Raw genomic sequence first — 55,212 nt, 5'->3', positions numbered from 1 at the left:
ATCTTGCGCTATAGGATGCGCCAGAAAAGACGATACAATCGCCGTGCGCATATCCCCACTCCACAAAGCCATCTGGGCAGGGGAAAAAGCAGCGGAAGAGCAAGCTGGTAATGTGCCTGCAAAAGCATCATCAAGCAGAGAGCCACGATCTTCAGCCTTTAAGGCTGTATAAGAGGAGCCAAAAAGATGCTGAGCGTAATCATTAAGAGAAGCTAGGCCCATCTCCCAAGCTTTTAAGTCAGTTGGGAGGTCGGCAAAACGCCATCCATCACCCGGCCCGGCGAGGGTTTTATCAATCATAACAGCAAGGTTAAGGTGAACATCACCAAGCAGAGAGCTTTGTGGCAAAATATCATCGCAAACTTGCTCTAAACAATGAAAAGACGATGCAGAGAGATGCTCTCTCTTGCCTTGTTCATCCTCCATACGTTGTAACAGCGCAGAGCGCGTGCGGGCTGATATATGGTCTGATTGAAGGAAATCAGGGGGTGTGCGTGGCATGGTCTTTTCCTATAAGAAAGATGAAAAAAGTAAGAGAAGGCTTTACCCTATTGTCTCATCAGGAGATATAAGGGAATGAAATGCGAGGCCTTTTCTGGCAAGTGGGGGGTAAAACCCGTTTTTCAAGTTCTAAAAAAGCAGGAGACATAAGGTGACGGTTGAAATTAAGGTCCCTGTGCTTGGGGAGAGCCTAAATCAGGCAACCGTGGCACGTTGGCTCAAGCAGTCTGGTACGTATGTACAGGCTGGAGAAACGATTTTAGAGCTAGAGACGGATAAAGTGACCCTAGATGTCCCCGCACCAGCGGCAGGGCAATTAACATATGACCTTGCCGAGGGCATTGATGTTGATGTCGGGCAGGTTGTCGCTCTTATTGATGAGACAGCACCACCACCGCGCGTTGCTCCAAAAGAGACGGTGGATGAACACGCCCCAGAGCCTACGCCTGCGGTGGTTGATGATGCCCCACCGGCCTCTCCCGCCCCTCAAGAGGCTGTATCTGTGAAGGATGATAGGCAAGAGAAAGAACCTTTCATAGAGCATGTGGCTGGGGGGAATGAAGGGGAACGGCGCGTACCGATGAGCCGCCTTCGCCAAACCATCGCCCGTAATTTAAAGGCGGCGCAAAATAACGCGGCTATTCTTACAACCTTTAATGAGGTTGATATGAGCGCGGTGAAGGAATTGCGCGCTCAATATCGGGATTTGTTTGAGAAGAAGCATGAAGGTGCCCGATTGGGCTTTATGTCCTTTTTTGCTCGCGCTGTTATAGGGGCTTTAAAGGACTATCCTATCCTAAATGCACAGATTGACGGCCAAGAGATTGTTTATCGGGATCATGTTAATCTTGGCATTGCTGTGGGAACAGAGCGCGGCTTGGTGGTGCCTGTTCTGCGTCATGCAGAGACGTTGAGTTTTGCGGAGCTAGAGAAACGCATTGCCGATTATGGGAAACGGGCCCGTAAAGGTGGTCTTGCTCTTAAAGAGTTAGAAGGGGGGAGCTTTACCATCACGAATGGTGGAATCTTTGGTTCGTTGCTCTCCACGCCCATTCTTAATGCCCCGCAATCTGGGGTGTTGGGTATGCATGCAATTCAGGAGCGGCCTGTTGCCCGCAATGGGCAGGTGGTCATCCGGCCTATGATGTATGTGGCCCTCTCTTACGATCATCGGCTTGTTGATGGACGTGAGGCGGTAAGCTTCCTCGTGCGGTTAAAAGAGTTGATTGAAGACCCACGCCGTTTGCTTTTGGATATTTGACCCTAAGCTAATTGGTACAGAAAACCCCCTCTATTCTGATTGGATAGAGGGGGTTTTGTTAGAGAGGTAAGGTTATAAGGGGGTGTTGGCTATCAATGGCCCCAACCAGCGGGGATTTTGCCACCATTGTTAGCAAGTTCTGTGTAAACTTGCTTAATGAGCCATACATTCATCGTGGCGGTATCGTTTTTATCGCCTGTATAATGCAGCTCATCAGCTAGGGATTGACGAGCCTGTAAGGAGCTGTCGAGCCCTAGGAGCTTGAGAAGATCAACAATCGATTCTTTATAATTTAAAGGCTGTCCTGCCTTAGCAGCCAGCTCTTTTAGAACAGCATCTACATCGACTTGCGCAACAGAAGGCGTGGCAGATGGTGCAGCATTGTCAGCGGCTTCCGCAGGGGACGTGCCAAGCAGGCTTTTGGCAAAGTGCGAGACTTTGGAGACGATGTCGTTAAAAAGACCCATGATGTAGTCCTTCCTTAAAATAGGCGTGAAAAGATTTTATCACGCCCCCTGCTTTCATATGAGATGAAGGCAGAGAGAGCATGATAAATGGCAGTGATTAATACCGGTACAGGTCGTGCTTAAACGGCCCTGTTGGGGAAACACCGATATAATCAGCTTGCGCTTGCGTCATCTTAGAGAGAGTGGCTCCGACCTTTGCGAGATGCAAGGCAGCGACTTTTTCATCAAGAATCTTTGGCAATGTGTACACTTTCCCCGCCTTATATTGGCCGGGTTTAGCGTTCCAAAGTTCAATCTGTGCAAGGGTTTGATTGGTAAAGGAGGCAGACATCACAAAAGAGGGATGACCTGTTGCATTACCAAGATTCACCAAACGCCCTTCAGAGAGGAGGATTAAGCGGCGGTTAGGGGCAAGCTCAATCTCATCAACCTGTGGTTTAATATTGGTCCATTTATGGTTGCGCAGGGCAGAGACCTGAATCTCACTATCAAAATGTCCGATATTGCAGACAATGGCCCGGTCTTTCATCTCACGCATATGCTCAATGGTGATGATGTCCTCATTACCGGTGCAAGTGACGAAAATATCCCCACGCGGAGCGGCATTTTCCATCGTGACGACTTCATACCCTTCCATAGCAGCTTGAAGGGCGCAGATTGGATCCACCTCTGTGACAAGCACACGGCAGCCAGCACTTCGCAGAGAGGCGGCAGAGCCTTTACCCACATCACCATAACCAGCCACGACAGCGACTTTGCCAGCCATCATAACATCAGTCCCGCGGCGGATGGCATCAACCAAGCTCTCGCGGCACCCATAAAGGTTATCGAACTTCGATTTCGTCACGCTGTCATTGACATTAATAGCAGGGACTTTCAGCAGCCCTTTGCGTTCCATCTCCCAAAGGCGATGCACGCCTGTTGTGGTTTCTTCAGAGATACCGCGAACCTCTTTGAGAAGGTCGGGGTATTTTTCGTGCATGAGGGTTGTAAGGTCTCCCCCATCATCAAGGATCATATTAGGTGTCCAGCCATCAGGGCCTTTGATGGTCTGCTCAATACACCAAATGAACTCCTCCTCATTCATCCCCTTCCACGCGAAAACGGGGATATTTGCTGCAGCAATGGCTGCGGCGGCTTGGTCTTGTGTGGAGAAGACATTGCAAGAGGACCAACGGACCGTTGCCCCAAGGGCGATGAGTGTCTCAATAAGGACAGCGGTTTGAATGGTCATATGCAGGCAGCCAGCAATCCGCGCGCCTTTAAGCGGCTGGCTTTTGCCATATTCGGCACGCAGAGCCATCAGGCCCGGCATTTCCCCTTCTGCGATAGAGATTTCCTTACGGCCCCAATCGGCAAGGGACATATCGCGGACTTTGTAATCCTGTTTACTCATTTATTGTTCCTCAGCTTTTTGCTGTTTTTGGACCTCATAACTTATAGAGTGTTGCACAAGCGGTGGGAAGGAGAGGTTACTAAGAGTTTCTGTTAGAAAATAAGCCTCCCTATATTGCGTCCTATTTAGCAACGTGTCAGAGAACAGGGCACGCTTTTCTTTGGCGTGGTTTTATTCCTCCTCTAGGAGGGGAGGTCCGTTGGCTTTGGTCCAGGTTAAAAACTGTAATGGGGGTGGTTATGCCCGACAATACTGTTCCAAATTTTTCCTTTACAGTGCTGGACCCTGCTTTAAAGGAGGCTCATTCCGTCCCACGCATTAAGGGGCTTGTTTGGGCGATTGAGGCTGTGCCGGGGAAGGGCATCACCCCGTTGGAGGCTGATGAGGTCCAACGTATTTTGCAATCTCCCGGTGTGGGAGACCCAGAAAATGATGTGTTGTTAGAGGCTAACTCATGGTGTTGGCTGCATTTTGATACGGTTCATCGCTCTGCACGCAGCCATGTGGGGCGTTTGCCTGGTATGCCAGAAGATGTCGGCATGATGTTAGCAGAGACGGATTACGGCATTGCGTTGGAAGCCGCGGATGATACGGTTTGGGGGGCCTTACCGGCTTTTGATGATGCGTTGGCGGAGGAAGATCGCGAGATTTGTGCATGGCGGTTTGCGATGCGGCAAAATTTGCTCATCACCACACGCCGTACGCCTATCCCTGTTTTAGGTTCGGCTTATCGGTCCTTACAAACACAAGGTGTCCCGCGTAATCCCGCTGGGGTTATAGACCGTGTTTTGAGGGATTTTACTGGGACGGTACGCCGCCAACTGGGCCAGCTTGATGATGAATTAGACCGTGCGGAAGATGTCCTCTTAGCTATTGAGCATGGCTCCGACCTTGGGCATCTCGGTGGGATTGTAGGTAAAGTGCGCCGCCGTGCGACAGAGCTGCGGCGCGTTGTCATGCCGATTGACCGTGTATTGCGTGATGAAGATCTCGACCTCCCCGATTGGGCAGAGGATGATTTGCGCGACCGTGCCGAGCGGCAGATTCATGCTGCGTTGGATGACCTCATCGCTTTGCAAGACCGCGCGCGCTCGCTGCAAGATGAGCTTGCCTCTAGTCAAGCTGAAGAAACAAACCGCCGCCTGTGCATCGTCTCTATTGTGACGACCCTTATGCTCCCTGCCACGTTAGTAACGGGCTTCTTTGGGATGAATACTGGCGGTATGTTTTTAGCTTCTGGTGGGTTAGGTACCATCTTTGCTGGTGGGCTATGTGTGGCTGCTATGGCCGTGACCTTTATTTTTATGAAAATTGCTCGGTTATTTTAAAAAACATAGAAACAGCCTATGTTTTGGGAATAGTTTGATATATTTTTATTATAATTGAAATAACGATAGGATGTTATTGAAAATCATTCTCATAAGAAAAGATGATTATCTTACATAAGAGATAGTTATGAAACGATATTGTGTCTTTTTTTAAAGAAAAAGGGGATAGACAGTATCCTCAAACTTGCTTAGCCTCTTTAACCAAGGGTTGGTACCGGGGTAAATTGGGACTGTTTATTAGAGAAACAGGATTAATCATTTTCCTTTTTCCGTAGGTACTACCTATTTTCTGACATCAGATAGTAAGGAAGGAGTCCTTTAAATGTCTGATAAAAACATCATTCGCACAACAGCTGGTGCCCCTTGGGTGAGCAATCAGGACAGTAAATCTGCTGGTCCTCGTGGTCCGTTGCTGCTGGAAAATTATCAGCTAATTGAAAAGCTGGCTCATCAGAACCGTGAGCGTATCCCAGAGCGTACCGTCCATGCCAAGGGTGTTGGTGCCCATGGGACATTGACTGTCACAAAGGACATCACGAAATACACATGTGCGTCTCTTTTCTCCAAGGTTGGGAAAAAGACGGAGATGTTCTTGCGGGCTTCCACCGTTGCTGGTGAGCGCGGGGCTGCTGATGCCGAGCGTGACGTACGCGGTTGGGCGCTGAAGTTCTATACCGATGACGGTAACTGGGATTTGGTGGGTAATAACACGCCGGTCTTCTTCATCCGTGATCCGATCAAGTTCCCGGACTTCATCCATACGCAAAAGCGTCATCCACGCACCAATCTGCGCTCTGCTACAGCGATGTGGGACTTCTGGTCTCTTAGCCCAGAGAGCTTGCATCAGGTCACTATCCTGATGTCTGATCGTGGTATCCCTAAAGGCATCCGTAACATGAACGGGTATGGCAGCCATACCTACTCCATGTGGAATGCGAAAGGTGAGCGCTTCTGGGTGAAGTTCCACTTCAAGACCCAGCAAGGTCATGAGTTCTACACAACTGAGGAAGCGGCCGAGGTTGTTGCTAAGACCCGTGAGTCCACACAAGAAGACCTGTATGAGAACATCGAGAAGGGGAACTTCCCCAAATGGACGTTCTATATCCAGGTGATGGAAGAAGAAGAGGCCGAGCGCGTCAACTTTAATCCGTTTGATGTAACCAAGGTTTGGTCTCATAAGGATTATCCGTTGATTGAGGTTGGTGAGCTAGAGCTTAACCGCAACCCAGAGAATTACTTCGCTGAGGTTGAGCAGGCTTCGTTCTCTCCATCCAATATTGTGCCGGGTATTGGTTTCTCTCCTGATCGTATGTTGCAGGGGCGTATCTTCGCCTATGCAGATGCGCATCGCTACCGTGTTGGGACGCATTATGAGGCATTGCCGATTAACCGTCCTAAAATCAAGGTGAAGAATTATCATCTTGATGGGCCGATGCTCCATGATGTGCCAAAGCGTGGCGATGGCGATTATTATGAGCCAAACTCTTTTGGTGGCCCGGTAGAGGATTTAGCAGCGATGGAGCCGCCGCTACGTGTCAGTGGGGATGCCACCTATTACGAGCATCGTAAGGATGGTGACGACTTCGCTCAGCCGCGTGCTTTGTTCCATCTGTTTGATGCGGGGCAGAAGCAGCGTCTGTTCAACAATATCGCAGGGGCTATGGCTGGTGTGCCGCAAAATATCATCGACCGTCAGCTTGCTCTGTTTGAGAAGGTTGACCCTGCCTATGCCGAAGGGGTCCGTAAGGCTCTAAAAGGCTGCTAAGCTGGTTTAAGCGCCTACGCTAAACTAGGGAAAAGCCCTCTGCGTATATAACGCAGGGGGTTTTTTTATGTGTGGATATGGATGATGAAGGTAGAGGCAAGGGAGGGATCATCACCTTGTTGTAAGGTGATGACATCTTGTTGTCCGGCGGGGAGTTGCCCAAGGCGTGTTAATTCAGCAAGATTTTTAGGAAGGGGAATGTCAATCTCTCCAATATGGAGATGGAAGGGCACCTCTGATGAAAAATGAGCTGCACCAACAGCATGTTGATTTAATGCGCGTATCTCGGCTTGGTTTTGGTCGATGAGGCGTGCAAGCCCTTTATAGCTCTCTATCGTTAAGGGGAGAAAAGGATATGCTTCTTCTTGACGATTTACCGTAAAATCAAGCGTATTCGCTTTATCTGTAAGGGTAAGCCAATGGTGGTTTGTTTCGGTATTACGGAGGGTTATTACACCATGATCCGTAGGTGTAAGCTCACTCTCTGGTAGTGGAAAGGGCAGAGAGATGCGTTTGTGAAACCGCGCTTTAAGAGCATCTGCCGTCTCATATGATAAGACCGGGGCTGAAAGCGGCTCATTAAGACGCATCATAAGCCCTGGAAGTTGATGCACATTAAAAGGTTGAAGGATAATCTCATCAGCGAGGCTATCATGCCCCATTATCTGACCTGTTGCGCCAAGGAGATAGAGATTATGTGTAATCATTGGTGCAGCTTTGTCAGATATAGGGTCATGAAGCATAAATTAATCCTGTTGCAACGCACTATAGGCTTATAGGTTTCACGGGAAACATTCTAGATGAAACCATAAAATCGTCTTATGTGGTAGGTTTGGGATTAGGCGATTGTATCGACTAAAATCACTTCTGTATCCTCTAAGGCTTTTATCGTTATAGCATCTTGTTGGGTGATGGCGGCCCCAGCGCGGGATGTGATGCTTTGCCCATTAAGGAGAAGGCTGCCCTTAGCGGGGACGAGATAGCCCAGCCGGTCTTTCCCTAATTGATAGCGGATATCGTGACCTTTTTGTAAATTGAAGCCAACTACACGGGCATCTGCGTGGATAGGTAAAGCCCCCTCGTCCTCAGTATAGCCGGAGGCGAGGATGCTCATTTGGCTTGTTTGGTCATTTTTGGGAAAATGACGCGTCCCCCAGGAGGGCGCATGACCTTTGGATGTGGGGATGATCCATATTTGGAATATTTTGGTAGGGATGGCCTCAAGATTATATTCACTATGGAATATCCCTGTCCCAGCAGACATCACTTGTACATCACCAGCTTCCGTCCGGCCGCTATTGCCGAGGCTATCTTTATGGGTAATAGCCCCCTCACGGACATAGGTGATGATCTCCATATCCCGATGAGGGTGGGTGTCAAACCCTGTACCGGGGGCGATAACATCATCATTCCATACGCGGAGATGACCCCAATTCATACGCTTAGGGTCCATATATTGAGCAAAGGAAAAATGATGATGGGCGTCTAACCACCCGTGATCGGCATGACCTAATGTTGCAAAAGGACGATTCTCAATCATGATGTTGATACTCCCTCATTAATAGATGGAGGGACTGTAGGATGTGATAAAGATGCTTTATATAGAAAGAAATGAAAGATTTCGTTTCCATAAAAGATGGCTTTTTAGTTTTGCTTTTGGTTGTGCTTAATATGAAGGATATAAGAGATTATGAAATTACCAGACTTTGAAGCATGGGCTATTTTTGCCAAAGTGGCTGAATATGGCTCTTTCTCGCAGGCAGCGAAGGAACTGCAACTCTCCCCGCCGACTGTCTCTAAAGCGGTGAGTCGTTTAGAGCAGTCTTTAGGTGTGTCGTTATTCAGCCGCAATTCTCGGCATATATCTATCACACAAGCTGGGCATATGGTGTTGGAGCGGGCAAATCGCATCTTTTTAGAAGCGGAGTTAGCAGAGGCTGAAGCGCGTGGGGGGAAGGTTCAGCCTTCTGGCCTTATTAAAATAACAGCCCCTACGATTTTCGGTATTCGGCATATTTCGCCTATTCTCCCTTCATTTTTGAAAGAATATCCAGAAATTGACCTTATGGTTAATTTTAGTGATTCTTTTGTGGATCTGATTGCCGAAGGTTATGACCTTGCAATTCGTATTACCCGGCTAGCTGATTCCGCGCTAACTGCGCGGAAGTTGTGTACCGTGCGGCGGTTGCTTGTTGCAGCCCCTTCCTATGCGGCCTCTTTAGGGGGGATAACACACCCACGGGATTTAGAAGGCCAAAAGAGCTTTATTTATAGCAATGGTGTGGCACCGGGGATGATTCGCCTTATGGGGGAGGGGGTGCATAAAGGGGAGGTTTATATGCTCTCCCAAAAGGCGCGCCTTCAATCAGATAATGTAGAGGGTTTTCTCCCGGCTTTAGAAGCGGGGTTAGGCTTTAGTCTTTTACCAGAGTTTTTAGTAAGTGACGCGTTGAAGGCAGGGCGATTGGTGGGGCTTCTCCCTGGTTGGCATGTGGAGGATGTAGGGTTGTATCTTGTCACAACGGGGCGGGCTTTGCGCCCACAACGCGTTACGTTGTTGATGGAGCATCTCATACGCCATTTTGAAGCTCCTTCATGGCGGAATAATAGGGAAAGCTGAAAAGCTTCCTTTCCGTTTTTGTTCTATGCGCGTTAAGGGCTGTGCGTTAGTGTGCGGGGTGAGATGCCTTCTAATGGAGAAGGCCACGCGGGAGGTGGCATAATATGTCGAAGATTCTTGTTCTTTATTATTCCTCTTATGGTCATGTAGAGACAATGGCCTATAATATTGCAGAGGGTGTGCGCAAAGCTGGGCTAGAGGTAGATGTAAAACGTGTGCCGGAATTAGTGCCCGAAGAGGCGGCGAAGGCGCATCATTTTAAAGTGGATCAAAAAGCCCCAATCGCCTCGCCTGATGATTTGGTTCATTATGATGGTATTATTGTTGGGGCACCTACGCGCTTTGGGCGTTTACCAGCGCAGATGGCCAATTTCTGGGACCAAACGGGTGGTCTTTGGGCAAAAGGGGCATTGATTGGTAAGGTCGGTGCTGTTTTTACCTCCACAGCGACCCAGCATGGTGGGCAGGAGACAACGCTTTATTCTTTGATGTCTAACTTGTTGCATCATGGCTTAGTGATTAGTGGGCTGCCTTATAGCTTCCAAGGGCAGATGCGTAATGATGAGATTACCGGTGGTGCACCTTATGGGGCGACGACAATTGCCTCGGGTGATGGCTCTCGTCAGCCAAGTGAGACAGAGCTAGAGGGTGCGCGCTTCCTCGGGCAGCATGTGGCAGGGCTGGTAAAGAAGCTTGCCTAATTTTGCTGGCATGTGACCTTATGAGGGAAGGGAGGCTGGGGTCTAGCCTCCCTTTTTATGTCTCTATGTTTCATGTGAAACAATTTAGCGCATAACAGGTTTATGCTGTGTCCCGATGAGGAGGCACTTCCTCATCACGCTAGAGAGAATGGCCTCTTTAAAGGGGAGAAAACGACCATAAGAGGCAGGGATAGGGTAGTTGCTCTTAGCCGGTAAGGTGCAACCATAAATATGGACCATTAAGGTGAAATGGCTGAAAATATGCTTCACCTCCCCGCAATGCTCCCATTGGGTGGGGAAGGGCGCATCATGTGTAAAAGCTGTTTTTTTAAGCTGTGTAAGGGAGGGGGTTATTTTGTCATCCGCCCATGGCGTGCCGGGGAGTTCATCTGTGCCACCTAATAAGCCTGATGGAGGACGGGGGCGGAGTAAGACGCGGCCTTGGGCATCAATGATGCGAAAAAGAATGGCATGGCGCGTGGGGCGTGGTTTTTTCTTCTCCCGTGCAGGGAGCAGGGGGGCTAGATTGTGTATTCGGGCGAGGCACTCTTCATGCCATGGGCAGGTTAAGCAGGAGGGCGAACGGGGAGAGCATAGGCTAGCCCCGAGGTCGAACAAAGCTTGTGCAAAATCGGAAGGGCGCGCTTGTGCGGCGGGGTCATCATTTAGATGGCTGGCAAGCTGAGCTAAAAGCGGGCGCGAGGCGGGTAAAGGTTCCTCCACAGCATTGAGCCGTGCTGTGATGCGCTCCACATTGCCATCAACAGGCACGGTGGGAATATTAAAAGCAATGGCCGCAATTGCACGGGAGGTATAAGCCCCAATGCCGGGGAGTTTTTGTAGGGCTTCAATATTACGGGGAAATCCTCCTATCTCGTGAACCGCTTTGGCACATGCATGTAAGTTACGGGCCCGTGCATAATAACCAAGCCCCGCCCAAAGTTGGAGGACTGTCTCTAAGGGGGCAGCGGCGAGAGCATCAATTGTGGGGAAATGCTCTAAAAAACGCTCATAATAAGGGATGACTGTTTGCGCGACAGTCTGCTGGAGCATGATTTCACTGAGCCAGACATGGTAAGGCTCTGCTTGCTGGCCGGGGGCTGCACGCCATGGGAGGTTACGGCGGTGGCGGTCATACCATTGGAGAAGTTGGGCGGAATTAGGTGTCACGATGGGCTTAGTACGCTATGATGAAGGGGGAATAATGGGGCAGTATATGACGGAAGATTCATCGGAAAAAAAGACAAAGAAAGCGGATAAGACAGAGTATCGCCGGGTTGGGGGGCGGATGATAGGTGCGCTTTTACCACGATTAACCCAGCCAATCTTCCGTAAAAAATCGCCCCTTTATGTGCGTCTGCTTATGGAGTGGGAGACGCTTGTAGGGACAGCCTTGGCAGAGGTGAGCGAGCCATGCCGTTTGCGGCCGGGTGTATTGACGATACGATGTTGTGGCCCCGCAGCGGTGGAGATGCAATATGCAGCCCCGCGTATTTTGGCCAATATTAATACAGCTTGTGGTTTATCGGGGGCAGATGCTCTAACGCAGATTAAATTATTGCAGGATCGCCCGGTCCAACCAAAGAGAAAATCCCCCCCTCGCCCTAAGCAATGCAATGGGGCGTCCATCGCAGTGGAGGGTATAGATGATGAATCACTTAAAGAAGTGTTGGAGCGTCTAGGCAGTCATGTTTTGGCAAAAAAACAAGGCGCGAAACGCGAGAGGCGTTTTTAGGCTTGCCTAAAATATAAGATGCATAAGGAGAAGCCCTAGACCCCGGCTCTCCGTTATGGAGATGCCGAAGGCATAGGGGTGAGGGGAAGGTTACTCCCCGCCGACAATGTCGGAGGCTTTATAGCCTTGGGCAAAGAGATGCGTCCGCATCCCTGTGAAGTTGACTTGTTGCTCCACCACTTGGCGGACATTTGGCTTTGCATGATAGGCAATGCCAAGCCCCGCGGCTTGGAGCATGGGGATGTCATTAGCCCCATCACCAGTTGTGATGCTGGCAGAGAGCTGAACACCACGCTCGGCACAAATTTGCTCAAGATGTTTCTTCTTAGCATCTGGGCCGAGAATATCGCCAATGAGCTGACCTGTGATGATTCCGTCTTTAATCTCAAGGAGATTGCCGTAATGCTCATCAAAGCCGAGCTTTTTAGCCGCACGCTCGGTGAACCAGTCAAACCCACCGGAGATGAGAGCCGTGCGTGCGCCATTGGCCTTCATGGTCTGGACAAGCTCTTTAATCCCATCGGTGAAGGGGAGCTTCTCTAGCACGTCCTTTAGCAAGGATTCAGGATGGCCTTTTAGCCCGATGGTCCGTTTGCGGAGGGATTCATCAAACTCCATCTCGCCATTCATCGCGCGTTTGGTAATCTCGGCGACATAGTCACCTGTGCCGGTGGCCTTGGCGAGGTCATCCAGCGTTTCGCCATCAAAGATGGTGCTATCCATATCGGAGACGAGGACAGCCTTACGGCGGCCACGCGTCTTGGTGAGGATAGCATCGACCTTATAAGGGGCAAGGGCGGCACGGATTGTTGCAGGCGTGGCATCACCGGGGCCGGGAGGCGGGCAAAAAATATCAACGGCTTCACCCTCGGACAGCACGACCGGCGGTTCACCTTTGACAAGATTGCGGGCAATGTCGATCGCCTCTTTGGGAAGGGTCCCATTGCGGCGATTGGCAACAAGAGTCAGAACACAAGGTAGGGACATGACATCTCTCGCTAAAACATCAGAAGATATGGCAGAATAAGTGTATGAGCTCTTCTGAAAACGCCCTTATTGTGGCCGGACCGACCTGTTCGGGCAAGTCAGCTTTGGCCTTTCATTTGGCAGACCTGTATTGTGGTACGGTCATTAATGCGGATTCTATGCAGGTTTACCGGGAGTTACGCATCCTTACTGCCCGCCCAAGTGAGGCGGAGGAGGAGGCGATTCCGCATCGTTTATATGGGGTTTTGCCTGCGGCTACAGCAGGTAGTGTTGCATGGTGGCGTAAGCAGGCCCTCGCTATAATGGCAGAATGCCGCGCCGCAGGGCGGTTGCCTATCCTCTGCGGGGGGACGGGTATGTATCTACGCGCCTTGACCGATGGCCTTGTGGAAGTCCCCGACCCCGGGGCAGAGGCACGCCAACAAGCCCGCGCCCTGCTTATGGAGATTGGGCCTGAAGCGTTACACGAAAAATTGATGAAGGCAGACCCTCAAACAGCCTCTCATCTTCACCCACAAGATTCTCAACGTGTGAGTCGGGCTTGGGAAGTGCTGATGGGAACAGGCCGGGGTTTAGCCTCATGGAGGGCGGCGGAGGGCCTACCGGCAGCACCTTACCGGTTTATATCCCTCATGCTGGATCCTCCGCGTGATGAGTTACGTTCTGCCATTGCTCAACGCTTTGATGCCATGCTGGAGGCTGGGGCGATGGAGGAAGTCGCCGCGCTACGACGTCAGAACCTCCCTGAGGGCCTCCCTGCTATGCGGGCGCATGGTGTGCCAGAGTTAGGACAAGTGCTAGAGGGACAATGGAGCCTTGATGAAGCTCGCCTACAAGCGACCCGCGCCATTGGCCGTTATACGCGCCGCCAAGCGACATGGTTCCGCCATCATGCTCTTAGCAAAGATGGAGATGGCGAAATAATATTTCACAGAACGAGCGGAAAAGAGTTCTTTTTGAGTGAAAAAATGCGCGAAATTGAATATTTTATATCATCTAGAATTGACGGAGCCGGTTTAGAGCGATAGAGCAGAAGCGTTGCGTTAACCGGCGAGAGGATATACGCCATGCCTGCCAGCGAGACAGCTCCGATGATGGCAACAGGTGCTGAGGTCATTTTACGCGTTCTTGAAGAAGAAGGCGTGGATGTCATTTTCGGCTATCCTGGTGGTGCGGTCCTCCCTATCTATGATGCGCTTTTTAAGCAAAAGGCGGTCCGTCATATTCTCGTCCGGCATGAGCAAGCGGCAACCCATGCGGCGGAAGCTTATGCACGCTCCACAGGTAAAGTGGGTGTGGTGTTGGTGACATCCGGCCCCGGTGCAACCAATGCCGTAACAGGTCTGATGGATGCGAAGATGGATTCCATCCCGCTTGTTTGTTTGGCTGGGCAGGTGCCTGTCCCTTTAATCGGGAAGGATGCCTTCCAAGAGGCGGATATGGTGAGCATTACGCGCCCCGCTACGAAGCAGAGCGTCCAAGTGCGTGAGGCTGCGGCTTTAGCCCCTACGATTCGCGAGGCCTTTGCCGTAGCGCGTTCTGGCAGGCCCGGCCCGGTTTTGGTGGATTTACCTAAGAATATCACAGTCTCGGAAGCCCCCTTGCCGCCGCGCCCGGCACAACCTGCTTGTAAAGAGGCGGGGCCATCTCTGGAGGGGCATGCGGTAAAGCGTGCGATTGAGGCAATGAAGAACGCCCGTAAGCCGCTGCTTTATGTGGGGGGTGGCGTTATTAATGCCGGGCCGGAAGCCGCAAAATTGCTACGTCAGTTAGCGGAGAAAACGGGCTTCCCTGTGACCTCTACTCTGATGGGTTTAGGGGCGTATCCGTCCTCTAGTGAGCCGTTTTTAGGCATGTTGGGGATGCATGGGGCGGTTGAAGCGAATATGGCCGCGCATGATTGTGACGTGCTGGTAGCCCTTGGGGCACGGTTTGATGACCGGGTAACGGGCCGTGTGGATGGGTTCTCCCCTCATTCCTTCAAGATTCAGGCGGATATTGACCCGCGTGAGTTTGGTAAGATTGTAAAGGTTGATGTCGCTTTGCAGGGGGACCTCAAGGCGACTTTAAAGGCCTTGCTGGCAGAATGGGGGGATACGCAAGCAGCGGACCTTTCCAGCTGGTGGCAGGAGATTGCCCAATGGCGCGCTGTTGAGGGCTTTGGCTTTGAGCAAGATAAAGCCGATACAGCCATTATTAAGCCGCAATATGCGTTAAGCCGCTTGTATGAAAAGGTGAAGGCTAGCGGGCGGGATTGTTTTGTTACGACCGAGGTTGGGCAGCATCAAATGTGGGCGGCGCAATATTTCGGTTTTGATGAGCCTAACCATTGGTTGACCTCCGGTGGGCTAGGTACAATGGGCTATGGCCTGCCAGCAGCAGAAGGCGCGCAGATTGCTCATCCTGATGCTTTAGTGATTGATATTGCCGGTGAGGCCTCTACCCTGATGAATATTCAGGAGTTAGGAACAATCGCCCAATATCGCCTGCCGGTGAAAATCTTCATCCTCAATAATCATTATATGGGGATGGTACGCCAATGGCAGGAGCTAGTGCATGAATCCCGCTATTCTCAGTCTTACAGTGCAGCTTTGCCGGATTTTGTGAAGCTGGCGGAGTCGTTTGGTATCCGTGGGTTGCGGGTTGAGACGCTGGGCGGGTTGGATGAGGCCATTACCACTATGTTGGCGCATGATGGGCCGGTGTTGGTGGATGTCCATGTAGCGCAAGAGGAATGTTGCTTCCCCATGATTCCCTCTGGGGCCAGCCATGACCAGATGCTCCTAGGGCCGGGGCGTGTGTTTGGCGGGGCGAAGCTGACAGAAGAAGGCAAACGCCTCGTTTGAGAGATGGGTTTTACGGGCTGCCTAAGCGGCGGGTCGCTATTGTGTGTTTTGGAAAGGAAGGATGAGTACAATGCGTGTTTATTATGATCGCGATGCGGATATTAATCTGATTTGTGGCAAGAAGGTTGCCATCATTGGTTATGGCAGCCAAGGCCATGCCCACGCCAACAATCTGCGTGATAGCGGGGTGAAGGATATTGTTGTCGCTCTGCGGCCGGAATCTAAGGCGCGCGCAAAGGCAGAGGCAGCGGGCTTCCGCGTTGTAACACCCGCCGAGGCCGCCGCTTGGGCCGATGTTGTGATGATTTTGACACCAGATGAAGGTCAGGCCGCTCTGTATAAAGAGCATCTGGCTCCGCATTTAAAACCCGGCACGGCTCTGGTGTTTGCGCATGGTCTGGCTATCCATTTCCGCCTGATTGAGCCAACTGCCGAGATGGATGTGTTCTTGATTGCTCCGAAAGGCCCCGGCCATACGGTGCGCTCTGAATATCAGCGTGGTGGTGGTGTCCCATGCTTGGTGGCTGTGCATCAGGATGCTTCTGGCCATGCGAAGGATATTGCTCTGTCCTACGCCTCTGCCGTTGGTGGTGGGCGCGCTGGCGTGATTGAGACGAGCTTCCGTGAGGAAGTGGAGACAGACTTGTTTGGTGAGCAAGCCGTGCTGTGCGGTGGGACGATTGAGCTTATCAAAGCCGGGTTTGAGACGCTGGTTGAGGCAGGCTATGCCCCAGAGATGGCGTATTTTGAGTGTCTGCATGAGATGAAATTGATTGTGGATCTGCTTTATGAAGGTGGTATCTCCAACGTCAATTACTCCATCTCCAACACGGCGGAATATGGGGAATATGTCAGCGGGCCGCGCGTTGTGACCCCTGCGGCAAAAGATGCCATGCGTGCTGTGCTGAAGGATATTCAGGATGGGACATTCGTGCGGAACTTCATCTTGGAGAATCAATCCGGTAATGTTGGCTTTAAGGCATCCCGTGCCCGTGATGAACAACATCAGATTGAGAAGGTCGGGGCAAAATTGCGTGAGATGATGCCGTGGATTGCTAAAAACAAGCTAGTTGATAAAACACGCAACTAATAAAGCCTGCGATTTTTATAATCACAGTGATGTTATGGTTTAATGGGGAGGATTTTCCTCCCCATTTTTATGGAGTATTATCGTCGTTTTTCATTAGAAATTTAAAAAACAGTTGCGTTTAGCGTTATATTTTCTTAGAAAACGGGTTCGACACTCCTTCATTCGGGAAGGGGGGCGATAATCTGCTGGTTCAGGAGTACGTTATGGACGCACTTGCTCGACTGGGGATGGAATCGGACCTTCCGAGAGATATCCAGAACACTGAGGCAATTCACGCAGTCGAAGACTGTAAGGACTTTTTTATCAAGCAAGGTGGTGAGACCTATGCAGGTAATCATCTGCTTGTTGATTTCTGGAATGCCAGAAATCTGGACGACCCCGAACAAATAGACGCTACGTTAAGGCGGGCTGCAAAGGCAGCAGGGGCAACGATTCTTCATGGCCATTTCCATCATTTTACGCCAAATGGTGGGGTTTCTGGCGTGATTGTTTTGGCTGAGAGCCATATTTCCATCCATACATGGCCGGAGCGTCACTTCGCAGCGGTGGATATCTTCATGTGTGGTGTGTGCGACCCTAACCGGTCGGTCCCTGTTATGCAGGAGCTTTTTCAAGCTGGCCGTGTGGAGATAGATGCGTTCAAGCGTGGGCGTGTCAGTGCGACAAGGCATACAGGGCGGTAAGCCGAGCGGGGAAGGGGTTTAGGCGTCTTCCCAATTTCCCTACAATAAAAGGTTATAGGCCCCTGCATTTTGTAAGGCAGCGGGGCATAGCTGGCTATGAGCGTGCTTATTTTGGGCACGCATCCATGGCTAGGTGATGACATGATGAAAGGATGGGCCGTGTCTTCTGGCATATCTTCCGAGGCGTGGTTTAACGAGGCTTTATATCCTGATTGGGGCCAACGCTTTAAAGTGGTGAAAGAGCTTGTGCATAAACGCTCGCCTTTCCAAGATATTCGTATCTTTGAGAGCAGCAGCCACGGCCGTGTTTTGGTGTTGGATGGCATCATCCAAATTACCGAGCGTGATGAGTTTATTTATCAAGAAATGCTGGCTCATGTGCCACTTTTCATGCATCCGCACCCTAAGCGCGTTTTAATCATCGGCGCAGGTGATGGCGGGGTGTTGCGCCGTGTCCTCCAACATAAAACGGTGGAAAAAGCCGTCATGGTGGAGATTGATGGCGATGTGATCGAACTTTCCAAACAACACCTGCCGATGTTCGGCAAGGATGCGTGGGATAACCCGCGGGCTGATGTCATCGTGGGGGATGGGATTGATTACGTTAAAAAAGCTGATGATGGGGCGTTTGATGTCATCATCGTTGATAGTACAGACCCTATCGGCGTGGGTGATGTACTCTTTACGGATGATTTTTATAAGAATTGCGCGCGCATCCTCTCAGATGAAGGGATTATCGTGAATCAATGCGGTGTGCCCTTCCAACAGGCGGATGAGCTGCGGGAGACCACAGCACGGCGGGCGAAGTTCTTCCCGCATGTGACGGCCTATCTTGCGGCAGTGCCGACTTATGTTGGCGGTTTTATGACCCTTGGGATGGCGAAAAAGGGCACCGCACCGCATAAGTTAGAGCTAGCGACGTTACAAAAAAGAGCGCAAGAAAGCGGGATTGCGGAAAGCTGCCAGTATTGGACGCCAGAGGTGCATATTGCCTCTTTCAGCCTTCCGCCTTATATCGCCCAAAACCTCCCACGCTCATAATGGTATAGAGAAGGACCCCTACCATGCGCCGGATGACACTTGCGGACTTCCAGAAGATGAAGGATGAAGGCCGGCCCATCGCCATGGTGACAGCCTATGATTACGCCTCGGCTTTAATTGCGGAGCAAGCGGGCGTGCCGGCTATTTTGGTAGGGGATTCCCTCGGCATGGTTATGCAGGGGCAGGATACAACCTTACCTGTGCGTGTAGAGGATATGATCTACCATGCCCGCATGGTCATGCGCGGGAGCCGTAAAGCCCTTGTGGTGGTGGATTTGCCTTTTCTGTCTTACGCGACAGAGCAAGATGCGGTGGATGCAGCACGGCGCGTTATGCAAGAGGGGGGCGGCCAAGCCCTTAAATTGGAGGGCGGGCGTGAGATTGTCCCGATAGTGCAGCGTTTAACAGCAATGGGCGTGCCGGTGATGGGTCATTTGGGGCTTACGCCACAAGCGCAACATCAAATCGGCTTGCGCGCTCAGGCAAAAGAGGTGCGGGCAGCGCGTAAATTACTTGATGATGCGCGTGCGTTAGAGGAAGCTGGTGCTTTTGGGATTGTGCTAGAGGTTATCCCGGCAGATTTAGCGGCTTTGGTCTCTAAAGAGGTGCGTATTCCCACAATCGGCATTGGGGCTGGTGCGGGGTGCGATGGGCAGGTCCAAGTCTGGCATGATGTGCTAGGGCTGTTTGAGGGGAAATCGCCTCGTCATGCGCATCGTTTTGCAGAAATTGGGGCGCAGATGGTTGGGGCTTTATCTCATTATGTAAAGCAGGTGGAGGAAGGTTCTTTCCCCACAAAGGCGCAGAGTGTCAGTATGGCCCCCGATATTTTGGCCGCTCTTACAGCGGAGTGAGATTGTCAGAGAGGGGGGAAGCTGGCAAAGTGCCGTTTTTCCCTGTCTTGCAGGAATAAAGATAGACATGATGGATGAGACAATACAGCCTAGCCCCCTTCGGGCACTCCATGAGGAGCTTAAAGCTCAGATGGAAGGGTTTGATGGGTACGAATTGCCAGCACAATATCCCTCCGGGGCTGAGGTAGAGCATCTTCATACGCGCAAACAGGCTGGTTTGTTTGATATCTCCTTTTTAGGCCAAGTGCGGGTGCGCTCTAAGGAGGGGAATCTTGCCATCGTGGCTGAGGCCTTAGAACAGCTTTTGCCAACCAATGTTATAGGGTTGGAAAAAAACCGAATGCTTTATGGTCTCCTCACAACAGATCAAGGCGGCATCCGTGATGACCTCGTCATCTCCCGGCAAGAAGAAGATTTTTTATTGATCCTCAACGGGCGTAATCGCGAAAGCAATGCGGATTATATTGAGAATGTCCTTGGTGAGGATTGCAAAGTAAGCCGTGAGTTCGACCGGGCGATGGTGAGCCTACAAGGCCCCGAGGCTGCCGATGTTTTGGGGCGCGTCCTAGGGGTAAATGCTATTAGTGAGATGCGTTATCGTGATTGTCACGATATGCCGTGGGAGAATGGAACCATCACGGTTGCGCGCTTTGGCTATACGGGGATGGATGGGTTTGATATTTGCCTGCCAGCAAATCTCGCAGAGGTTTTTGCACGCCGCCTTTTGGAGCATCCAGAGGTGGAGCCAGCGGGTATGCTCGCGCGTAATACGTTACGTTTGGAGGCGGGGTTATGCCTTTATGGGACGGATATTGATAAAACGACCTCCCCGGTAGAGGCCGCACTTGCCAATAATATTGCACAATGCCGCAGACCCGGTGGTGAGCGCGCGGGAGGCTACCCCGGTGCGGAGACCATTGCAGGGCAATTAGAGCATGGGATTTATCGCCAGCGTGTAGGGCTGAAGCCGCGTGATGAAACATCCCTCCCCAATGGGGCGGAGATTTTCTCTGATGCTGAAGGGCAGGACCGTATTGGCCGTGTTACCTCAAGCTGTTTAAGCCCGACATTGCGGGTTATGATTGGCATGGGCTATGTCACACCCGCTCATGCGGAGGTGGATAGTCAGATTTTTGCCAAGATGGATGACGGTACTATGCAGCCTATCACGGTGGCGGCTCTGCCTTTTGTCCCCTTTGCAGAGCGTTGATTGGCTCGGCCTATTAAACATAGCCGCTCTTCCTTAATAGGGCTTTACGGAACGTCTTTTTTGAGTGAGGCTTTGTAGGTATCCCTACATAGTGAGGTGTAGGGTGTAAGACGTTTGAGGAGGGTTGTGATGAGCGAGGCTGTTCATATTCTAGCCTTAGCGACAATTGCTAAGGGCAAAGCGGCAGAGTTGGAAAAAGTCGTGCAGGAATGTGCGAAGCACTCCCTGCAAGAGAAAGCTTGCAAGCGTTACGAAATTTCGCGTGATGCTGAGAATGAAGGCCGCTTTACTGTGAGCGAGATTTGGGCCAGCCAAGAGGGCTTTGAGGCACATCTTGCGACTGATCATTTTGGCGCATTAGCGGATTTTGCCAAGGAACATGGTGCAGAGCTGGAAGTTATTCGCCAGGTGCCACTGCATCCCGCCTCGTAAGCGGTAGAATAAGGAGTGTAACTCAATGGCTGATTATCGTTTAGGCATTGATTTTGGTGGAACAAAAATCGAGATCATGGCGTTGGACCGCAAGGGGCAGGAGGTATTGCGTGAGCGTATCCCTAATCCTGGTGTCTATGATAAGGCCATTGAGGCCATCCGGGATTTAGTCCGTAAAGCGGATGAGCAGATTGGTTGTGTTCCTGCTCATCGTATTACGGGGACGCAACTAACCTCCACGTTGGGCATTGGTATCCCCGGCTCTATGTCCCCAGAGACAGGGCTTGTACGGAACTCCAACGCAACATGGCTGAACAACCATCCCTTTAAGCGGGATGTGGAGGAAAGCCTTGGCCGCCCTGTGCGGGTGGAAAATGATGCGAATTGTTTTGCCCTTTCCGAAGCGGCCGATGGTGCGGGGGAAGGCTATGCCACGGTGTTGGGTGTTATTATCGGCACCGGCATGGGTGGAGGCATTGTTGCTAATGGCCGTATTCTCCCCGGGCGGCATCATATTGCTGGGGAATGGGGCCATATTCCTCTGCCATGGGCTAAGCAAGAAGATTTCCCGATGCGGAAATGCTTCTGCGGGAATGAGGGATGTCAGGAGCGTTATCTCTGTGGCCCGGTCCTTGGGGCGGAGTGGAAAGGCGAAGGCAATCGCTCCCCTAATGGGATTGAGGAAGCCGCGCGTAATGGTGATGAGGCCGCGATTCGCGCATTAGACCTTTATATGGATCGTTTTGCGCGGGCCTGCGCACAGGCTGTGAACTTCCTAGACCCAGATGTGATTGTGTTGGGTGGTGGGGTGTCTAACTTAGCCTGCATTTATGAGCGTGTGCCGAAATTGCTGCCACGTCATGTTATCACGTCACCTTGCACAACCCCGATTGTGCAGAACCGCCATGGCGATAGCTCTGGCGTGCGTGGTGCGGCATGGCTGTGGGATGTGAGTGAGAGCGGCGTGACGCATACATAGTAAGTCGGACTAAACGTACCAGCGTCATTTTATAAAAAACCGCCCGTTCTGTTATAGAGCGGGCGGTTTTTTATGAGCTTGCTCTGCCAGGGGGGGCAGAGCAGTGCGTCCGTTATATTAGACGGAGTAATACATCTCAAATTCAACAGGGTGAGGTGTATGCTCAAAGCGATACACATCCTGCATCTTGAGGGTGATGTAGCTCTCAATCTGATCCTTGGTGAAGACATCCCCTTCCAGCAAGAAGGCGTGGTCGGTCTTCAAGGCTTCCAAAGCTTCACGCAGGGAGCCGCAGACCGTTGGGATCATGTTCAGCTCCTCAGGGGGAAGCTCGTAGAGGTCTTTATCCATCGCTTCACCCGGATGGATTTTATTGCGGATACCATCCAAGCCTGCCATCAGCATGGCACTAAAGGCGAGGTAAGGGTTCGCTGTTGGGTCGGGGAAGCGAACCTCCACACGTTTTGCTTTGGGGCTCGTTGCATGGGGGATACGACAAGAAGCCGAACGGTTAGCAGAGGAATAAGCCAGCAGCACAGGGGCCTCAAAGCCCGGGATCAGACGCTTGTAAGAGTTGGTGGAAGGATTGGTAAAGGCATTAAGAGCCTTGGCATGTTTGATAATCCCACCGATGTAATACAAAGCTTCATCAGAGAGGTCAGCATAGCGGTTACCAGCAAAAAGCGGCTTGCCATCCTTCCAAACGGATTGATGAACATGCATGCCTGTGCCGTTATCACCATAGATAGGCTTTGGCATAAAGGTTGCTGTTTTGCCGTAGGAATGAGCCACATTATGCACGCAATATTTGTAAATCTGCATAAAGTCAGCAGATTTAACAAGTGTTGCAAAAGCCGTGCCTAATTCATGCTGGCTGCGGGCGACTTCGTGATGGTGTTTTTCAATCGGCAGGCCCATCTCACCCATTGTGGCGAGCATTTCGGCGCGTAGGTCGCTTTCACTATCAACCGGTGGGACGGGGAAATAACCGCCTTTACGGGCAGGGCGATGGCCCATATTCCCTTCAGGATAATCTTTCATGGAAGCTTCTGGCCCCTCGATGCTGTCGAGGTGGTAGGAGCCGTAATTCTCCCCCGTACCAAAGCGGACACTATCAAAGATGAAGAACTCTGCCTCTGGGCCAAAGAAGGCGGTATCCCCAAGGCCACTTTTTTTGAGGTATTCTTCCGCTTGTTTGGCTGTAGCGCGTGGGTCGCGGTTGTAATAGCCGTTGGTTTTTGGGTCGATAATATCGCAGATGAGGATGAGCTGAGGGCGGGCGGAGAAAGGGTCCACCACAGCGGTCTCAGGGTCGGGGAGAAGGACCATGTCGGATTCATTGATGGCTCTCCACCCTTGGATGGAGGATCCATCAAACATGAAGCCGTCTGTAAAACTATCTTCCTCAATCGTGCGGACAGTCTGTGTGGTATGCTGCCATTTGCCTTTTGTGTCGGTAAAGCGGAGGTCGACAAACTCAATGCCATGCTCTTCAATCAGCTCAAAAACACGCTTGATGGCGGCTTTTTGAGGGGAAGGGCGTTGTGTGGAAGGAGTGGATGCTGGTTTTTTCGCCATGGCTGCATGCCTCGCATATTTTGGACTGATACCAAAACGATTACGGGACAAAGAGCCTTCTGTCGAGTGTTTGCGTATAAACTTCCTTTTATGAGACAATTTCGCTCCTACTTTTTATAATATTTGCAATTCTAGGCTAAAAAGCCCATTTGGTGGTCATGTCTAACGCCTCACCCCTACAAATATCCGATGCCCTCTTTTTTCATGATGGTTTTTCATGGAATCACGATGACGTGAACAAACAACTCACCCATAGTCTTGCTGGCATGGATGATGGGGAATTGTTTCTCGAATATCGTGAGGATGAAACGCTTGGGCTGGAGAATGGCCTATTGCGGAATGTTGGCTTTACGCAATCTTCTGGTTTTGGGTTGCGTGGCGTTGTGGGGAGTCAGACCCTCTTTTCCCATTCGGACCTTTTGGGGATGGACTCGTTACAACGCGCGGCAGAAGGGTTCCGTCATATAGAGGTTGCGGCGTTACCACCCACCAACTCTGCCCCGCAAGGTACTGTATCAGGGGTGGATAGACGGCATGAAATAGCCTTGTATAGCGGGACGCATCCGCTAGAGGGGAGCCGCTTTGCCCAGCGGGCGGATTTATTGCGCGAGATTGACGCGTATGGCCGTGGGCTAGATAGCCGGGTCGTGCAAGTAAATGCCACATTGAACACGCAATGGCAGGTCGTACGGATTCTTCGCCCTGAGGCTTTGTGCCGTGGGGAGACTGGCCCGCTGGTGGATATTCGCCCGCTTGTGCGGTTGGATATTTCCGTGATGGTGGAGCAAGGAGGACGGCGAGAAAGTGGGCGTATGGGCCAAGGGGGCCGTTATGCGCTGGCCCGTTTGATGGCACCATCTTGTTGGCAGGCGATGACGCAAGAAGCCTTGCGGGAGGCTTTGGTGAATCTGGAGGCCGTTGCAGCCCCAGCGGGGGAGATGCCCGTGGTGCTAGGGGCTGGCTGGCCTGGTATTTTGTTGCATGAGGCCGTAGGTCATGGGTTGGAAGGGGATTTCAACCGGAAAGGGACATCCGTTTTCTCCGGCTGTGTGGGCCAGCGCATTGCCGCGCCGGGCGTTACGGTGTTGGATGATGGGACATTGCCAGAACGCCGGGGGTCGTTAATGATGGATGATGAAGGCACCCCGACAAGACGCACTATGTTGATTGAGGATGGCATTCTGCAAGGCTATATGCAGGACCGGCTCAATGCTCGTTTGACGGGTGTTGCCCCTACGGGCAATGGGCGGCGTCAATCTTATGCGCATGCGCCTATGCCGCGTATGACCAATACCATCATGGCAGGCGGTCAGGCCTCGGAGGAGGAGATGATTCGCTCCACCAAAAGAGGGCTTTATGCGCGTAATTTTGGCGGTGGGCAGGTTGATATTACCTCCGGCAAGTTCGTCTTTGCGGCGTCAGAGGCTTATATGATTGAGGAGGGACGCATTACAGCCCCTGTGCGTGGTGCTACTTTGATTGGTAGTGGTGCCGATGTCATGCAGCAAATCAGTATGATTGGGCCAGAGATGGCATTAGACCCCGGTATAGGGACATGCGGTAAGGCGGGGCAGGGTGTGCCTGTTGGTGTGGGGCAGCCGATGATAAAAGTGAGCGGGCTGACCATCGGCGGAACGGCCACTTAGAATCTTTTAAAAACAGTATATTACGGTGTGTTATTCTGTGTGTTCTTCTTTTTAAGAGGGCATAGATAAAACAAATGGAATATGTTTCAGATATAAATATTTCTCATTACACTATTGCAAAGTATCTTTTTGCTGTCGTAATGTTTTTGCATCAACAATTTTTGATGGTGCATCGCTATGAAGAAGTCCGTGCGTTACGCAGCCCTTCTCTCCAGCCTCGTGGCAGGCACGTATAGTGTCTCTGCACAACTTTATGCTGCAGATGTAGCAGGGGCTACTAGCGTTGGCACCATGGCTGATGAAAAGACGAAGTCTGCTAAAAAAGCAGACAAAACAGCCCAAACGGCACCTTCTGGGGGAGCAGCGCAAGTAGCTGCACCAAAGCCACTTGCTACAGAGAGTGCTGAAAAACCAGCCTCTAAACCATTGCCAGAGCAGTGGTATACGGGCTCGCTTTACTCCCCTTCTCCTGCTTTGCCTGTCCCGGGGATGATTGCGGTGGAGCCGTATGTAGCAGCTGGTTTACCTGCTGGTGCGTTTGACTCCAATGGTCACTTAAATACCCGCAAAGGGGCGGGGGGACAGCACTCTATTAGTCAGTTCTCCTTGGCAAAATATGGGATTACCGACCATCTGTCGATCTATCTATTGCCGACTTATAGCTATAGCTGGGGTGACCATCAAAAACATTCCGGTTTGAAGTTTAATGACCTTCCGGTGGAGTTTCAGTATCGTTTAACGCCGCATTATACGCCATCCATTACGCTTTATTTTGGTGTGAATACCCCAACAGGGGATTATAAAAACCTCTCCAATGCATCAGAGGGTGTGGGGCAAGGTGTTTGGGCGTTGCGTTACGGTGTGCATAGCCAGTTTGCGCTTCCTTTCTTTAAGCATGCGATGCGTGTGCGTCTTTGGGCGCAGGTGCGTCACCCCGTGGCTAGTACAAAACTGCGGAACATTACTAGCTATGGGACAGAAAAAGGCTTCACAGGCCGCGGCCATGCTGGCCCATATGGGAATGAAGGTGGCTCTGTAGAGCTAGGGATTACAAAAAAATGGGTCTTTGCTTTAGACCTGTACCATGTTTGGTCCACGTCTAATTCGGTAAATGGATATAACCGTTATACGAATAAAAATATCCATTATCGGACAGGTTGGTCCGGTGCGTTTAACGTAGGCCCGGGGATTGAATATAACTGGACGTCAAGCATTGGGGGAATCGTTGGTGTGATTCTACCGGTGGCAGGGCATAATACGTCTCGTTCTATTTCCCCACAGGTTGCGGTGTTCGCTGTGTTTTAATGACATGGTGATATTGGTGAAAGCCCCCCCGTTTAACATAAAACGAGGGGGTTTTTGTATTAGGCATGTGTTAAGAAGACTAATTTGAAGACAATTTTAAAGATAAAAGGGATCCCATATTGGATAGCGAGTAATAAAATCAGAGGTGAAAAATCCATCATCCCGGTAGAAGGTAGGATATTACGAATGGGCTGCAATACAGGCTCTACTAACCGAGCTAGCATCTCAACAAGGCCCTGTATAAAACTGTTAGAGCGGATATCAATGACACCAAAGCCAACTGCCATGGTGGCTAAGCAATAAGCAAGGATGATCCATGTATAAATATCCAGCACCATCAAAATAAGATTGACGATAAACATATAAAGATTAGCGGCAGTCATAAAGGGGTGTGTTCCTGATTTTACAAGCTAAGTGTCTCTCACCTAGCAGATTTCCTCAAAGCTGGCGATGTGGCTATTTAGCCTCTTTTACCTTGACAGGTAAGAGCCTACATGGTGTTTAGAGGGCAGACATCATGGGGCTATAGCTCAGTTGGGAGAGCGCCTCGTTCGCAATGAGGAGGCCAGGGGTTCGAATCCCCTTAGCTCCACCATGATTTTCCTTTTTGATAAATGGTCTGTTTTGGTAAGGGTGGGCGACTACACGCCATCGCCCTCCTCCTTTTTGTGCAGGAGAAGGACGATCGAGGGTTGTTATGGTGTTGTTGGGATAGAGCGGGAAATGTGATCCGCCAGTTGCACGACAAGGTTGCGCATAAGGGCTGCGACATCCGCATCTGTTTTCGCTGGCCCCTCTGTAGAGAGATGAACAATATTTTGTTCAATGGGTTTTGCTGCATCACGCGGGACAACAGCCCAATGAGCATTCAATACAGCATGGCCATTTATATCAATATCAAACTCTGAAATTGCGATAATCACACGCATATTTGCTGCTTTGACCAAAGGTTGATCGGTAAAGAGCATATGCGGTTGGGTGGCAGCGATCTCGTTCGTAATAAGGTCGGTCACACCAAGGGAGAGACGTGTCACCCATCGTGCATTTGGGCTGCGGCGAATCTCCTCTCCATTACGGGAGATGATGTCCTGGCAATCCAGATAATCAGGCATGACGACGCGGTCGATGGCGACGATGGTCGCATGAGGAGATACTTGGAAGGACTTATTATCGCTATGAGCAGGAATCCCCAATGTATAGAGGCGCAAAGCAGGGGAAGAGCAGCCAGCAAGGAGAGCGCAGCCCCCTAAAAGGGCGAGAGCGGTGCGACGGAAAGGAAACATCATGGCTTACGTCCCATAAGTAGAAGTTGAGGGTTACGTTCCACATCGCTTGCAAAACCGCGAAGCGAGGCCGCTGTCACAGCAATATCACGCAAGGCGGCATCAAGATTGGCGCGGTCGGCAGAACGCTCTGAAAGGATATCCTGCAAGGCGTTCAGCGTTTTTGTGGCTGAGGAGAGGGTGAGATGCAGGTCTGTCCCACGTTGGTCTAGCTCACTCGTGCCAGCATCAAGGAGGTGATTCATTTTCAGCAACGTTTCATCTAGCTGCGTATGGAGGTCCTTGATTGTATCGGTTGCGGCGATGGCCGTATCCTGAGCATGGTCAATCAAAGGCGGTAATTTCTGACGGAGCGTTTCGCTTAATGCGGTAATGGATAGGAGAGCCGTATCAGCATGTTGGCTGATATCCTTGATAGGAATTTGCTCTAGCGTGTTTTTCAATTTCTCCATAGCCGATAAGCGTACGGGAATTTCAGGAAGCTCTGTAATCCGAGGATGAAAAACAGCAGGGACAGATTTGTCGAAATCAAGCTCAATATCGGACTGCCCGGTGACAAGGCTTTGCAGATTTAACCCAGCGCGTAGACCATTATCAATCATCTCTTGGAAGCTGACACGGGTTTGTCCCGGTACGTCGCGGACAACGTGCATTTGTCCGGGTTCCAACGTGATAATGACAGGGATATAGGCTTTCCGGTCCGCAGGATCGAAATGCAGGGTAATGCTTTTTACTGAGCCGACCTTCACACCACGAAAATTAACCGGTGCCCCTACAGAGAGGCCGGAGATGGAGTTTTGGAACACCACAGCAACATCTTTAGATGAAGAAAAAAGCCTTAAATGCCCAAATGTCATGATGATGAAGAGAAGCAGCACGCTGCCAAGGATCACAAACGCGCCGATTTGGGTTTTTTTGTTTGTGCTATCAGACATGCTGTTCGGCCTTCTGTTCTGTCTGGGAAGGGATGGTGGCAGAGCGGTGCATAAAGGCTGTCACCTCCGGAATCGTACAATTATCAAGTAGCGCACGTGGCGAGCCATGGGTAATGGGTCTGTGCGTTTTTGCATCTAAGAAGATGCCATCATCAGCGATGGTAAGGAGGCTTGGAAGCTCGTGGCTTACAATCACAATTGTGGCGCCAAGCCCATCGCGTAAGCTGAGGATAAGATCATCCAAACGGGCAGATGTAATGGGGTCTAACCCAGCGGATGGTTCATCAAAAAATAAAATATCAGGCTCTAGGGCAATGGCACGGGCAAGGCCAGCACGTTTGCACATACCGCCGGATATTTCATAAGGGAAAAGATCAATAGCATGTTCCATACCCACAAGACCAAGTTTGAGGCGGACCAGCTCGGTAATTTCATCTGGGGTGAGAGAGGTAAACATCTCTAAGGGGAGGGCAACATTCTCCCCAACAGTCATGGAGCTCCACAACGCTCCACCTTGGAAGAGAACACCATAGCGGCGATTAATAGCCGTACGACGGTCATCAGGTTGAGCCCAATAATCCTCTCCCCCAACCATAATTTGCCCAGCTGTTGGGCGGAGCAGGCCGACGATGCTACGAAGCAATGTGCTCTTCCCGCAACCAGACCCGCCCATAACCGCAAAGATGGAACCACGCTTAAGGTCGAAAGAAACTTCCTGTTGGATGATCTTTGGCCCGAAGGATAATTGTAAATTACGGACGGAGATGAGTGTTTCTTGAGCAGACATCAATCAGATCCCGATGGCATTAGCGATGATAGCAAAAACAGCATCTAAAGCGATGATGCCAACAATGCCGATAACAACGGCGCGTGTGGCTGCAATACCGACATCTGCCGCACTACGCCCTGCCTTTAGGCCAACGCGGCAAGCAGCGAGTGCTATAAAGGCGGCAAAGAAAAGTGATTTAATAAACCCAAAAATAAACTGATTGAGGTCAACACCATCAAAAGTGGCTAACCAATATCCAACAGGAGAGATATCCATCATACTCATGGAGACGACAAAGCCACCAAATATGGAGACTACCGTGCCATAAAGGTATAGCAACGGCATCATGATCACGAGGGATAGGATGGAAGGAAGTAAAATATAACCAGAGACAGGAATCCCCGTTACTTGCAGGGCGTCAATTTCCTCATTGCCGAGCATAGTAGAGATGCGCGCAGCATAAGCCCCACCTGTACGGCCTGCCATGATGATGGCTGTCATAATGGCAGAAATTTCACGCGCAGAGGCAATACCCACTAAGTTGGTGACGTAAATCTCTGCTGCGAATTTGCGTAGCTCAATTAATCCTACAAAGGCTAGAATAGAGCCAACAAGGAAATTCACAATACTCACAATTAAGAGCGCAGAGGGACCAGCGTTCCATATATCGACGAGGAGATCCTTAAGGCGCATGGCACTTTTACCATGCATAGCACGCGCTGCCCCACGGGCAACGTCCATCGCTAGGGATGCCATAGTGCCAACTTCTGTCAGACTATTAAGGCATTTACCCCCCATACGAGATAGGAGACGCTCTTTATTTTGTGGACGTGGCGTAACTTCGGGCGGCTTGTCTGGTAAGAGAGCAAGTAGCCGCTGTGCTGAGGCTGGTAGGCTTTTCTCATCCAGTGGCAGTGATACTTGCGAGGCGGCTCGTTTTACACTCCATAAAAAAGAGATGAGACTAACATCCCAGTTTTGGAGAGCAGACGTATCGACAATAAGAGTTTTGCCAACAGTAGAGGAGGCTGAAGAGAAACCATCCTGTGGAAAACGCGCACCATTTTGTGTGTGAATGTCCCATGTACCTTTGAGGGCAAGACACAGAGTATCCTTACTCTCTTGCAGAGACCAAGAGGGAGCAGAGGATGATGTCTGAGGCATGGCGCGAGCACGCGTCTCCGTCATGGGCATAAAACCGATCCTTGATGTGCCTTGGGCATGATCCAGTGTATGGAATGCACCATTCTTATGCCGGTAAAGCGTCTCATGAACGGACCCTATAACAAATTTTTGTTAAAAGCGAGGGGGAGGAGGAAGAGGGTGTAAGATTTTGTCTATGATTTTGGGTGGTTTTAGAAGATAAATTATTCATGGGCTGCATAAAGGCGAAGATGCATTTTTCGACCATTGGAATAATTAACCCCTTCAAATTGATCATAAAGAATCAAGGTTGTTCCAAATTGGGCGAATGTTTTTTGGAAAATAGGCTCATCTCGTTTGTCTATGAGGGCGAGAGCACAGCGGGCGTTATCATGTAGGGTTTGTGCTGCTTGTATGGGGGAGAGGCTATGTGTTGCTCCCCCTGTAAGGAAGATAAGGCTTGGTTCTTTATAAGAGGGGGAGAGTAAGGGGCTCTCTTGGCAGGGGCGGAGCTGCTCAAAACTGCGGGCAATATGAGGGGCAAGTTGGATACTATTGAGATGGGGGATTAAACAGAGGAACACGCCCATCTCACTTATCAAGGCGGCTCCTATGGAGCAGTAAGCGCCTTCACGCCAGCGTTGTTTCCATAATAACCATCCAGTGGCTGCTATTAATGGGAGGCTACCGCATAGTGGGAGGTAGGTATCGGTAAAAATGCGGCCTTCCATGTGATAGAGCAGCAAGGGGACTGCCGCTGATAAGAGACACCCAACACCCAGCCAGAGAGAGGCATAAACCCCAAGGCCTAAACGTGCCCATAATGTACGAAGTGGGATAAAAGGCCATTTTAGTAGGCTTGCTGCGGTGAGGATGGCGATAGCAGGATAGGTGGGAAGAACGTAATGGGGCAGCTTGGTTGCTAAACATTCAAAAAACAACCAATGGGGAATAATCCAACAGAGGAGGAAGGTTGTATTTGTCTGATGCCGTCTTTGCCAGATGGCCGGAATGGCACGTACGACATATAAAGCGCAGGGCCAGAAGGCGAATAGGAAGGTAAGTACATAATAACCGGGGGGGAAGCCATGTGCTTCTTGCGCGTTAGCGACTTTCCCGAGCAAATTATGCCCTATGGCACGGCGGAAGAATTCACCATGGCTGACCCAAGCAATGCTAAGGCACCAAGGAAGCACGATGGCTATGCTGATCATCCATCCCCATCGGGGTTGTAATTGTCGCCACACAGCGAGGCTGCGTGTGGTTAGACATAGGGCAAAGAGTGTCCCAAAGCTTGGAATGAGGATGATAGGGCCTTTGAGCATTAACCCAATGCCTAAGCCGCACCAATAAAGGCATGAATAGCGAGCGGGTGTTTTGCGTCCCGCGCGAGCATCGTCAAAATGGCGGAGGAGAAGGGCTTGTACGCATAAAATATTGAGGAGGAGGACACTATCAATCGTGGCCATCCGGCTTTCCGCCGTAAAAAGGGGAGCAACAAGGAGAAAGCCAGCAGCTAACAGCCCCGTATGTTTGTCAAAAAGACGTGCGCCAATCCATGCTGTGAGAAGAATGCTGCCTATGCATGCGAGGAGGCTGGGGATTCGATAAGGCCATGCCTTATGGCGTAATGTGGTATTGTGCGTGATAAATTCTACTGTTTTGACAGCTCCAGCCTCCAACCAATAGATGCCGATTGGTTGATGATAGCGAGGTTGGTCTTGGAAGCGGATATCAAGAAAATTACCTGATGCAAGCATTTGCGCGGTGGCTTGCATATAGCGGGGCTCGTCCCTGTCTAAAGGGGGGAGGCTGAGCCGCCCTGGTAGGGCTACGAGGAAAGCGACCAAGCCGAGCAGAATATAATGACGGAAAGAGAGGGTCATGAAGAAGCTGGGCTTGTAGGGAGGTCAGAGTTCTATAAACGGTGGGGGGCGGTGCGTCCGTTTGCGGAGCCACAATACGCCTAAGAGGTCTCGAATACCAACAAGAGCGCGATTCATATTATTATATTTGGAGTAACCATGCAGCCGCGCGCGATGTTGTGTGGCTATACAGATGAGAGGAGCACCATAGCTTTGCATCAAAGCGGGTAGGAAACGGTGCATACCCTCAAAATGGGGCAGGGAGAGGAATAACTCCCGCCGGAAGAGCTTTAGAGGCCCACCTGTATCGGGACAATTATCGTGTAGCAGCCGTTGGCGGAGGGTATTTGCAAACCATGTGGCAAAACGGCGGGAAGGGGGATCGCGTCGTTTACAACGAACCCCAACAACCAGCGGGAAGGGGGCATTATCTTGTTCTGTGGTTTCGTATGGCTGGACGGCCAAAAGCATAGTCTTAATAAAGGCGGGGTCATCTTGGCCATCGCCATCCATGGTTGCGATCCATGGAGCACGCGCAGCACGGATGGCCGTACGCAGTGCTGTGGATTTCCCTAAACGGTTAGGGTGCGCTAGAATGCGCAAATTGGGAAGCAGATGAGCCCTAGCTTCTAAGAGTTTTTGTTGGGTGTTATCTGTGCTGCCATCATTAACGAAAATAACTTCCGCCGAAGGGAGCTCTTTTAAAGCAGAGCGGATCTCTTCGCAGACAGGCAGAATATTGTCGCATTCATTAAAAACGGTAACAACGACAGCCAGTAAGGGACTGTATGGCTTACTGGCTGTCATTATGTCGTATCTTATGCAGCTTTATCACCAAGGGCCTGCGGAAGTTGTTTTAATCCATCGGTGATGAGCTTATGGGCAAGGTCGGTATCTTCCGTAATTTGTTGACGAAGGATATCCTTTGCCGCAGCAAGGGCTAGAGCCGTCGCTTGCTCACGAATATCACGGAGAGCCATTTGCTCGGCCACATGGATGCGCTCGCGGGCCATTTTCTCATGCCGTGCGACCATATCATCCACATCACGTTCAGCTTGAGCACGCAGATTTTGAGCCTCTAGGCTGGATGACGCGATGAGTTGCTGTGCCTCTTCCTGCGCGTGTTTGAGATCACGCTTAGAATCTTCAAGCATTTGCTCTGCTTCACGCCGAAGGCGCGTTGCCTCATCTAAGTTTTTGCGGATTTCATCTGCGCGTTCATCAAGCTTGGAGGTTATAACCGCCCATAGCTTCCGTCCGAAAATGACAAAAAACAGAACGAAGGCGAGAGATGACCAAAAGCGGGGTTCATGCAACATGATCATCTCCTGTAACGTGAGCGCGCTCTACAGCAGAAGCGATCGTTTGATGATCGGCTTTGCCGACGAGATGCTCCACAAGTGCGGTAGCCGTACTCGTAGCAATCTCATTAACATGGCTGAGAGCTTTGCTGCGGGATAGCGCGATGCGAGACTCGGCGTTCTGAATCTCTGCGTTAAGGCGTGCCATTGTTTCGTGTACCTGCTGTTGAATATTCTTTTTAGCAGAATCACGAATCTCTTGGATGATGGCATGAGCGTCATCAAAAGCTTTATCTCGGGCTTCACAGAGTTCATGCTGGGCTTGGTCCGCATTTTGCTTAGCACGGCGGGCAAGGTCCAAGTCGCTTTTGATGCGTTGATCACGTGCTTTGAGCACATTAGCGACACGCGGCAGCGCAGAACGGCTCAATAGCAAGTAGAATATGAAGAAGATAATGGCACCCCAGACCACCTGGCCCTGTACGTAAGGGTCATTAAAGTGGAGCTGGGGCATGCCTTCTGCCACGGCCCGGCCCGGCAAGGCCGCAAGGGGGGCAGCGGCAGACAGGAGGAAACGAGGCGTAAGGCGCATTGGTCCTGCCCTCAGACGAAGAGAATAAGGAAGGCGATTAGCAGAGCAAAGAGAGCGATAGCCTCTGTCAGGGCGAAGCCAAGCATACCCAGGCCGAACACATGCGGACGGGAAGCGGGATTGCGGGCGATGGAGTTTACCAAAGCAGCAAAGATGTTACCGATACCAGCACCAACACCGGCGAGAGCAATCACGGCAAGACCGGCACCAATCTCACGAGCGGGATGAAGAAGATCCATGGTTCAGCTTCCTTTATAAGGACAGGACAAAGAGAAACGTGGAGACATATCGCCCATGTTAATGAGCAACAGCCTCACGCAGGTAAATGCAGGTAAGGATGGCAAAAACATAAGCCTGTAAAAGCCCTACCAGCAGCTCAAGTGCCGTCAAAGCAATGTTGAGTACAACAGGGGTAATTGCCAGCACATCGCCGACAACGCCAAGACCGGCAAGCATGATCGTAAAACTTGCAAAAACCTCCAGCAACACATGCCCAGCAACCATATTCGCAAAAAGACGAATGGATAGGCTGATAGGCCGGGAGATGTAGGAGAGGATCTCAATAGGGACAAGCAGTGGAGAAAGAGCCATCGGGGCTCCCTCGGGCATGAAGTGCTTAAAGAAATCCAACCCTTGAACCCGTAAAGAGGTCACGATGCAGAGGATGAACACGGCCATTGCCATCGCCAGCGTAACAACAATATGGCTGGTGAAGGTAAAAGAGAAAGGCAACAGGCCGATGTAATTCCCCGCGAGGATGAAAAAGAAGAGCGCAAATACAAAGGGGAAAAAGTTCGTTCCAGCTTCTCCGATAGTATCGACGGCTAAACCGTGGATGAAGTCGTAGCTTACTTCAGCCGCAGCTTGCAGACGGCCCGGGACAACAGCCTTGGGTTTCATCCCGATATAAAGGAATGCCAACACAACAGCGGCAGAGATCACCATAAATAGCGGGGATTGGGACAGCTTCAGTGTCTCACCGAAGGAACCCAAAATCGGATGCAGTTCAAACTGCCCGAGCGCGTCAATCTTCGATCCGCTGGCCACGCTGGTCTCTCCCGTTTTTATGTGCCCCCGTAGCAGGGACATCTGAAACATTCACAATACGCCAAACATTCCGAAAGCCGGCTGCCATGCCAAGCATGGTGAACACAATCATAAACACAGGCTTGCGTCCTGTCCATTGGTCAAGTTCATAACCAATACCTAAACCGACGACAACACCAGCAATAAGGTCGCTTGCAATACGGAAGGCCATTCCCAATGCAGAATCTTCGGATAAGGCAGCTGTTTTTTTGGGGGTGTTTTTTGGGGTCAGCTTTTGCTCCATATGAGCAAGGCGCTCATCAAACTGGCTAGCTTTGGTTGTGTCGTGGTGACTCACGCTACAATACCCCAAAACGCCCCGCATTATTGCGGGCCGAATGGAAGAAGCTAGACAGGGCTACGTCATTCTGTCAACGCTGCGCATGCATCCCTCCTGCCCGCTGAGCGAAGAGCTGTTAATTTCCTGTGGAAAATCAGCCTTTAACTTACAAGACGTAACGTGTGATTTTTAGAGCGGGATGATGGTTTATGCTGCTCCGGGCCAAATGGAAGCATAGGGGGAGCTTTGGGCTCATCATGGGGCTCTGCTGGGGCATCGGGCATGCGCTGGCCTAGATAAGCATCCGATAACGCACGGAAGGCATAATCCAGCATGGATGTTGCATAACGAGCAACATCATCGCCCTCAACCGTGCCGCACGCACCGAAGCGAGAATAAGCAAATTGCTCCACAAAAGTATTTAAAGGCACGCCACATTGCAGACCGATGCTAACAGCCTGACTAAAACATTCCATAAGGCCCCGTGCCATGGGGCTTTCACGCGGTGGGGTAAGGGAGAGCGCGGCGAGGCTGCCATCTTCAAATTCGCTCGTTCTCATAAAGAGGCGATGCCCACCAATGGAGGTGCGTTGGCTAAATCCACTTTGGCGCATTGGTAAGGGGCGGCGGACGCCACGGCCTAGCTTATCTTTTAGGTCATCTATTTCAGGCTCTGGTAAAGCAGGGAGATGATCACAAAAAGGAAGGACAGCCTCATGCATACGAGCATGAGCTTCCGCTCCTGCGGGATGAAGGGGGTTTTGCCCATCTAGCACAAGGGCTAAGGCAGATTCTGGCGAAAGCCCTTTATGAGCAAGGCGGTTTAAGGTGGAGGCCCGTAAGGTACCATTAGGGCCGACAAGCGAGAAGATAGGCCCGATGCCACAGGCTTCGACATCTAAGAGAGCATCAACCGCCCCGGGGGTGGAGAAGCCTGTCTCAAGAGGGGCAAGGCCTGTGATACCCTGCGTTGCGCTGCTAATGGCTATGGCTGTTTTTTCGATATCTGGAAATTGTGGGCACTCAAAACATGTTGCTGGCTTTGAGGTGCCCGAATGTGTGATGAGGCGCGTAAGCTGGCTTATGGCCTTTGCAAAATCACGCCCTTCTGGGCTGTCATAATCCATACCGAGAGCAGCAAGGCAGGCATCAAGGTCGGTCAATAAGAGGAGGCCAACAGGGGTATTATCGTGATGGAAAGGGGCTGGGTCATCAAAAAGGGGCAATTCCCCGCTACGATAAGGCCGTTGCGCTGCGTCTAAACGTCTCAGACTATCGCAAGCGAGTTTTAAGCAGGCGGCGAAATGTTCAGTGGCGAAAAGACCATCTTGTACAAAGCTTGATAATTTAACGATAAAACCAGCCTGCTCGTCGGGGTCAGCACGCCATAAAGCGGCATTGGGAGCCATATGTTGCATAAGGAGCAAGCAGGACAGGCTGCGCCCAATGGATGATGTTTCCTCTGCACTATGAGGCAAGGGTGGTGTGGAATCTATGAGGTCAACCCATCGTGCAGCTTCGGTAGCAAGGCGGAGTGCCCCGCCCTCCGTTGTCGTGAGTTGGATGAGTGCCTGAGCGGCATCATCACTCCATACAGAGGGAATGGTGACCGAACGCAGGTTTGCGCTGTCCGGGTCTATGCTTGTTTGTAGCGTTCTCATATGAACGCCATTCCAGTGAAGATGCGCTTTCATAGGGTTAAATTTAGTGGGGAACTTGTAAGGAGGGAACCATCATCAAAAGGGGATAACGGGCATAAGCTGCTGAGAAAGCGGGGATATAGGGGATAACTTTTTAGCGGTGAGGGGTAGAGAAAAAAATAGCAGCATATGTGCATGGTATTGGACGTAGCACGTGGAGTCCGCTAGAGCGTTAGAGATCATGCTATGTGTAATGGGTTTATGGCAGGAAGGGGAATGTAATGGCTTTGGGTAGCGCGGGTGATATGTCTATAAGGCGAACAGGGCGAGACCGGCTAGAGCTTGTTGTCGGACTAGTGGCAGTGGCCATATTAGCTGTATTGATTGTTATAGCCTTTATTGGGCGGCAGCATCCGCAGGACCAAGGTTATCCACTTCATGCTGCTTTTAGTCATATTGATGGGCTAGGCGTAGGCTCCGACGTACGTCTAGCGGGTGTGACGGTTGGCCATGTGCGGCATTTGCAGGTGGACCCGCATAATTTTCAAGCAGATGTTACCTTCACAGTTGCGCCGAATATTCAATTACCTGCTGATAGTGGCGCCATTATTACCTCGGACTCCTTATTGGGGGGGAAATATATCGCTCTTACCCCAGGGGGGGAGACGTCTATGCTTAAGGCAGATGGTGTGATTGGGGAAACGCAAGGGGCGATTAGTTTGGAGCAACTCCTGAGCAAGTTTATTTTCTCCGTCACAGATTCGTTGCAGAAAAAGACACCACCTAGCGCAGCGCCCTCCGCAGGGAGTGATGCTGCCCCTGCGCATGTGGCTCCAGGACCGTGACATTACCTTTAGAAGCACAAGAATGGCTCGATGGTGGTGGTCTGCCTATTCATTGTACGAGCAAGTTGCGTGTTCTGCGTGAGAATGAAGAGGAATTAAGGCAGGTTATAAAAGAGGCTTGCATGGATGCTTTACTGATGGGTGTGGCTCCGGGTTATTTACGCCAGCGTATGGAGCAGCTCATGGCCGAAATGTTGAGTGAAGCCGTAAAGAGTGACAGCAGAGCAGGGGCTGCTGGTGGGGAGGCGTTGGGGAATGATGATTAGTATAGAGTCGGTAAAGCTGCATCTGCGGGGGATGATGGCGTGCCTTGTGGGGAGTGTGCTAGGTGGGGGACTTCCTGCTCTCCATGCTGAGGGTGTGCGTGCTGTAGCCCCTCCTGCGATGTATCCCGCAACAAGTTGGCAGGGGCGTAATCAGGCGGTGATGCGCATTATGCGGCGGTTGGATTCTCATGTCGGGCTTGTCTCGCTGCATGTTGGGGAGGTGGTGCAATATGGCACTTTGTCCTTAACGTTAGAGCGTTGCTTGCAAAAACCTGAAGGCCTTCCCGCCCAAGCCGCAGCGCAGGTAAAGATTGAGGAAAACCAAGAGGCTGGCAGCCCTACATTTGAGGGATGGATGTTTACCAATGACCCCGCTTTAGGGGCTTATGCTGGGGCGTTATATGATGTGCAGGTCGTCTCATGCGATGGTGATGCTGTGGCCCCTATGGTAGGGCCGTTGCCCCATCCATCTGTACCGTCGGTTGCAACAGCAGGGGCCCCACATGTGGAGGCCGATGGCGAGGGCAAGTCCTCCTCTCCCACGGCAGGGCAGAATGTTCATCAAGGGGATAATGGGGCATCTGGGCCCGTCTCTTTATTACCGCCAACACCTGCCCCAGCACCGCAGGCTGGGCAGGGTGAAGGGACGCAGCCCTAAGGGGATGGTGTGAGGGGATGAAGTGCTTTTTCCACCCCATAGGGGTATGGTGGATGGAAGCATCGTGATGTTTATAAAAGAAGGAGAGGGGCATGCTGTTTACGGATAAACAACAGATACGTGCTGTATGGCGTGTTGGAGGGCTTTATATTCTATCCGCCCTCTTTGCTCTTCTTATTGCCTTCATTGCGGAAAATTTCTTGCATATGGTCCCTTGTGAGCTGTGCTTGTGGGAGCGTGGGCCGTGGCGGGTGCTGATAGGGATTGGCGTGTTGGTTCTAGTCTTTTCCCCGCGTTATGCGCGTTGGCTTGCTTGTATAGGGTTGGTGTGTTTGTTGGTGAGTGTGGGGTTAGGTATTTTGCATGTGGGCGTAGAGCATGGGCTTTGGCCCAGCCCCGCGGCGGAATGCCAAGTGACCCCTGTCGAAGCGCATGATTTTAAAGACTGGATGGCACATTTACCCGCTCATCCGACTAAACCTTGCGACCAGCCCGATTACCCGTTGGGTTTGCCTGTGTCACTGACGAGTCTTGCGGCTCTTTATGCGTTTGGTGTGTTTGTTCTCGCACTGTGGGAAACATGGCGGTTATTCCGCTTTGTGCGGCAACAAGTGGACGCATGAGATTATAGATAGCAAGCGCGGGAGAGGCGGTTATGGCTTTAGATGAGTTCTTATGCTTATACCGGCAAGGCTTTGCACGGGTTGCTGCATGTACAACGCCGATTACGCTGGGCGAGCCTCATCATAACGCCATAGTGATTCAGCAATGGTTAGAGCGGTGCCATGAGCAAGCGGTTGCGATTGCGGTTTTCCCAGAATTAGGGCTGACAGGCTATACGTTGGAGGATTTGTTCTTCCAGCAACTGATGTTAGAGCGCAGCCAAGAGGCTTTGTTAGCCTTGGTGGAGCGCACGGCTCACCTCATGAGCGTTGGCATTGTTGGGATGCCATTGCGCTGGGGGGATAGCCTCTATAATTGCGCGGTTATCTTTCATAAAGGCCGTATTTTGGGCGTTGTGCCGAAGATTATGCTCCCACGTTATCGCGAGTTTTACGAAACACGGCATTTCACCAGCGGGGCGGGTTGTTCTGGTACGATCAGGCTTGGTACGCAAGAGGTGCCTTTTGGGGCCGATTTGCTTTTTGAGGCAGAGGATATTGCCGGTTTAACCCTCGGGGTGGAGATTTGTGAGGACCTCTGGGCACCGCAACCACCAAGCGGGGCTTTGGCGGTGGCTGGGGCGACCGTTATTGCGAATCTTTCTGCCTCTCCCGTAACGGTTGGGCGCGCCGAGCATCGCGCTTTATTATGTGCTGCACAGTCTATGCGGACGAGTAGTGCGTATCTTTATGCCGCTGCCACGGTGGGGGAATCGACAACGGACCTCGCATGGGATGGGCAGCTTTTGATTTATGAGGCCGGGGAGTGCCTTGCCCAATCAGACCGTTTTGCCCCGAAAGGGGATATGGTGGTCGCTGATATAGACCTCGACCGTTTGCGGCAGGAGCGACTCCAGACGGGGTATTTCGCATCAACTCAAGCGAAAAACTTTCGCCGGATTCGCTTTGCCGTAAATCCTCCTCTTAAGGATTGGGGGTTAAAGCGTGAGGTGCCACGCTTCCCCTTTGTGCCTTCGCGCCCCGCTTTATGTGAGCAAGATTGCCGGGAAGCATGGAATATTCAGGTCCATGCTTTGTGCCAGCGGTTAAAAGCCGCTCATGCCAAAACAATGATTATTGGCGTGTCAGGTGGGTTAGATAGTGCGCTGGCCCTCTTGGTGGCTGTTAAAGCGGCGGATTGTCTTGGCTGGGAGCGGACGCAAATTATCGCCCGGACCATGCCCGGCTTTGCCACAGGTGGCGAGTCCCTCGCGTTAGCGCATGGCTTGATGGAGAGTTTGGGGGTGCGTGCTGGAGAGCTGGATATCCGGCCGACCGCGCAGGCCATGTTGGCAGCGATTGATCACCCTTATGGGCGTGGCGAAGCTGTATATGACATTACCTTTGAGAATGTACAGGCAGGGTTAAGGACGGATTTTCTTTTCCGTTTAGCCAATCATCATCAAGGGTTGGTCATCGGTACGGGCGATATGTCCGAGCTAGCTTTGGGCTGGTGTACCTATGGAGTCGGTGACCAGATGGCTCATTATAATGTTAATGCGGGCCTGCCTAAGACGCTCATCCAGCATGTGATTCGCTGGGCCTCGGGTCATGATAAGAGCGTATCTCCGGCAGCGCGTGCGGTGTTGGAGTCGATTGTCGCAGCAGAGATTAGCCCAGAGCTTGTGCCGAATCAGGGGCAGGGTGTGCAAAGTACCCAACAAATGATTGGCCCATACGCGTTGCAAGATTTCACGCTTTATTATGTTCTGCGTTATGGATTCGCACCCAAGAAGATTGCCTTCTTGCAATTACATGCGTGGGGCGATGCAAAAAAGGGTGAGTGGCCCCTTAATTACCCAGAGCAAGACCGTATTGCTTATGATCTGCCAACAATCATCCATTGGAGTCGCGTTTTTCTAAAGCGATTCTTTGGCACAAGCCAATTTAAGCGGTCGGCCATGCCTAACGGCCCGAAAGTTGTTGCAGGGGGGAGCTTATCGCCTCGGGGCGATTGGCGTGCGCCATCGGACGGTACGGCGACTCTATGGTCAAAAGAACTTGAATTACTCGAGTCGAACTTATTGTAATTATAAATAGATTTTTAAGAGCATATTGAGTGTTGTATCCGTTTACAGGGACGATAGCTGCCGGAATCTTGCGATTCTCACCCGCAGAATTTGGCGTATAGTTGAGTGCGACATAAAAAAAAGAATCGAAAACAAATTGTTTGTGATTAGTTAATTATTCTGTTACTCATTCATGCGATATGGTGCAGATTGCATTGGCTTTTCTGGCATCTATCTCTCGGTTAGAGGCTTTTGAATTGCCATAATGTTTCCTCAATTCTGACGTGAGGGAGCCATTAAGGTTAGTAATTCTTCCTAGTGCTTAGGAAGGGTGATGAAGCCTCAGTTGAGGGGTAGTTAGTCGCCTGTCTGAGTAAATGTGATCGTGTTGTGTAAGGTGTAGTCTCTTGGCAATTCCAACGATTCCTGGTTCGAATCAGCAGTGTCATGTGTGCCTTCCTGGTCAGGGGGCTCAGTCTCTTGACGCGATGTTCGCAAGCTCATTTCAGTCGCTGCTGGGGCGTTCTGGCCTTGGTGATTATGAAGGTGGGATGTCATCCCTGTCTAATGGTCTGAACAACGGCGTAATTGATTTACGCATGGGGTTCGACGCGGAGGATGATGCACCTCAAGCTAGTTTTCTAGCGGGGCAGGATACTATTTCTGCTGCTGGGGATGGGATTGGTGCGAGTTCTAGCCAGCTTTCGCTTGGTGGGACATTAAGCTTCCTAGGCGGTGTTGGCTCTGGGACTCGTACAGTCGGGGACAATGCTACGATCTTTGGGACGGCCAATAGCGTGTATCATTATGCGCAGCAGGGGACGTCTGGTGAGAGTGTATTCCGCCCTGAGTTTTATGGGAATGCACCAGGGGCTGATAATATCCTCTTCGATGCATCAAATTCTCACCAGTCGCTTGATGCTTTTGCTGGTGTTGGGGATACAATCAAAGGTGGGACTGCTGCCGATACAATTTCGGTGCAGAACACAGTTGATGGAACAAATGCTGGTGCGACGTTGAGTGGTGGTAGCGGGTCTGCCAATCTCTTCCAATTCCTAAATAATAAGGGTGGTCATTACACCATCGCTGATTTTGGGAAGGCCGCTGGCAATCAGGTTGGGCTTAAAGCTACCCAGCAAGAGATTGGTCAGATGTTGGAGCATCAGACTATCACAGGTGGTAATGTGACGGTTGATCTACCGAATGATCAGGGTCAAATCACCTTCTTGGATCAGCAGCAGCTTCATCCAAAAGACTTCCACAAATTCTGATAAAAATCGCCCCTTTAAAAGGGGCGATTTTTTATAGAGTAGTGCATAAAACGCCGCCCTCTAAAGAGGCGGTATTTTTTTGTTTGATTATCTAGGGAAAATATTGGCTGGGGCGGGAGGATTCGAACCTCCGCATGGCGGAATCAAAATCCGCTGCCTTACCGCTTGGCTACGCCCCAACGCTGGCCCCCTTATTATCCTGAACGGAAGGATGGGTAAAGAGCGGTTAAGATATTTTTTTTATCTTAGTTCTTATAGGGTCTCATCCTCATCTTTGGAGATAATGTGGTCGGGCAAGCCTCCCTCTGCATCTGCGGGGGCATCGACAGGATGAGCGTTTGATGCGCCTTTGAGCAAGCTTAGCCGTTCCGCACGGGTAAGGGCTTGGTCAAGTGTTTGCATGGTCGCAGAGAGATCCGGCGAATTATCTTTTTCCCAACTGACAAGGGCACGAGACCATAAGGCGAGTAGAGCATTTTGGCGGATGATGCCCCCTAAGCCGCGGCACTCTAGCCCGGCTGCATCGGCAATCCAGCGTAGGCTCTCCATAGTCGTTGCAGCGAGGAAGGCTGCTAGGGCTGGGTCACGGGGGAGAGTGTGCATGACAGCGCATAGGCCCGGGCGATAATCCTGCATCGCATCAAACCGGCGCATGAGGAGGTCAAAAAGTCGGTCCCGTACGGTTGTGCCATAGCTTTCCCCGCAGAGGGCGGCCTCATCAATTTGGCGATTCAGGCGTAATAAAACCATCGCTTTAAAGGGGAAGCGTTGGCGTATACGGGCGAGGGGTAACCCCGCCTCGCGCGCTGCCTCTACGAGGGAGGTACGCTGCCAACCATGCTGTTGAGTAAGCTGTAACGTGGCATCAATCATCGCCCTGTCAAAAGAAGGGTCGTGGGGGGAATTGGTCATCATTATGCGTTTTATGCCTAAGCGTGTGAGATGGACCGATAGAGCGGGTTATGTTCCACCGGTCCGATGGGATGGTTAATCATCAAGCTCGCGTGAGCGTTTAATTGCAGCTTTGGCCGCTTCAGGGATGAGGCGTGGCCAATGCTCTTCCTTCATAAAGACGCTTAAAGCCGCAGCGGTTGTGCCGTTGGGGCTGGTGACGTTTTTGCGGAGTGTTTCTGCATCTTCAGGAAGTTCATGGAGCATCTTGCCAACACCATAAATCATGCCGCGGACAAGAGCACGTGAAGCATGAGCGTCTAAGCCGAAATCTTGCCCGACTTTCTCCAGCAATTCAGCAAGGTAGAATATATAAGCCGGGGCAGAGCCAGCAATGGCAATGACGGTACGGAGGTCCTCCTCATGCGGGACGGGGACAACGGTACCCACTTGTTCCATCAAGCGGATAGCGAGGTCCTTTTGCACTTGGCTGACATGGGGGGAGGCATAAAGCCCCGTTGCCCCAGCCCCAACGCAGGATGGCGTATTGGGCATGGTGCGAATGACAGGCATATCCGCACGGCCACACCAGCTTGCTAGTTTTTCGCAGCTCTTACCAGCCATGACAGAGAGGAGAGCTGTATGATTCATCCGCTCGCCCAAAACGGTTTTAAGGGATGAGAGCATCGCCTCTGCCCCCGCAGGTTTAACGGCCAGCACGATAATATCGGGTTTTACGTCAGGCGTAATCTCCTCTGGCGTGCGGAAGATGGTGCATCCTGCTGGGGCGTCTTGGAGCTTGCGGTCCAGGATAAAGATGCGTGGCGGGATTGGGCTGCTCACCCACCCACGCATAAGAGCCCCGCCCATTTTGCCGCAACCAACGAGAAGAAGTGTAGGGATGGTCATAACGAATTCCTAAAGGGGTGGATTAACGCTGTGAGGGAGGAGCAGTAAGGCTTTGCTCTAACTCGTCTAAGCGGGCTTCTAACGCAGCGAGGCGATGCTCGGCCTTTTCTTGGGCGAGGCGAGCGTGGCTTGCCATTTCTTGCACGGCCTCAAACTCATCACGGCGTACAAGATTGAGGGAGAAAAGAATCTCGTTAATCTGGCTGCGAATAAGCGTATGAATCTCCTCGCGTACACCAGTCGCAGCAGAGAACGCCGTCCCAGCAAAGCCGGCTATATCGTCAAAAAAACGGGGGCGTGTAGCCATATGATCAACTCCTTTATAGGTGGTCTTTTAAAACGGACCTATCTGTCTGTCGCAATTCTTTCAGAAGCAAAGGTAGGTCTGTCAACCAATTCTCCCTCATTTCTGTGCGTTCTTATGTTGGATGCCGCTTTCTACCAGACTATACAGGAAGAATGATTATCGTCACCGGTGGAGCCGGATTTATTGGGTCTTGTCTGCATCAGGCTTTGTTTCAGCAGGGGCGGCGGACTGTTATTGTGGATTATCTTCACGACCAAGGCAAATGGCGTAACCTTGCTACGCACCCTCCTCATTGCATTGTCCCACCAGAGGGCTTAACGGCGTTTTTGGCAGAGGCGAAGGGGGTGGAGGCTGTCATTCATATGGGGGCCATTAGCGAGACTACAGCGCGGGATGGTGACCTTGTATGGCAGAGTAATGTTGCTCTCTCTCAGCAGTTATGGCGGTGGTGTGCAGAGCAGGGAGTTCCCTTTCTCTACGCATCTTCCGCAGCGACCTATGGCGCGGCAGACCAACCCGCCCTCTTTCAGGATGGGTTGGAGTCTATCGAGGCACTCCAACCACTCAATTTATATGGCTGGTCTAAGCACGCGTTCGACCTCTGGGTAAAGCGGACGATAGAGGCAGGCGAGCCTACTCCCCCGCAATGGGCGGGGTTGAAGTTCTTTAACGTCTATGGGCCGAATGAATATCATAAAGGGCGGATGATTTCGGTCATTAAGGTAAAATATGATGAGCTCATGGCTGGCAACCCTGTGCGGCTCTTTCAATCAGATAAACCCGGCTTAGCCGATGGCGAGCAGAAGCGGGATTTCATCTGGGTTGGGGATGTGGTGAAGGTGCTGCTCTGGCTGCTGGAGCATCCTACAGTCAGTGGGTTGTTTAACTGCGGGACAGGGCAGGTACGCTCTTATGAATCCCTTGCGCGGGCTGTATGCGATGCGGCAGGGAAAAGGGTAAATATAGAGTATATCCCCATGCCAGAAAGCTTACAGGGGCAGTATCAATCTTTTACGCAGGCGGATATGAAGGCACTGCGTAAAGCGGGGTATGATGCACCCTTTACCAGCTTAGAAGATGGTATCCGCTGTTATATTGAAGATTATCTGGCATCAGGAAGGCCGTATTTGTGACACAACCGCTTATCTTTCCGGGGTTGGACCCGGTGGCGTTTCATTTAGGGCCATTGGTGGTCCGTTGGTATGCGCTTGCTTATATAACGGCATTTCTTATAGCCTTACCTATCGCACGGAAGTTGGTTCAATTAGGGCCGAAGGTTGCGTCTCGTACAGCGGTGGATGACTTCCTCGTCTATGCCGTGCTTGGCGTATTGGTGGGGGGGCGTTTAGGCTATGTCCTTTTTTATCGCCCTCTTTTCTTCCTGGCTCATCCGTTGCAGATTTTTGCAACATGGCGGGGCGGCATGTCCTTTCATGGTGGGGCAGCAGGGGTCATTATCGCGCTGGCTTGGTTTACGTGGCGGCGGCGTCTGAACTTCCTTGCCTTTGCAGATCGGATTGTCGTGGTGGTGCCCATTGGGTTGGGGCTAGGCCGTTGTGCTAATTTCATCAATGGGGAATTATGGGGCCGGCCTGTAGTCCATGCGGTGCCATGGGCGATGATTTTCCCAGCCGTTGGGCCAGAGCCGCGCCATCCTTCTGAGTTATATGAGGCCCTAACAGAGGGGCTTTTATTATTCATCATTATGTTGATTGCCGTAGGGCGGCCTGTTTTGCGGGCACGAGCGGGCTTTCTCTCTGGCTTGTTCCTTTTTGGTTATGCGTGCGCACGCGCCTTTTGTGAGCTGTTCCGTCAGCCTGATGATAATATCGGCTTCCTTGCTGGGGGCACCACAATGGGGCAGTTGCTCTGTGTGCCTATGGCCATCGCGGGGATTGCGCTGATGGTCTATGCCTTCCGCCGTCCTGCGCAGGAGCGTGATTGGGTAACGTCATGAGTTTGCCTCCGGTCATTCATTCATCTTTATTGCCTGTCCCGCATGGCTTTTGCTTGCGGCAAGGCGGCGTGTCCCGCGCGCCTTATGAGAGTTTGAATGGCGGGGTCAATACGCAGGATGACCCTACCTATGTGCAGGCAAATAGACAGCGTATTGCCGCGCTTGTGGGGGTGGAGGAGGTGCATCTTGCCGCCCTCCAACAAGTGCATGGGGCAGAGGTCGTGACGTTGCGAGGCTCTGAAGATGTGCCGTCCTTCTCTTATGGTGCCTTACCAGAAGGGGACGGCCTGGTGACGGACTGCCCCACCATTGCACTAGGGATTGCCACAGCAGATTGCGCGCCTGTGTTATTTGCCTCGCATGATGGGCGTGTTGTTGGGGCTGCTCATGCGGGGTGGCGCGGGGCTGTAGCTGGTGTGTTGGAAGCTACGGTACAGCAGATGCGCGCTTTGGGGGCCGAGGGGATTCGCGCCGTGATTGGCCCGTGCATTGCGTCTGCTTCTTACGAGGTCGGTGAGGATATGCGGTGCGCTGTATTGGCTCATGATCCCGCTCATGAGTCCTCTGGGGGGAGGTTCTTTACACCGGCTGCACGTACTGGGCATTACCAGTTCGACCTTCCTGCATTTTGTCTTGCGCGGTTAGAGGCTCTTCATGTGCGCGCAGAGTGGGTAGAGCGTGATACCGCAGCGGAAACATGCTTCTTCAGCCATCGCCGGGCCACATTGAGAGGTGATGGGCGAACAGGGCGGCAGCTTTCTATTATTCGAGCAATTACACCATCATCGTGATAAAAAAATTGTCTTTTATGTATTTTTCGGCTAGGGCAGAGCAGCCGTAGGCACCCCTGGAGGCCGTACGGTTATACTCATTTTTAGAACGCAGGAGCGTATAACGTGGCGAAAATAACGACACTGGAGATCTCCCAGCGCGCCAAAGCAGGTAAGGGGGCAGCGCGCGCTACACGACGTGAAGGGCTCGTCCCTGGCGTGGTATATGGTGGTAAGAAGGAGCCGGCCCTCGTCTCCATCGACCCCCGCATCATCATGAAGGAGCTGCATCGCGGTAGCTGGCAGTCCCGCCTTTATCAGTTCAATATTGGTGGTGAGCAAGTTCACGCGCTGATTCGTGATATTCAGTTCCATCCGGTGTCTGATGCGCCGATTCATATCGACTTCCTGCGTTTGGTCCCCGGCCAGAGCGTGCATGTGCAGGTTGGCATCACCTTTACCGGTGAGGAAGACGCCCCCGGCATTAAGCGCGGTGGTGTGTTGAACATTGCCCGTCACTCTGTGGATGTGGAAGTACCTGTTGAGAATATTCCAGAGCATTTCACTGTGGACCTCAGCAAGCTGGACATCAACGACAATGTGCGTTGGGATGACCTCCAAGGTACGGAGCATGCAACACCGACGTTGCATATCCCTAACTTCGTGATTGCCTCTATCGCTCCACCAACAGTGGATGAAGAGCCAGAGGATACTGCTGAGGGCGAGGGTGAAGCCGCCGCAGCTGAGTCCAAATAAAGAGGTTGAACGGTTGTGAAGCTCTGGATCGGACTCGGTAACCCGGGCGCATCAATGAGCCGCAACCGGCATAATATCGGCTTTATGGCTGTTGATGCGATTGCGCTACGCCACGGTTTTAGTCCGTGGCGTAAGCGTTTCCGCGGGGAGACGGCAGAAGGCATGGTCGGGCGGCAGAAGATTCTTCTCCTCAAGCCGCTGACCTACATGAATCTCTCTGGCGAGAGCGTGCAGCAAGCCGCGCATTTTTATAAAATCCCCCTTGAGGATATGACTGTTTTCCATGACGAGTTGGACCTCGCTTTTGGGAAGATGCGCGTCAAGCAAGGGGGCGGTGCAGCGGGCCATAATGGGTTGCGCTCTATGGATAAAGCATTGCCTAGCCCTAATTATTGGCGGGTGCGTCTAGGCATTGGCCATCCCGGTAGCCGGGAGCGGGTGCATGGCCATGTGTTGGGGGACTTCTCTAGCACGGAGCGGCCAGATTTAGAGCGATGGTTAGATGAGCTGGCCGATGCGACTCCATTACTCGCGCAGGATGAGCCAGAAGCCTTTATGACAAAGACAGCTCTGTGGCGGAGCTAAGGTAAATTGTAATATGCGCGTTGCTATGGGATAAAGGCAGACCATAAAACAGCGGCATTTTAGGAAAATGGGAGAGAGTGCATGGGGTTCAATTGTGGGATCGTGGGCCTCCCCAATGTTGGCAAATCCACCTTGTTTAATGCGTTGACGCAAACGGCCTCGGCGCAATCGGCGAATTATCCTTTCTGCACGATCGAGCCTAATACGGGCCGCGTGGCTGTGCCTGATGAGCGGCTAGAGGTCCTCGCTAAAGTGGGGCAGTCCCAGCGTATTTTACCCACGAGCCTAGAGTTTGTGGATATTGCTGGTCTGGTGCGGGGGGCCTCCAAAGGGGAAGGGCTTGGCAATCAGTTCCTTGCGAATATTCGTGAGGTGGACGCCATCATCCATGTGCTGCGTTGTTTTGAAGATGATGACATTACCCATGTAGAGGGTGGTGTGGACCCTGTGCGTGATGCTGACATCATCGAGACAGAATTAATGTTGGCGGATTTAGAAAGCTTAGAACGCCGCAAAACAGGTTTGGAAAAGCGCGCCCGTGGCAATGATCGTGAGGCGAAAGAGCAGCTAGAGCTTATGGAGCCTCTATTAGCGGCGTTGCAAGCAGGCAAACCAGCCCGCACGGCCATCCCTGCGGGGAAGGAGGTCGAAGTTGCGCGCCTTCAGCTCATGACAACAAAGCCTGTTCTTTATGTGTGTAATGTGGAGGAGGCTGCGGCTTCCACCGGTAATGCCCTTTCAGAAAAGGTGAAAAAACGCGCCGAGGCAGAGGGGGCGGGCGTTGTGATTGTTTCTGCGGCGATTGAGGCAGAAGTCAGCCAGCTTGAGGAGGAGGAGCGCATTGAGTTCCTCGATGGTTTGGGGCTGAAAGATAGCGGGTTAGACCGCGTAATTGCTGCTGGCTATCGGCTTTTGGGCCTACAAACCTATTTTACTGTTGGGCCAAAAGAGACACGCGCTTGGACAATCACCGCGGGCACTAAAGCTCCCCAAGCCGCGGCCGTGATTCATAATGATTTTGAGCGTGGCTTCATTGCGTGTGAGACCATCGCTTATGATGATTATGTGACCTATAAAGGCGAGGCTGGTGCGCGTGAGGCCGGTAAATTGCGCGTAGAGGGCAAGAATTATGTCGTACAAGATGGCGATGTGCTGCTCTTCCGCTTTAATGTGTGATTGTTATTGATGAAGGCACAGACCGTTCATCGCTTATCGCGTAAGCGTCCTTTAGGGGCAGCAATGTCGCGATTCGGCGATGGGCGGCATATGCGCATTGGTCTCCTTGGGGGGTCGTTTAATCCAGCGCATGAAGGGCATATTCAACTTGCCCGTAAAGCTTTGGCACATTTGCAGCTAGACCAAGTTTGGCTGATGGTCTCGCCGGGGAATCCGCTAAAATCCCGCATAGGGATGGCCCCTTTTGCGCAGCGTTTAGCCAGTGCGCGGCATCTTGCTGATGGGCGGCGCATCATCGCTGTGGATATTGAGCATCAATTAGGCCAGCATTTTACGGTTAAGACAGTGGCGTTGCTCAAGCAGCGTTTCCCTCATTGTCGTTTTATATGGCTTATGGGGTCGGATGGCCTAGCGCAATTCTCCCGTTGGCGTGGTTGGCGGAAGCTGGCTCATTTGGTCCCCATAGCGGTATTACCGCGGCCGGGGAGTGTCATCCCTGCGCTAAAAGGGCGCGCGAGTTCTGTTTTGCGGCGGTATCGTCATGATGGCAGGAGGGCGTCTCTTTTGCTAAAAGCAGAAGGGGGGCCGGGCTGGACCTTTTTACTAGCCCCTCAAAACGCTATTTCATCAACGGCTTTACGCGCCATTAGGAGTAAAAACGATTATCACCATGACTAAATCCTCCTCCCCTTCGTCTCATGAGGCACGGCTCGCCCGTCTTTTATCCGTCATTACCGAGAGTTTGGATAAGGATAAAGCTGAGAATATTGTCACATTGGATTTAACAGGCCGTGCTGGATTTGCAGAGCGTATGATCATTGCCTCTGGTGTGTCTGAGCGTCAGATTTCCGCTATGGCGCACCATTTAGAAACCCGTTTAAAAGAAGAGTCGCTAGCTCGCCCGCAGATTGAAGGGGAACAAGGGAGCGATTGGGTTTTGTTGGATGCTGGCGATGTTGTGGTACATCTCTTTATGCCAGAAAGCCGGGAGCTTTACGCGTTAGAGCGCATGTGGGGCGGCGATTTTGACCACGCGGATGAAGAAATCGCCGTTGAGTAAGAGACAACAAGGCGTGGGGCATATGGTATGAAACTCATCGCCGTTGGGAAGTTAAAAGCTGGGCCAGAGCAAGAGTTACTCGCACGTTATAGGGCGCGGCTGCGGCCTAAGCTTGAGGTTGTCGAAGTTCCCCAAGGGCGTGGCTCCCCTACTGAACAAAAACGGCGAGAGGCAGAGGCTCTTTTAGCCGCCTGTCCCGATAATGCGTTTGTTATTGTGCTGGATGAAGGCGGCCCGCTGATGGATAGTCCCGTTTTTGCTGCAAAGCTACAGCAATGGCAGGAAACAGGCCGACTTGTGTGCTTCATGATTGGCGGGGCAGAAGGGCTAGATGCCGCTATTATTCAGCGTGCTGATGCTCTTTTCTCGCTAGGCAAGTTGACATGGCCTCATATGCTTGTGCGTGTGATGCTCGCAGAGCAGCTTTTTCGGGCGCAAGCGATTCAAACGGGGCATCCGTATCATAAAGCCGGACGTCCCTAATTTGGAAGCATCCGGCCTTTATGGAGAGTCCGCTTTACAAAAACCTTATTGGAGAGAGCGGCTCGGTGCCTCATCTCCAAAAACCTCACTAGGGATAGATGCAGTCTCTATAGCGTCGTTCTTGGCCAAAACATTACGAATCGGTGCACGAACGGGGCGTGTCCCTTCTGCACGAGCATAAATGAAGCCGTGTGTTGGATAAATGCTACCCAAGCGGCCATCATTACTGGCAAGAGCAACACGTACAGCCGACCAATCATTCGCAGGGGAGACATCCACAACGCGAACATTACGGCTAATTCCGTTAGAGTTCCAATGGGATTGGTCAATGAGGATGGTGCGGCTATCAATCTGTTTGCGAACCACAGCGACATGACCAAGAGGCATACGGCGTGTAGGGCGGAAGCTAAGTACAGCTCCTTCTTCTGGTAATTGCCCGCGGGCATAAAGACCCTCAGCACGCCCCCACCAGTCGCGCGCATTACCACGAATATTAAAATTCGTACTTTGGCGAACATAGGCTACACATTGTATGACATGCCCATGCCCGAAATGATGAGCTGTCTTATGGCCTGCTCTAGCAAGGCGGCCTGTATGACGCGTATGGTGGCGCGCCTCCGCTTTAGGAGCGCAGAATGCCGCGGCAGAAAAAACCAAACATGATAAAAAGAACCGTTGACCAGTGCGGCTCATAATGCATCTTCCCGTTGCTAAAATTGACCGAAAAGGCCTTACTCTATTCAATGATCACGGGGAATATCAGATAAGTTGGGGTTATGGCAAGTTAAATATTAACAAGAGAAGGAGATAAAATCTAAACAGGATTTAATAGGAGTAAATATAAATAATATGGAAACCTTTTTTAATAAAGTATAGATTGAAAAATACTAAAAACACCACAAGAACAAAGGGAATCTCTTATAGAAGGTGATGTATTTTACCCGGTGAGGGTATATCCGGCTGTTTTAAGTGTTAATCTATCGTTAATACTCTAAAGGAGAGTTAGAATTACGTTGAAGGTGAGCTTTGATGAATGGTTTCTTGCCGGGTGTTGCGTAGAATTGTACATAATAATTTACACATAATGTAAATCATGGATGTTTTCATGAAGTTAACGTTGAAGAAAGTAACAGTCACACCGATTCGGCAAAATTGCACTATTTTGTCAAATCAGCTGGGTCGCGCTGTTATTATTGATCCCGGCGGGGAGAGTACGCGGCTTGCGCAAGAGGCTGAGGCCTTGCACGTGGAGGCTATTCTTCTAACGCATGGTCATTTGGACCATGTCGGCGGTGCGGCGGAGCTCAAACGCTTATTGGAGGCGCGCCAGAGCAACGAAGTGCCGATTTTAGGGCCGGTAAAGGATGATTTGTTCCTGCTTCAACATGTTGAAGAACAAGCCGCATCCCTAGGATTGGGAGGGATGAAAAATGTAAAGCCGGATCGCTTTTTAAAAGATAGGGAAGTTTTGTCCTTCTTAGGGTGTGAGTTCGAGGTTGCGCATATTCCGGGTCACACACCGGGGCATGTGGTGTTTTTGCTGCCTGAAGAAAAAATTGCTTTAACAGGGGATACGTTGTTTCGGGGGACTGTCGGGCGGACAGATTTCCCCTACGGGAATGAACGCCAGTTATTGGAAGGTATTTGGGAGCGGCTTTTCTGTCTTCCTGATGAGACAATTGTTTTGCCTGGGCATGGCCTGCCTACCACAATTGGGGAAGAACGCCGGCATAACCCTGCGTTTCAACAGTAAGTGGTTTATTTTGACGAGGGTTAAAAAAGGAGGAAGCGCATGAGATTAAGGGGTTGGGTAGGCCGTTTAGTTCTGTTGATAGGATGTTGTAGCTTGGGGTTTCCTCTTGGATATGCGGAGGAGCCGATAACGCAAGCGCAACCGCCATTACCTTCGGTTTCTTTGACGATTACAGATCACAAAAAGCAGGATTATCTCTTTACTGTAGAGCTTGCTAAAACACCGCGTGAGCAAGAGATAGGGGAGATGTTCCGTAAAGAAATTCCTGCTCATCATGGTATGTTATTTATTTGGCCGGCTGCTCAAGAATCGGCTATGTGGATGAAGAATACTTATGTTCCATTAGATATCATCTTTATAGATGAGCAGAATCGCATTCATGCGATAGAAGAACATACAATACCATTGAGTGAAGGTATTATTAGCAGTCATGGCCCTGTCCGTGCTGTGTTAGAGCTTCCCGCCGGCACCACTGAGTCCATGGGGATTGTAGTGGGCGATCATGTCGTAAGCTCTGCTCTGCCGAGTCCAGTCAAGTGAGAGCATCACGGGCAGCTTTTATAACGGGCGTGGCAGGTTTTATTGGGTCTCATGTAGCACAAGCCTTACTTGCGCGAGGGTGGAGCGTTCTTGGGATTGATACAGAGCAAGCGGCCCCCCCGTTAGTTCCTTTAAGATTGACTTCCTTGCAGGAGGAGGAAAAGTTTCATTACATCAAGATGGATGTGTGTGACCAAGAGGCTCTTACGGCCGTTTTGGCAGAGCATAAAAATATTGATGTTGTGTTGCATTTCGCTGCCCGGGCGGGCGTGCGACAATCACGCATTAACCCGCATGCTTATATAAAAGACAATATAGAAGGCCAGGTCTCGTTATTAGAAGCATGCCGTATTTTACCGCATTTGCGGCATATTTTATATGCCTCCTCTTCTTCCGTATATGGGCCATCTACACCGTTGCCTTTTTCTGAAGCAGCGCGAGTGGAAGGGCAAGCTTCTTTTTATGCAACAACCAAACGGATGAATGAGCTGACAGCGCACACCTACAGCCATCTTTATGGGTTTACACAGACAGCCTTACGTTTTTTTACAGTGTACGGCCCATTAGGGCGGCCTGATATGGCCTGTTATAAGTTCGCTCGTGCCATCCGAGATGGCACTCCCCTAACATTATGGGAAGAGGTAGGCCTTGCTCGCGACTTCACTTATATAGATGACGTCGTAGAGGCCATCCTTTTATTGATGGAGGGTCCCTTAGAAGAAGGGACGAATCGCACCTTCAATATTGGTTATGGTAAGCCTCGTTATGTGGTGGATCTTGTTAGAGGGTTGGAGCGTGCTTTAGCGCGGGATGCTCTTATTCATAAAGCCCCCAAACCCGTTGAAGATGTCTTAACAACATGGGCCGATACAGCATTGCTACGTCAACAAACCTCATGGATTCCGCAAATATCGTTGGAGGAGGGTGTGGAGCGATTTGGGAGGTGGTTTACACAAAATTCACCATTTTGAGAGGAAGGAAAACTTTTTTTCATT

General features: G+C 51.3%; 60 protein-coding genes and 2 tRNA genes (1 of these 62 only partly in view). 36 read left to right on the top strand and 26 right to left on the bottom strand.

From position 1 onward, the window contains the following. A protein-coding gene (locus NQF64_RS04545; protein WP_266106630.1) for a gluconate 2-dehydrogenase subunit 3 family protein crosses the window boundary here: on the bottom strand, positions 1–501 show its 5' portion. 132 nt of this gene lie to the left of the window's left edge; only the first 501 of its 633 coding nucleotides appear in the window; its start codon is at positions 499–501; its stop codon lies beyond the left edge, outside the window. Positions 502–652: 151 nt separating this feature from the next. Between NQF64_RS04545 and sucB the strand changes: the two genes are divergently transcribed. Beyond that, on the top strand, positions 653–1,762 hold the full coding sequence (gene sucB / locus NQF64_RS04540) for a dihydrolipoyllysine-residue succinyltransferase (RefSeq protein WP_266106629.1): 1,110 nt from the start codon (positions 653–655) through the stop codon (positions 1,760–1,762). A gap of 92 nt (positions 1,763–1,854) precedes the next feature. Here sucB and NQF64_RS04535 read toward each other — a convergent pair whose 3' ends face one another. Continuing rightward, positions 1,855–2,229, bottom strand: a complete 375-nt coding sequence (locus NQF64_RS04535) for a DUF3597 domain-containing protein (protein WP_155572502.1) — start codon at positions 2,227–2,229, stop codon at positions 1,855–1,857. Positions 2,230–2,326: 97 nt separating this feature from the next. Continuing rightward, entirely contained in the window at positions 2,327–3,625 is a 1,299-nt protein-coding gene (gene ahcY, locus NQF64_RS04530; RefSeq protein WP_099026620.1) for an adenosylhomocysteinase, read from the bottom strand. A 239-nt stretch (positions 3,626–3,864) separates the two neighbouring features. Here ahcY and NQF64_RS04525 point away from each other — a divergent pair, with 239 nt between their 5' ends. Beyond that, the gene (locus tag NQF64_RS04525) at positions 3,865–4,953 is read left to right on the top strand and encodes a CorA family divalent cation transporter (RefSeq protein WP_099026621.1); all 1,089 of its coding nucleotides are present in this window, start codon (positions 3,865–3,867) and stop codon (positions 4,951–4,953) included. Positions 4,954–5,275: 322 nt separating this feature from the next. Next, positions 5,276–6,718, top strand: a complete 1,443-nt coding sequence (locus NQF64_RS04520; RefSeq protein ID WP_099026622.1) for a catalase — start codon at positions 5,276–5,278, stop codon at positions 6,716–6,718. A gap of 65 nt (positions 6,719–6,783) precedes the next feature. On the opposite strand, the gene NQF64_RS04515 is transcribed toward NQF64_RS04520, so the two are convergent. Further along, on the bottom strand, positions 6,784–7,425 hold the full coding sequence (locus NQF64_RS04515; protein WP_266106628.1) for a hypothetical protein: 642 nt from the start codon (positions 7,423–7,425) through the stop codon (positions 6,784–6,786). Between the two features lie 131 nt (positions 7,426–7,556). Then, positions 7,557–8,258, bottom strand: a complete 702-nt coding sequence (locus NQF64_RS04510; protein WP_266106627.1) for a pirin family protein — start codon at positions 8,256–8,258, stop codon at positions 7,557–7,559. 150 nt (positions 8,259–8,408) lie between these two features. Here NQF64_RS04510 and NQF64_RS04505 point away from each other — a divergent pair, with 150 nt between their 5' ends. Both NQF64_RS04505 and wrbA read left to right on the top strand, forming a co-directional pair. Next, entirely contained in the window at positions 8,409–9,338 is a 930-nt protein-coding gene (locus tag NQF64_RS04505) for a LysR family transcriptional regulator (protein ID WP_266106626.1), read from the top strand. A gap of 104 nt (positions 9,339–9,442) precedes the next feature. Further along, complete coding sequence (gene wrbA / locus NQF64_RS04500; RefSeq protein ID WP_155572496.1) at positions 9,443–10,039, top strand: NAD(P)H:quinone oxidoreductase; 597 nt, start codon at positions 9,443–9,445, stop codon at positions 10,037–10,039. A gap of 84 nt (positions 10,040–10,123) precedes the next feature. Here wrbA and NQF64_RS04495 read toward each other — a convergent pair whose 3' ends face one another. After that, positions 10,124–11,209, bottom strand: a complete 1,086-nt coding sequence (locus tag NQF64_RS04495; protein WP_266106625.1) for an A/G-specific adenine glycosylase — start codon at positions 11,207–11,209, stop codon at positions 10,124–10,126. A 46-nt stretch (positions 11,210–11,255) separates the two neighbouring features. Between NQF64_RS04495 and NQF64_RS04490 the strand changes: the two genes are divergently transcribed. Then, positions 11,256–11,774: a DUF721 domain-containing protein gene (locus tag NQF64_RS04490; RefSeq protein ID WP_196424797.1), complete on the top strand. Its 519-nt coding sequence runs from the start codon at positions 11,256–11,258 to the stop codon at positions 11,772–11,774. Between the two features lie 90 nt (positions 11,775–11,864). Here NQF64_RS04490 and serB read toward each other — a convergent pair whose 3' ends face one another. Further along, positions 11,865–12,761 carry a phosphoserine phosphatase SerB gene (gene serB, locus NQF64_RS04485; protein WP_099026629.1) on the bottom strand — a complete coding sequence of 299 codons (897 nt, stop codon included), beginning with the start codon at positions 12,759–12,761 and terminating at the stop codon, positions 11,865–11,867. Positions 12,762–12,805: 44 nt separating this feature from the next. Here serB and miaA point away from each other — a divergent pair, with 44 nt between their 5' ends. The 9 genes from miaA (at position 12,806) to NQF64_RS04440 (ending at position 21,896) form a co-directional block, all read left to right on the top strand. Beyond that, positions 12,806–13,789, top strand: coding sequence for a tRNA (adenosine(37)-N6)-dimethylallyltransferase MiaA (miaA, locus tag NQF64_RS04480; RefSeq protein WP_266106624.1), 984 nt, complete (start codon positions 12,806–12,808; stop codon positions 13,787–13,789). Positions 13,790–13,828: 39 nt separating this feature from the next. Continuing rightward, complete coding sequence (gene ilvB, locus NQF64_RS04475; RefSeq protein ID WP_266106623.1) at positions 13,829–15,607, top strand: biosynthetic-type acetolactate synthase large subunit; 1,779 nt, start codon at positions 13,829–13,831, stop codon at positions 15,605–15,607. A gap of 70 nt (positions 15,608–15,677) precedes the next feature. After that, on the top strand, positions 15,678–16,697 hold the full coding sequence (gene ilvC / locus NQF64_RS04470) for a ketol-acid reductoisomerase (protein WP_155573405.1): 1,020 nt from the start codon (positions 15,678–15,680) through the stop codon (positions 16,695–16,697). A 203-nt stretch (positions 16,698–16,900) separates the two neighbouring features. After that, on the top strand, positions 16,901–17,380 hold the full coding sequence (gene speD, locus NQF64_RS04465; protein ID WP_099026633.1) for an adenosylmethionine decarboxylase: 480 nt from the start codon (positions 16,901–16,903) through the stop codon (positions 17,378–17,380). Positions 17,381–17,524: 144 nt separating this feature from the next. After that, positions 17,525–18,421 carry a polyamine aminopropyltransferase gene (gene speE / locus NQF64_RS04460; RefSeq protein WP_266106818.1) on the top strand — a complete coding sequence of 299 codons (897 nt, stop codon included), beginning with the start codon at positions 17,525–17,527 and terminating at the stop codon, positions 18,419–18,421. Positions 18,422–18,444: 23 nt separating this feature from the next. After that, entirely contained in the window at positions 18,445–19,275 is an 831-nt protein-coding gene (panB, locus tag NQF64_RS04455) for a 3-methyl-2-oxobutanoate hydroxymethyltransferase (RefSeq protein ID WP_266106622.1), read from the top strand. Between the two features lie 67 nt (positions 19,276–19,342). After that, a complete protein-coding gene (gene gcvT / locus NQF64_RS04450; protein WP_266106621.1) occupies positions 19,343–20,485 on the top strand; it encodes a glycine cleavage system aminomethyltransferase GcvT in 1,143 nt (380 codons plus the stop codon). A gap of 129 nt (positions 20,486–20,614) precedes the next feature. Beyond that, positions 20,615–20,917 carry a putative quinol monooxygenase gene (locus tag NQF64_RS04445; protein ID WP_099026636.1) on the top strand — a complete coding sequence of 101 codons (303 nt, stop codon included), beginning with the start codon at positions 20,615–20,617 and terminating at the stop codon, positions 20,915–20,917. A gap of 25 nt (positions 20,918–20,942) precedes the next feature. Further along, a complete protein-coding gene (locus tag NQF64_RS04440) occupies positions 20,943–21,896 on the top strand; it encodes an ROK family protein (protein ID WP_099026637.1) in 954 nt (317 codons plus the stop codon). Between the two features lie 117 nt (positions 21,897–22,013). Here NQF64_RS04440 and glnA read toward each other — a convergent pair whose 3' ends face one another. Further along, entirely contained in the window at positions 22,014–23,474 is a 1,461-nt protein-coding gene (gene glnA / locus NQF64_RS04435; protein WP_266106620.1) for a type I glutamate--ammonia ligase, read from the bottom strand. 158 nt (positions 23,475–23,632) lie between these two features. Here glnA and tldD point away from each other — a divergent pair, with 158 nt between their 5' ends. Then, positions 23,633–25,120: a metalloprotease TldD gene (tldD, locus tag NQF64_RS04430; RefSeq protein ID WP_266106619.1), complete on the top strand. Its 1,488-nt coding sequence runs from the start codon at positions 23,633–23,635 to the stop codon at positions 25,118–25,120. A gap of 177 nt (positions 25,121–25,297) precedes the next feature. Then, positions 25,298–26,425: a hypothetical protein gene (locus NQF64_RS04425; RefSeq protein WP_266106618.1), complete on the top strand. Its 1,128-nt coding sequence runs from the start codon at positions 25,298–25,300 to the stop codon at positions 26,423–26,425. Positions 26,426–26,484: 59 nt separating this feature from the next. Here NQF64_RS04425 and NQF64_RS04420 read toward each other — a convergent pair whose 3' ends face one another. After that, positions 26,485–26,808: a YggT family protein gene (locus NQF64_RS04420; protein ID WP_257875124.1), complete on the bottom strand. Its 324-nt coding sequence runs from the start codon at positions 26,806–26,808 to the stop codon at positions 26,485–26,487. A gap of 136 nt (positions 26,809–26,944) precedes the next feature. On the opposite strand from NQF64_RS04420, the gene NQF64_RS04415 reads away from it, so the two are divergent. After that, a tRNA-Ala gene (locus tag NQF64_RS04415) sits at positions 26,945–27,020 on the top strand. A 100-nt stretch (positions 27,021–27,120) separates the two neighbouring features. On the opposite strand, the gene NQF64_RS04410 is transcribed toward NQF64_RS04415, so the two are convergent. The 12 genes from NQF64_RS04410 to NQF64_RS04355 form a co-directional block, all read right to left on the bottom strand. Continuing rightward, positions 27,121–27,711 carry a PqiC family protein gene (locus NQF64_RS04410; RefSeq protein WP_266106617.1) on the bottom strand — a complete coding sequence of 197 codons (591 nt, stop codon included), beginning with the start codon at positions 27,709–27,711 and terminating at the stop codon, positions 27,121–27,123. Then, a complete protein-coding gene (locus NQF64_RS04405; RefSeq protein ID WP_099026640.1) occupies positions 27,708–28,643 on the bottom strand; it encodes an MlaD family protein in 936 nt (311 codons plus the stop codon). Before NQF64_RS04405 ends, NQF64_RS04410 begins: the two co-directional genes overlap by 4 nt. Continuing rightward, positions 28,636–29,430, bottom strand: coding sequence for an ABC transporter ATP-binding protein (locus tag NQF64_RS04400; RefSeq protein WP_407651807.1), 795 nt, complete (start codon positions 29,428–29,430; stop codon positions 28,636–28,638). The genes NQF64_RS04405 and NQF64_RS04400 overlap by 8 nt, the downstream gene beginning before the upstream one ends. A gap of 3 nt (positions 29,431–29,433) precedes the next feature. Continuing rightward, positions 29,434–30,600, bottom strand: a complete 1,167-nt coding sequence (locus tag NQF64_RS04395) for an MlaE family ABC transporter permease (RefSeq protein ID WP_266106616.1) — start codon at positions 30,598–30,600, stop codon at positions 29,434–29,436. A gap of 179 nt (positions 30,601–30,779) precedes the next feature. Beyond that, a complete protein-coding gene (locus tag NQF64_RS04390; protein WP_266106615.1) occupies positions 30,780–32,441 on the bottom strand; it encodes an ArnT family glycosyltransferase in 1,662 nt (553 codons plus the stop codon). A 24-nt stretch (positions 32,442–32,465) separates the two neighbouring features. Further along, positions 32,466–33,227 (bottom strand): glycosyltransferase family 2 protein, encoded by a 762-nt coding sequence (locus NQF64_RS04385; protein WP_099026643.1) that lies wholly within the window; start codon positions 33,225–33,227, stop codon positions 32,466–32,468. 11 nt (positions 33,228–33,238) lie between these two features. Next, on the bottom strand, positions 33,239–33,739 hold the full coding sequence (locus NQF64_RS04380) for a F0F1 ATP synthase subunit B family protein (protein WP_266106614.1): 501 nt from the start codon (positions 33,737–33,739) through the stop codon (positions 33,239–33,241). After that, complete coding sequence (locus tag NQF64_RS04375) at positions 33,729–34,313, bottom strand: F0F1 ATP synthase subunit B family protein (protein ID WP_099026645.1); 585 nt, start codon at positions 34,311–34,313, stop codon at positions 33,729–33,731. Before NQF64_RS04375 ends, NQF64_RS04380 begins: the two co-directional genes overlap by 11 nt. 11 nt (positions 34,314–34,324) lie before the next feature. Further along, the gene (locus NQF64_RS04370; RefSeq protein ID WP_018979931.1) at positions 34,325–34,552 is read right to left on the bottom strand and encodes an ATP synthase subunit C family protein; all 228 of its coding nucleotides are present in this window, start codon (positions 34,550–34,552) and stop codon (positions 34,325–34,327) included. A 58-nt stretch (positions 34,553–34,610) separates the two neighbouring features. Beyond that, positions 34,611–35,360 (bottom strand): F0F1 ATP synthase subunit A, encoded by a 750-nt coding sequence (locus tag NQF64_RS04365; RefSeq protein WP_266106613.1) that lies wholly within the window; start codon positions 35,358–35,360, stop codon positions 34,611–34,613. Next, complete coding sequence (locus NQF64_RS04360; RefSeq protein ID WP_180794209.1) at positions 35,338–35,697, bottom strand: AtpZ/AtpI family protein; 360 nt, start codon at positions 35,695–35,697, stop codon at positions 35,338–35,340. Before NQF64_RS04360 ends, NQF64_RS04365 begins: the two co-directional genes overlap by 23 nt. Before the next feature lie 143 nt (positions 35,698–35,840). Next, positions 35,841–37,373 carry a TSCPD domain-containing protein gene (locus NQF64_RS04355; RefSeq protein ID WP_266106612.1) on the bottom strand — a complete coding sequence of 511 codons (1,533 nt, stop codon included), beginning with the start codon at positions 37,371–37,373 and terminating at the stop codon, positions 35,841–35,843. 227 nt (positions 37,374–37,600) lie between these two features. Here NQF64_RS04355 and mlaD point away from each other — a divergent pair, with 227 nt between their 5' ends. The 6 genes from mlaD (at position 37,601) to NQF64_RS04325 (ending at position 43,030) form a co-directional block, all read left to right on the top strand. Beyond that, a complete protein-coding gene (mlaD, locus tag NQF64_RS04350; RefSeq protein WP_099026649.1) occupies positions 37,601–38,164 on the top strand; it encodes an outer membrane lipid asymmetry maintenance protein MlaD in 564 nt (187 codons plus the stop codon). Further along, the gene (locus tag NQF64_RS04345; RefSeq protein WP_180794210.1) at positions 38,161–38,430 is read left to right on the top strand and encodes a hypothetical protein; all 270 of its coding nucleotides are present in this window, start codon (positions 38,161–38,163) and stop codon (positions 38,428–38,430) included. Before mlaD ends, NQF64_RS04345 begins: the two co-directional genes overlap by 4 nt. Beyond that, complete coding sequence (locus NQF64_RS04340) at positions 38,420–39,088, top strand: DUF2155 domain-containing protein (RefSeq protein WP_266106611.1); 669 nt, start codon at positions 38,420–38,422, stop codon at positions 39,086–39,088. Before NQF64_RS04345 ends, NQF64_RS04340 begins: the two co-directional genes overlap by 11 nt. A 92-nt stretch (positions 39,089–39,180) precedes the next feature. Further along, on the top strand, positions 39,181–39,711 hold the full coding sequence (locus NQF64_RS04335; protein ID WP_099026651.1) for a disulfide bond formation protein B: 531 nt from the start codon (positions 39,181–39,183) through the stop codon (positions 39,709–39,711). Positions 39,712–39,743: 32 nt separating this feature from the next. Continuing rightward, a complete protein-coding gene (locus NQF64_RS04330) occupies positions 39,744–41,780 on the top strand; it encodes an NAD(+) synthase (RefSeq protein ID WP_266106610.1) in 2,037 nt (678 codons plus the stop codon). A gap of 467 nt (positions 41,781–42,247) precedes the next feature. Next, on the top strand, positions 42,248–43,030 hold the full coding sequence (locus NQF64_RS04325) for a hypothetical protein (RefSeq protein ID WP_266106609.1): 783 nt from the start codon (positions 42,248–42,250) through the stop codon (positions 43,028–43,030). 104 nt (positions 43,031–43,134) lie between these two features. On the opposite strand, the gene NQF64_RS04320 is transcribed toward NQF64_RS04325, so the two are convergent. The 4 genes from NQF64_RS04320 to NQF64_RS04305 all read right to left on the bottom strand — a co-directional run bounded on the left by NQF64_RS04320 (position 43,135) and on the right by NQF64_RS04305 (position 45,137). Further along, positions 43,135–43,209, bottom strand: a tRNA-Gln gene (locus NQF64_RS04320). A gap of 73 nt (positions 43,210–43,282) precedes the next feature. Then, positions 43,283–43,945: a TetR family transcriptional regulator gene (locus NQF64_RS04315; RefSeq protein ID WP_266106608.1), complete on the bottom strand. Its 663-nt coding sequence runs from the start codon at positions 43,943–43,945 to the stop codon at positions 43,283–43,285. A 72-nt stretch (positions 43,946–44,017) separates the two neighbouring features. After that, complete coding sequence (gene proC / locus NQF64_RS04310; RefSeq protein ID WP_266106607.1) at positions 44,018–44,830, bottom strand: pyrroline-5-carboxylate reductase; 813 nt, start codon at positions 44,828–44,830, stop codon at positions 44,018–44,020. Between the two features lie 22 nt (positions 44,831–44,852). Further along, positions 44,853–45,137, bottom strand: coding sequence for an accessory factor UbiK family protein (locus NQF64_RS04305; protein WP_099026655.1), 285 nt, complete (start codon positions 45,135–45,137; stop codon positions 44,853–44,855). 152 nt (positions 45,138–45,289) lie between these two features. Between NQF64_RS04305 and rfaD the strand changes: the two genes are divergently transcribed. The 9 genes from rfaD to NQF64_RS04260 all read left to right on the top strand — a co-directional run bounded on the left by rfaD (position 45,290) and on the right by NQF64_RS04260 (position 51,924). After that, positions 45,290–46,270 carry an ADP-glyceromanno-heptose 6-epimerase gene (gene rfaD / locus NQF64_RS04300; RefSeq protein ID WP_266106606.1) on the top strand — a complete coding sequence of 327 codons (981 nt, stop codon included), beginning with the start codon at positions 45,290–45,292 and terminating at the stop codon, positions 46,268–46,270. Next, a complete protein-coding gene (lgt, locus tag NQF64_RS04295) occupies positions 46,267–47,094 on the top strand; it encodes a prolipoprotein diacylglyceryl transferase (RefSeq protein WP_266106605.1) in 828 nt (275 codons plus the stop codon). Before rfaD ends, lgt begins: the two co-directional genes overlap by 4 nt. Continuing rightward, entirely contained in the window at positions 47,091–47,885 is a 795-nt protein-coding gene (gene pgeF / locus NQF64_RS04290) for a peptidoglycan editing factor PgeF (protein ID WP_266106604.1), read from the top strand. The genes lgt and pgeF overlap by 4 nt, the downstream gene beginning before the upstream one ends. Before the next feature lie 105 nt (positions 47,886–47,990). Beyond that, entirely contained in the window at positions 47,991–48,620 is a 630-nt protein-coding gene (locus tag NQF64_RS04285) for a 50S ribosomal protein L25/general stress protein Ctc (RefSeq protein WP_099026658.1), read from the top strand. Positions 48,621–48,635: 15 nt separating this feature from the next. Next, a complete protein-coding gene (gene pth, locus NQF64_RS04280) occupies positions 48,636–49,205 on the top strand; it encodes an aminoacyl-tRNA hydrolase (protein WP_266106603.1) in 570 nt (189 codons plus the stop codon). An 81-nt stretch (positions 49,206–49,286) separates the two neighbouring features. Further along, a complete protein-coding gene (gene ychF, locus NQF64_RS04275; RefSeq protein ID WP_099026660.1) occupies positions 49,287–50,381 on the top strand; it encodes a redox-regulated ATPase YchF in 1,095 nt (364 codons plus the stop codon). Positions 50,382–50,471: 90 nt separating this feature from the next. After that, entirely contained in the window at positions 50,472–51,059 is a 588-nt protein-coding gene (locus NQF64_RS04270) for a nicotinate-nucleotide adenylyltransferase (protein WP_407651819.1), read from the top strand. Next, on the top strand, positions 51,052–51,441 hold the full coding sequence (gene rsfS / locus NQF64_RS04265) for a ribosome silencing factor (protein WP_099026661.1): 390 nt from the start codon (positions 51,052–51,054) through the stop codon (positions 51,439–51,441). The genes NQF64_RS04270 and rsfS overlap by 8 nt, the downstream gene beginning before the upstream one ends. 27 nt (positions 51,442–51,468) lie before the next feature. After that, positions 51,469–51,924, top strand: coding sequence for a 23S rRNA (pseudouridine(1915)-N(3))-methyltransferase RlmH (locus NQF64_RS04260; RefSeq protein WP_266106602.1), 456 nt, complete (start codon positions 51,469–51,471; stop codon positions 51,922–51,924). A 45-nt stretch (positions 51,925–51,969) separates the two neighbouring features. On the opposite strand, the gene NQF64_RS04255 is transcribed toward NQF64_RS04260, so the two are convergent. Continuing rightward, complete coding sequence (locus NQF64_RS04255) at positions 51,970–52,617, bottom strand: CHAP domain-containing protein (protein WP_266106601.1); 648 nt, start codon at positions 52,615–52,617, stop codon at positions 51,970–51,972. Positions 52,618–53,029: 412 nt separating this feature from the next. Between NQF64_RS04255 and NQF64_RS04250 the strand changes: the two genes are divergently transcribed. The 3 genes from NQF64_RS04250 to NQF64_RS04240 all read left to right on the top strand — a co-directional run bounded on the left by NQF64_RS04250 (position 53,030) and on the right by NQF64_RS04240 (position 55,188). Continuing rightward, positions 53,030–53,677: an MBL fold metallo-hydrolase gene (locus NQF64_RS04250; RefSeq protein ID WP_407651806.1), complete on the top strand. Its 648-nt coding sequence runs from the start codon at positions 53,030–53,032 to the stop codon at positions 53,675–53,677. 162 nt (positions 53,678–53,839) lie between these two features. Beyond that, complete coding sequence (locus tag NQF64_RS04245) at positions 53,840–54,217, top strand: DUF192 domain-containing protein (protein ID WP_266106599.1); 378 nt, start codon at positions 53,840–53,842, stop codon at positions 54,215–54,217. After that, entirely contained in the window at positions 54,214–55,188 is a 975-nt protein-coding gene (locus tag NQF64_RS04240) for an SDR family NAD(P)-dependent oxidoreductase (protein ID WP_266106598.1), read from the top strand. The genes NQF64_RS04245 and NQF64_RS04240 overlap by 4 nt, the downstream gene beginning before the upstream one ends. Positions 55,189–55,212 lie beyond the last annotated feature (24 nt).

Origin of the sequence: Bombella saccharophila, assembly GCF_026385475.1 — a bacterium.
GTDB lineage: Bacteria > Pseudomonadota > Alphaproteobacteria > Acetobacterales > Acetobacteraceae > Bombella > Bombella saccharophila.
The sequence above is the reverse complement of the archived record's forward strand: the minus strand, read 5'-3'. Positions and strand labels throughout refer to the sequence as shown.

What these genes read in the sequence shown, in the direction of transcription:
- miaA (WP_266106624.1), top strand. Translation starts at nt 12,806, where the DNA reads ATGAGCTCTTCTGAAAACGCCCTTATTGTGGCCGGACCGACCTGTTCG.
- NQF64_RS04355 (WP_266106612.1), bottom strand. Translation starts at nt 37,373, where the DNA reads ATGAAAGCGCATCTTCACTGGAATGGCGTTCATATGAGAACGCTACAA.
- NQF64_RS04395 (WP_266106616.1), bottom strand. Translation starts at nt 30,600, where the DNA reads ATGACGGAGACGCGTGCTCGCGCCATGCCTCAGACATCATCCTCTGCT.
- NQF64_RS04370 (WP_018979931.1), bottom strand. Translation starts at nt 34,552, where the DNA reads ATGGATCTTCTTCATCCCGCTCGTGAGATTGGTGCCGGTCTTGCCGTG.
- NQF64_RS04375 (WP_099026645.1), bottom strand. Translation starts at nt 34,313, where the DNA reads ATGCGCCTTACGCCTCGTTTCCTCCTGTCTGCCGCTGCCCCCCTTGCG.
- tldD (WP_266106619.1), top strand. Translation starts at nt 23,633, where the DNA reads ATGTCTAACGCCTCACCCCTACAAATATCCGATGCCCTCTTTTTTCAT.
- pgeF (WP_266106604.1), top strand. Translation starts at nt 47,091, where the DNA reads ATGAGTTTGCCTCCGGTCATTCATTCATCTTTATTGCCTGTCCCGCAT.
- serB (WP_099026629.1), bottom strand. Translation starts at nt 12,761, where the DNA reads ATGTCCCTACCTTGTGTTCTGACTCTTGTTGCCAATCGCCGCAATGGG.
- NQF64_RS04525 (WP_099026621.1), top strand. Translation starts at nt 3,865, where the DNA reads ATGCCCGACAATACTGTTCCAAATTTTTCCTTTACAGTGCTGGACCCT.
- NQF64_RS04315 (WP_266106608.1), bottom strand. Translation starts at nt 43,945, where the DNA reads ATGATGACCAATTCCCCCCACGACCCTTCTTTTGACAGGGCGATGATT.
- NQF64_RS04380 (WP_266106614.1), bottom strand. Translation starts at nt 33,739, where the DNA reads ATGTTGCATGAACCCCGCTTTTGGTCATCTCTCGCCTTCGTTCTGTTT.
- speE (WP_266106818.1), top strand. Translation starts at nt 17,525, where the DNA reads ATGAAAGGATGGGCCGTGTCTTCTGGCATATCTTCCGAGGCGTGGTTT.
- NQF64_RS04420 (WP_257875124.1), bottom strand. Translation starts at nt 26,808, where the DNA reads ATGACTGCCGCTAATCTTTATATGTTTATCGTCAATCTTATTTTGATG.
- NQF64_RS04405 (WP_099026640.1), bottom strand. Translation starts at nt 28,643, where the DNA reads ATGTCTGATAGCACAAACAAAAAAACCCAAATCGGCGCGTTTGTGATC.
- NQF64_RS04425 (WP_266106618.1), top strand. Translation starts at nt 25,298, where the DNA reads ATGAAGAAGTCCGTGCGTTACGCAGCCCTTCTCTCCAGCCTCGTGGCA.
- NQF64_RS04445 (WP_099026636.1), top strand. Translation starts at nt 20,615, where the DNA reads ATGAGCGAGGCTGTTCATATTCTAGCCTTAGCGACAATTGCTAAGGGC.
- NQF64_RS04340 (WP_266106611.1), top strand. Translation starts at nt 38,420, where the DNA reads ATGATGATTAGTATAGAGTCGGTAAAGCTGCATCTGCGGGGGATGATG.
- ychF (WP_099026660.1), top strand. Translation starts at nt 49,287, where the DNA reads ATGGGGTTCAATTGTGGGATCGTGGGCCTCCCCAATGTTGGCAAATCC.
- NQF64_RS04490 (WP_196424797.1), top strand. Translation starts at nt 11,256, where the DNA reads ATGACGGAAGATTCATCGGAAAAAAAGACAAAGAAAGCGGATAAGACA.
- speD (WP_099026633.1), top strand. Translation starts at nt 16,901, where the DNA reads ATGGACGCACTTGCTCGACTGGGGATGGAATCGGACCTTCCGAGAGAT.
- rfaD (WP_266106606.1), top strand. Translation starts at nt 45,290, where the DNA reads ATGATTATCGTCACCGGTGGAGCCGGATTTATTGGGTCTTGTCTGCAT.
- panB (WP_266106622.1), top strand. Translation starts at nt 18,445, where the DNA reads ATGCGCCGGATGACACTTGCGGACTTCCAGAAGATGAAGGATGAAGGC.
- proC (WP_266106607.1), bottom strand. Translation starts at nt 44,830, where the DNA reads ATGACCATCCCTACACTTCTTCTCGTTGGTTGCGGCAAAATGGGCGGG.
- NQF64_RS04330 (WP_266106610.1), top strand. Translation starts at nt 39,744, where the DNA reads ATGGCTTTAGATGAGTTCTTATGCTTATACCGGCAAGGCTTTGCACGG.
- NQF64_RS04410 (WP_266106617.1), bottom strand. Translation starts at nt 27,711, where the DNA reads ATGATGTTTCCTTTCCGTCGCACCGCTCTCGCCCTTTTAGGGGGCTGC.
- NQF64_RS04505 (WP_266106626.1), top strand. Translation starts at nt 8,409, where the DNA reads ATGAAATTACCAGACTTTGAAGCATGGGCTATTTTTGCCAAAGTGGCT.
- NQF64_RS04515 (WP_266106628.1), bottom strand. Translation starts at nt 7,425, where the DNA reads ATGATTACACATAATCTCTATCTCCTTGGCGCAACAGGTCAGATAATG.
- NQF64_RS04260 (WP_266106602.1), top strand. Translation starts at nt 51,469, where the DNA reads ATGAAACTCATCGCCGTTGGGAAGTTAAAAGCTGGGCCAGAGCAAGAG.
- NQF64_RS04400 (WP_407651807.1), bottom strand. Translation starts at nt 29,430, where the DNA reads ATGTCTGCTCAAGAAACACTCATCTCCGTCCGTAATTTACAATTATCC.
- NQF64_RS04255 (WP_266106601.1), bottom strand. Translation starts at nt 52,617, where the DNA reads ATGAGCCGCACTGGTCAACGGTTCTTTTTATCATGTTTGGTTTTTTCT.
- NQF64_RS04270 (WP_407651819.1), top strand. Translation starts at nt 50,472, where the DNA reads ATGCGCATTGGTCTCCTTGGGGGGTCGTTTAATCCAGCGCATGAAGGG.
- wrbA (WP_155572496.1), top strand. Translation starts at nt 9,443, where the DNA reads ATGTCGAAGATTCTTGTTCTTTATTATTCCTCTTATGGTCATGTAGAG.
- glnA (WP_266106620.1), bottom strand. Translation starts at nt 23,474, where the DNA reads ATGGCGAAAAAACCAGCATCCACTCCTTCCACACAACGCCCTTCCCCT.
- NQF64_RS04325 (WP_266106609.1), top strand. Translation starts at nt 42,248, where the DNA reads ATGTTCGCAAGCTCATTTCAGTCGCTGCTGGGGCGTTCTGGCCTTGGT.
- NQF64_RS04390 (WP_266106615.1), bottom strand. Translation starts at nt 32,441, where the DNA reads ATGACCCTCTCTTTCCGTCATTATATTCTGCTCGGCTTGGTCGCTTTC.
- ilvC (WP_155573405.1), top strand. Translation starts at nt 15,678, where the DNA reads ATGCGTGTTTATTATGATCGCGATGCGGATATTAATCTGATTTGTGGC.
- NQF64_RS04385 (WP_099026643.1), bottom strand. Translation starts at nt 33,227, where the DNA reads ATGACAGCCAGTAAGCCATACAGTCCCTTACTGGCTGTCGTTGTTACC.
- ilvB (WP_266106623.1), top strand. Translation starts at nt 13,829, where the DNA reads ATGCCTGCCAGCGAGACAGCTCCGATGATGGCAACAGGTGCTGAGGTC.
- NQF64_RS04510 (WP_266106627.1), bottom strand. Translation starts at nt 8,258, where the DNA reads ATGATTGAGAATCGTCCTTTTGCAACATTAGGTCATGCCGATCACGGG.
- NQF64_RS04335 (WP_099026651.1), top strand. Translation starts at nt 39,181, where the DNA reads ATGCTGTTTACGGATAAACAACAGATACGTGCTGTATGGCGTGTTGGA.
- NQF64_RS04250 (WP_407651806.1), top strand. Translation starts at nt 53,030, where the DNA reads ATGAAGTTAACGTTGAAGAAAGTAACAGTCACACCGATTCGGCAAAAT.
- NQF64_RS04520 (WP_099026622.1), top strand. Translation starts at nt 5,276, where the DNA reads ATGTCTGATAAAAACATCATTCGCACAACAGCTGGTGCCCCTTGGGTG.
- gcvT (WP_266106621.1), top strand. Translation starts at nt 19,343, where the DNA reads ATGATGGATGAGACAATACAGCCTAGCCCCCTTCGGGCACTCCATGAG.
- ahcY (WP_099026620.1), bottom strand. Translation starts at nt 3,625, where the DNA reads ATGAGTAAACAGGATTACAAAGTCCGCGATATGTCCCTTGCCGATTGG.
- NQF64_RS04305 (WP_099026655.1), bottom strand. Translation starts at nt 45,137, where the DNA reads ATGGCTACACGCCCCCGTTTTTTTGACGATATAGCCGGCTTTGCTGGG.
- rsfS (WP_099026661.1), top strand. Translation starts at nt 51,052, where the DNA reads ATGACTAAATCCTCCTCCCCTTCGTCTCATGAGGCACGGCTCGCCCGT.
- NQF64_RS04535 (WP_155572502.1), bottom strand. Translation starts at nt 2,229, where the DNA reads ATGGGTCTTTTTAACGACATCGTCTCCAAAGTCTCGCACTTTGCCAAA.
- mlaD (WP_099026649.1), top strand. Translation starts at nt 37,601, where the DNA reads ATGGCTTTGGGTAGCGCGGGTGATATGTCTATAAGGCGAACAGGGCGA.
- NQF64_RS04440 (WP_099026637.1), top strand. Translation starts at nt 20,943, where the DNA reads ATGGCTGATTATCGTTTAGGCATTGATTTTGGTGGAACAAAAATCGAG.